Source organism: Streptomyces sp. Ru72 (assembly GCF_002920635.1).
Taxonomy (GTDB): Bacteria; Actinomycetota; Actinomycetes; order Streptomycetales; family Streptomycetaceae; genus Streptomyces.
Map to the genome: position 1 here is coordinate 1 of NZ_PQSR01000029.1, position 57671 is coordinate 57671.

The 57671-nt window shown below is 70.0% G+C and carries 50 protein-coding genes and 3 pseudogenes (1 of these 53 running past the window's edge); 23 read left to right on the plus strand and 30 right to left on the minus strand.

Annotation, left to right across the window (positions count from 1 at the left end; genetic code table 11):
- Nucleotides 1–568, minus strand: a pseudogene (locus C3488_RS16120) (AMP-binding protein); the annotation flags it as partial.
- Nucleotides 569–655: 87 nt separating this feature from the next.
- Nucleotides 656–1720, minus strand: a complete 1065-nt coding sequence (locus C3488_RS16125) for a MerR family transcriptional regulator (protein ID WP_103840122.1) — start codon at nucleotides 1718–1720, stop codon at nucleotides 656–658.
- 162 nt (nucleotides 1721–1882) lie between these two features.
- Here C3488_RS16125 and C3488_RS16130 point away from each other — a divergent pair, with 162 nt between their 5' ends.
- Entirely contained in the window at nucleotides 1883–2752 is an 870-nt protein-coding gene (locus C3488_RS16130) for a RimK family alpha-L-glutamate ligase (RefSeq protein WP_103840123.1), read from the plus strand.
- Here C3488_RS16130 and C3488_RS16135 read toward each other — a convergent pair.
- Nucleotides 2736–3314, minus strand: a complete 579-nt coding sequence (locus tag C3488_RS16135) for a hypothetical protein (RefSeq protein ID WP_258053448.1) — start codon at nucleotides 3312–3314, stop codon at nucleotides 2736–2738. The two genes, C3488_RS16130 and C3488_RS16135, sit on opposite strands and share 17 nt — an antisense overlap.
- A gap of 134 nt (nucleotides 3315–3448) precedes the next feature.
- Between C3488_RS16135 and C3488_RS16140 the strand changes: the two genes are divergently transcribed.
- Both C3488_RS16140 and C3488_RS16145 read left to right on the plus strand, forming a co-directional pair.
- Nucleotides 3449–4222 carry an IclR family transcriptional regulator gene (locus tag C3488_RS16140; RefSeq protein WP_103840125.1) on the plus strand — a complete coding sequence of 258 codons (774 nt, stop codon included), beginning with the start codon at nucleotides 3449–3451 and terminating at the stop codon, nucleotides 4220–4222.
- On the plus strand, nucleotides 4219–5064 hold the full coding sequence (locus C3488_RS16145; RefSeq protein ID WP_103840126.1) for an SMP-30/gluconolactonase/LRE family protein: 846 nt from the start codon (nucleotides 4219–4221) through the stop codon (nucleotides 5062–5064). Before C3488_RS16140 ends, C3488_RS16145 begins: the two co-directional genes overlap by 4 nt.
- A gap of 32 nt (nucleotides 5065–5096) precedes the next feature.
- On the opposite strand, the pseudogene C3488_RS16150 reads toward C3488_RS16145, so the two are convergent.
- Nucleotides 5097–7061: pseudogene (locus C3488_RS16150) on the minus strand (beta galactosidase jelly roll domain-containing protein).
- A gap of 39 nt (nucleotides 7062–7100) precedes the next feature.
- Here C3488_RS16150 and C3488_RS16155 point away from each other — a divergent pair.
- Together C3488_RS16155 and C3488_RS16160 are read left to right on the plus strand one after the other, a co-directional pair.
- Nucleotides 7101–7559, plus strand: coding sequence for an Rrf2 family transcriptional regulator (locus C3488_RS16155; RefSeq protein WP_103840127.1), 459 nt, complete (start codon nucleotides 7101–7103; stop codon nucleotides 7557–7559).
- A 230-nt stretch (nucleotides 7560–7789) separates the two neighbouring features.
- Nucleotides 7790–9238, plus strand: coding sequence for a M1 family metallopeptidase (locus C3488_RS16160; protein WP_103840128.1), 1449 nt, complete (start codon nucleotides 7790–7792; stop codon nucleotides 9236–9238).
- 95 nt (nucleotides 9239–9333) lie between these two features.
- Here C3488_RS16160 and C3488_RS16165 read toward each other — a convergent pair whose 3' ends face one another.
- From C3488_RS16165 to C3488_RS16215, 10 genes and pseudogenes are all read right to left on the minus strand, one after another.
- Nucleotides 9334–10053, minus strand: coding sequence for a LysM peptidoglycan-binding domain-containing protein (locus C3488_RS16165; protein WP_103840129.1), 720 nt, complete (start codon nucleotides 10051–10053; stop codon nucleotides 9334–9336).
- A gap of 391 nt (nucleotides 10054–10444) precedes the next feature.
- Nucleotides 10445–12109: a histidinol-phosphate transaminase gene (locus C3488_RS16170; RefSeq protein WP_103840130.1), complete on the minus strand. Its 1665-nt coding sequence runs from the start codon at nucleotides 12107–12109 to the stop codon at nucleotides 10445–10447.
- A 113-nt stretch (nucleotides 12110–12222) separates the two neighbouring features.
- Nucleotides 12223–13367, minus strand: a pseudogene (locus tag C3488_RS16175) (aldose epimerase family protein).
- Nucleotides 13368–13424: 57 nt separating this feature from the next.
- Complete coding sequence (gene mmsB / locus C3488_RS16180; protein ID WP_103840132.1) at nucleotides 13425–14669, minus strand: multiple monosaccharide ABC transporter permease; 1245 nt, start codon at nucleotides 14667–14669, stop codon at nucleotides 13425–13427.
- Nucleotides 14666–16216, minus strand: coding sequence for a multiple monosaccharide ABC transporter ATP-binding protein (mmsA, locus tag C3488_RS16185; RefSeq protein WP_103840133.1), 1551 nt, complete (start codon nucleotides 16214–16216; stop codon nucleotides 14666–14668). Before mmsA ends, mmsB begins: the two co-directional genes overlap by 4 nt.
- Before the next feature lie 45 nt (nucleotides 16217–16261).
- The gene (gene chvE, locus C3488_RS16190) at nucleotides 16262–17371 is read right to left on the minus strand and encodes a multiple monosaccharide ABC transporter substrate-binding protein (protein WP_103840134.1); all 1110 of its coding nucleotides are present in this window, start codon (nucleotides 17369–17371) and stop codon (nucleotides 16262–16264) included.
- Between the two features lie 125 nt (nucleotides 17372–17496).
- Nucleotides 17497–18462: a hypothetical protein gene (locus C3488_RS16195; protein WP_103840135.1), complete on the minus strand. Its 966-nt coding sequence runs from the start codon at nucleotides 18460–18462 to the stop codon at nucleotides 17497–17499.
- A 124-nt stretch (nucleotides 18463–18586) separates the two neighbouring features.
- Complete coding sequence (locus C3488_RS16200; RefSeq protein WP_103840136.1) at nucleotides 18587–19591, minus strand: zinc-binding dehydrogenase; 1005 nt, start codon at nucleotides 19589–19591, stop codon at nucleotides 18587–18589.
- Nucleotides 19588–20751, minus strand: a complete 1164-nt coding sequence (locus tag C3488_RS16205; protein WP_103840137.1) for a mandelate racemase/muconate lactonizing enzyme family protein — start codon at nucleotides 20749–20751, stop codon at nucleotides 19588–19590. The genes C3488_RS16200 and C3488_RS16205 overlap by 4 nt, the downstream gene beginning before the upstream one ends.
- 828 nt (nucleotides 20752–21579) lie before the next feature.
- Complete coding sequence (locus C3488_RS16215) at nucleotides 21580–21825, minus strand: hypothetical protein (RefSeq protein ID WP_103840139.1); 246 nt, start codon at nucleotides 21823–21825, stop codon at nucleotides 21580–21582.
- Between the two features lie 501 nt (nucleotides 21826–22326).
- Between C3488_RS16215 and C3488_RS16220 the strand changes: the two genes are divergently transcribed.
- From C3488_RS16220 to yjfF, 5 genes are all read left to right on the plus strand, one after another.
- Nucleotides 22327–23343 (plus strand): LacI family DNA-binding transcriptional regulator, encoded by a 1017-nt coding sequence (locus C3488_RS16220; protein WP_374955423.1) that lies wholly within the window; start codon nucleotides 22327–22329, stop codon nucleotides 23341–23343.
- Nucleotides 23344–23480: 137 nt separating this feature from the next.
- The gene (locus tag C3488_RS16225) at nucleotides 23481–24485 is read left to right on the plus strand and encodes an ABC transporter substrate-binding protein (protein WP_103840140.1); all 1005 of its coding nucleotides are present in this window, start codon (nucleotides 23481–23483) and stop codon (nucleotides 24483–24485) included.
- 95 nt (nucleotides 24486–24580) lie between these two features.
- Nucleotides 24581–26119 carry a sugar ABC transporter ATP-binding protein gene (locus C3488_RS16230; RefSeq protein ID WP_103840141.1) on the plus strand — a complete coding sequence of 513 codons (1539 nt, stop codon included), beginning with the start codon at nucleotides 24581–24583 and terminating at the stop codon, nucleotides 26117–26119.
- A complete protein-coding gene (locus C3488_RS16235; RefSeq protein ID WP_103840142.1) occupies nucleotides 26116–27213 on the plus strand; it encodes an ABC transporter permease in 1098 nt (365 codons plus the stop codon). The genes C3488_RS16230 and C3488_RS16235 overlap by 4 nt, the downstream gene beginning before the upstream one ends.
- Nucleotides 27213–28235 (plus strand): galactofuranose ABC transporter, permease protein YjfF, encoded by a 1023-nt coding sequence (gene yjfF, locus C3488_RS16240; RefSeq protein ID WP_103840143.1) that lies wholly within the window; start codon nucleotides 27213–27215, stop codon nucleotides 28233–28235. The genes C3488_RS16235 and yjfF overlap by 1 nt, the downstream gene beginning before the upstream one ends.
- Before the next feature lie 115 nt (nucleotides 28236–28350).
- Here the strand turns inward: yjfF and C3488_RS16245 are convergent, their stop codons facing one another.
- Nucleotides 28351–28806, minus strand: a complete 456-nt coding sequence (locus tag C3488_RS16245; RefSeq protein ID WP_103840144.1) for a MarR family winged helix-turn-helix transcriptional regulator — start codon at nucleotides 28804–28806, stop codon at nucleotides 28351–28353.
- 89 nt (nucleotides 28807–28895) lie between these two features.
- Here C3488_RS16245 and C3488_RS16250 point away from each other — a divergent pair, with 89 nt between their 5' ends.
- Nucleotides 28896–29894, plus strand: a complete 999-nt coding sequence (locus C3488_RS16250) for an NADP-dependent oxidoreductase (RefSeq protein ID WP_103840145.1) — start codon at nucleotides 28896–28898, stop codon at nucleotides 29892–29894.
- 342 nt (nucleotides 29895–30236) lie between these two features.
- Nucleotides 30237–31139, plus strand: a complete 903-nt coding sequence (locus tag C3488_RS16255) for an EI24 domain-containing protein (RefSeq protein ID WP_103840146.1) — start codon at nucleotides 30237–30239, stop codon at nucleotides 31137–31139.
- Between the two features lie 206 nt (nucleotides 31140–31345).
- Here C3488_RS16255 and C3488_RS16260 read toward each other — a convergent pair whose 3' ends face one another.
- A complete protein-coding gene (locus tag C3488_RS16260; protein ID WP_103840147.1) occupies nucleotides 31346–32317 on the minus strand; it encodes an aldose epimerase family protein in 972 nt (323 codons plus the stop codon).
- A 9-nt stretch (nucleotides 32318–32326) separates the two neighbouring features.
- The gene (locus tag C3488_RS16265; protein ID WP_103840148.1) at nucleotides 32327–33217 is read right to left on the minus strand and encodes an SGNH/GDSL hydrolase family protein; all 891 of its coding nucleotides are present in this window, start codon (nucleotides 33215–33217) and stop codon (nucleotides 32327–32329) included.
- Nucleotides 33218–33420: 203 nt separating this feature from the next.
- Between C3488_RS16265 and C3488_RS16270 the strand changes: the two genes are divergently transcribed.
- On the plus strand, nucleotides 33421–33915 hold the full coding sequence (locus tag C3488_RS16270; RefSeq protein ID WP_103840149.1) for a DUF3145 domain-containing protein: 495 nt from the start codon (nucleotides 33421–33423) through the stop codon (nucleotides 33913–33915).
- A 72-nt stretch (nucleotides 33916–33987) separates the two neighbouring features.
- Here C3488_RS16270 and fabF read toward each other — a convergent pair whose 3' ends face one another.
- The 5 genes from fabF to fasR form a co-directional block, all read right to left on the minus strand.
- A complete protein-coding gene (gene fabF / locus C3488_RS16275; protein WP_103840150.1) occupies nucleotides 33988–35259 on the minus strand; it encodes a beta-ketoacyl-ACP synthase II in 1272 nt (423 codons plus the stop codon).
- A 120-nt stretch (nucleotides 35260–35379) separates the two neighbouring features.
- Entirely contained in the window at nucleotides 35380–35628 is a 249-nt protein-coding gene (locus C3488_RS16280) for an acyl carrier protein (RefSeq protein WP_043440034.1), read from the minus strand.
- Nucleotides 35629–35731: 103 nt separating this feature from the next.
- Nucleotides 35732–36799 carry a ketoacyl-ACP synthase III gene (locus tag C3488_RS16285; RefSeq protein ID WP_103840151.1) on the minus strand — a complete coding sequence of 356 codons (1068 nt, stop codon included), beginning with the start codon at nucleotides 36797–36799 and terminating at the stop codon, nucleotides 35732–35734.
- 16 nt (nucleotides 36800–36815) lie between these two features.
- Entirely contained in the window at nucleotides 36816–37754 is a 939-nt protein-coding gene (locus C3488_RS16290; protein WP_103840152.1) for an ACP S-malonyltransferase, read from the minus strand.
- 89 nt (nucleotides 37755–37843) lie between these two features.
- Nucleotides 37844–39049: a fatty acid biosynthesis transcriptional regulator FasR gene (gene fasR / locus C3488_RS16295; protein ID WP_103840153.1), complete on the minus strand. Its 1206-nt coding sequence runs from the start codon at nucleotides 39047–39049 to the stop codon at nucleotides 37844–37846.
- 81 nt (nucleotides 39050–39130) lie between these two features.
- Between fasR and C3488_RS16300 the strand changes: the two genes are divergently transcribed.
- Nucleotides 39131–39790, plus strand: a complete 660-nt coding sequence (locus C3488_RS16300) for a pirin family protein (protein ID WP_258053450.1) — start codon at nucleotides 39131–39133, stop codon at nucleotides 39788–39790.
- 895 nt (nucleotides 39791–40685) lie between these two features.
- Here C3488_RS16300 and C3488_RS16310 read toward each other — a convergent pair.
- The 3 genes from C3488_RS16310 to C3488_RS16320 all read right to left on the minus strand — a co-directional run bounded on the left by C3488_RS16310 (nucleotide 40686) and on the right by C3488_RS16320 (nucleotide 42396).
- Nucleotides 40686–40916, minus strand: a complete 231-nt coding sequence (locus C3488_RS16310; protein ID WP_103840156.1) for a lactococcin 972 family bacteriocin — start codon at nucleotides 40914–40916, stop codon at nucleotides 40686–40688.
- Between the two features lie 160 nt (nucleotides 40917–41076).
- Nucleotides 41077–41898 (minus strand): serine hydrolase, encoded by an 822-nt coding sequence (locus C3488_RS16315; protein ID WP_103840157.1) that lies wholly within the window; start codon nucleotides 41896–41898, stop codon nucleotides 41077–41079.
- Nucleotides 41899–41916: 18 nt separating this feature from the next.
- Nucleotides 41917–42396 (minus strand): GNAT family N-acetyltransferase, encoded by a 480-nt coding sequence (locus C3488_RS16320; RefSeq protein ID WP_103840183.1) that lies wholly within the window; start codon nucleotides 42394–42396, stop codon nucleotides 41917–41919.
- A gap of 96 nt (nucleotides 42397–42492) precedes the next feature.
- Here C3488_RS16320 and C3488_RS16325 point away from each other — a divergent pair, with 96 nt between their 5' ends.
- Both C3488_RS16325 and C3488_RS16330 read left to right on the plus strand, forming a co-directional pair.
- Nucleotides 42493–42969 (plus strand): MerR family transcriptional regulator, encoded by a 477-nt coding sequence (locus tag C3488_RS16325; protein WP_181139046.1) that lies wholly within the window; start codon nucleotides 42493–42495, stop codon nucleotides 42967–42969.
- A complete protein-coding gene (locus C3488_RS16330; RefSeq protein WP_103840159.1) occupies nucleotides 42966–43982 on the plus strand; it encodes an aldo/keto reductase in 1017 nt (338 codons plus the stop codon). The genes C3488_RS16325 and C3488_RS16330 overlap by 4 nt, the downstream gene beginning before the upstream one ends.
- Nucleotides 43983–44194: 212 nt before the next feature.
- Here the strand turns inward: C3488_RS16330 and C3488_RS16335 are convergent, their stop codons facing one another.
- From C3488_RS16335 to C3488_RS16345, 3 genes are all read right to left on the minus strand, one after another.
- Nucleotides 44195–45046: a DUF4429 domain-containing protein gene (locus C3488_RS16335; RefSeq protein ID WP_103840184.1), complete on the minus strand. Its 852-nt coding sequence runs from the start codon at nucleotides 45044–45046 to the stop codon at nucleotides 44195–44197.
- Between the two features lie 65 nt (nucleotides 45047–45111).
- Entirely contained in the window at nucleotides 45112–46329 is a 1218-nt protein-coding gene (locus C3488_RS16340; RefSeq protein WP_103840160.1) for an alpha/beta hydrolase, read from the minus strand.
- A 258-nt stretch (nucleotides 46330–46587) separates the two neighbouring features.
- Nucleotides 46588–47229, minus strand: a complete 642-nt coding sequence (locus C3488_RS16345) for a TetR family transcriptional regulator (protein ID WP_103840161.1) — start codon at nucleotides 47227–47229, stop codon at nucleotides 46588–46590.
- Between the two features lie 112 nt (nucleotides 47230–47341).
- Here C3488_RS16345 and C3488_RS16350 point away from each other — a divergent pair, with 112 nt between their 5' ends.
- Nucleotides 47342–48958 (plus strand): MFS transporter, encoded by a 1617-nt coding sequence (locus tag C3488_RS16350; RefSeq protein WP_103840162.1) that lies wholly within the window; start codon nucleotides 47342–47344, stop codon nucleotides 48956–48958.
- Nucleotides 48959–49150: 192 nt separating this feature from the next.
- Complete coding sequence (locus C3488_RS16355) at nucleotides 49151–49450, plus strand: small hydrophobic protein (RefSeq protein ID WP_103840163.1); 300 nt, start codon at nucleotides 49151–49153, stop codon at nucleotides 49448–49450.
- A 68-nt stretch (nucleotides 49451–49518) separates the two neighbouring features.
- Here the strand turns inward: C3488_RS16355 and C3488_RS16360 are convergent, their stop codons facing one another.
- Nucleotides 49519–50268 (minus strand): potassium channel family protein, encoded by a 750-nt coding sequence (locus C3488_RS16360; protein ID WP_103840164.1) that lies wholly within the window; start codon nucleotides 50266–50268, stop codon nucleotides 49519–49521.
- 114 nt (nucleotides 50269–50382) lie between these two features.
- Nucleotides 50383–53130, minus strand: a complete 2748-nt coding sequence (aceE, locus tag C3488_RS16365) for a pyruvate dehydrogenase (acetyl-transferring), homodimeric type (RefSeq protein WP_103840165.1) — start codon at nucleotides 53128–53130, stop codon at nucleotides 50383–50385.
- Nucleotides 53131–53555: 425 nt separating this feature from the next.
- Here aceE and C3488_RS16370 point away from each other — a divergent pair, with 425 nt between their 5' ends.
- The 5 genes from C3488_RS16370 to C3488_RS16390 form a co-directional block, all read left to right on the plus strand.
- The gene (locus tag C3488_RS16370) at nucleotides 53556–53993 is read left to right on the plus strand and encodes a DUF3052 domain-containing protein (RefSeq protein WP_181139047.1); all 438 of its coding nucleotides are present in this window, start codon (nucleotides 53556–53558) and stop codon (nucleotides 53991–53993) included.
- A gap of 263 nt (nucleotides 53994–54256) precedes the next feature.
- Nucleotides 54257–54715, plus strand: coding sequence for a peroxiredoxin (locus C3488_RS16375; protein WP_103840167.1), 459 nt, complete (start codon nucleotides 54257–54259; stop codon nucleotides 54713–54715).
- 155 nt (nucleotides 54716–54870) lie between these two features.
- Nucleotides 54871–55446 (plus strand): TerD family protein, encoded by a 576-nt coding sequence (locus C3488_RS16380; protein WP_103840185.1) that lies wholly within the window; start codon nucleotides 54871–54873, stop codon nucleotides 55444–55446.
- 500 nt (nucleotides 55447–55946) lie between these two features.
- Nucleotides 55947–56522, plus strand: a complete 576-nt coding sequence (locus tag C3488_RS16385; RefSeq protein ID WP_103840168.1) for a TerD family protein — start codon at nucleotides 55947–55949, stop codon at nucleotides 56520–56522.
- A gap of 174 nt (nucleotides 56523–56696) precedes the next feature.
- Nucleotides 56697–57671 carry the 5' portion of a DUF475 domain-containing protein gene (locus tag C3488_RS16390; RefSeq protein WP_103840169.1) on the plus strand. The gene runs 174 nt beyond the window's last position, so the window shows 975 of its 1149 coding nt (coding positions 1–975); its start codon is at nucleotides 56697–56699; the stop codon falls past the right edge of the window.

A 57671-nucleotide genomic window follows, 5' to 3' on the forward strand; every position in this document is an offset into this window, starting at 1 on the left:
TGCACATGGAACAACGGCAGCCCGTGCACGAGCACGTCGTCGCCGGTCCACTGCCAGGCGTCCGCGAGCGCGTCCAGGGTGGTGGCGACGGCACGGCGGGGGATGACGGCGCCCTTGGGCGGGCCCGTGGTGCCGGAGGTGTAGACGACGAGGGCGGGGTCCTCGTCGCCGCTTTCGTCCTCCGGGAGAGCCCCGGAGCCGTGCACATCGACGTCGACGCGCTCCCGTCCGCCGACCGGGCCGGGCAGTTCCACGCCCGGCCCGGCGAGCACCAGCGACGGCTCGCTGTCCGCCAGGATGTGCCCGAGCTCCCGCTCCCCGGACTTCGGGTTGAGCGGGACGAAGGGCACACCGGCGCTCAGCGCGGCGACCGCTGCGACGGCGGTCTCAAGGGACGGGGGTGGCCCACACGGCGACCCTCCCCTCCCGGCCGACCCGACTGCCGATCCGCCCGGCGAGCGCCCCGCGCCGAGGCCAGCTCCGCATAGGTCAGGCCCCGCTCCCCGAATCGCAGGGCGGGCCGCCGCCCGGCCGAGGGATCGGACAGCGCCGGAAAGAGGGAGGACACGCGGACACTCCTTGCGTCGAGGCGGACATGCCGAGGCGGACATGCGGACGGGACCCACGGACCCATCGTGCCGCACGGCCCCGTCCGCTATGCGGCCTCCACCACCTCCGCCACCACACAGCTCACGTTGTCCGGACCGCCGGCCGCGTTCGCCGCGCCCACCAGCGCCCGCACCGCCTCGTCCGGGGCGGAGGCGCACGAGAGCGCGGTGCGGATCTCCTCCTCCGGCACGACCCCGGACAGGCCGTCCGAGCACAGCAGGTACCGGTCGCCCGGCAGCGCGTCGTGCAGCCGCAGATCGGGCACGGCACCGGCGTCGTCGCCGCCCGTCAACGCCTTGAGGAGCAAGGCGCGTTGAGGATGGGCCGCAGCCTCCTCCGGTGTCAGCCGGCCCTCGTCGATCATCGACTGGACGACCGTGTGGTCGTGCGTGACGCGGAACAGTTCACCGTCGCGCAGCAGATACGCCCGGGAGTCACCGATGTGGACCAGGGCGAGCTGCGAGCCGGTCCACACCGCCGCGGTGAGGGTGGTGCCCACCTCGGCGTCGGCCCCGGCCGCGTCCCGCACCGCTCGGGTGGCGCCCTGCACCGCGTCCTCCAGCAGGTTGAGCACACCGCCCGCGGGCAGCGGCTCCCGGTCCAGGTGCCGCAGCGCCTCGATCGCGGCCGTGCTCGCGGGCGCGCCCCCGGAGCCGAACCCGTCGGCCACCGCGAGCACCCGGGCGCCCGCGTACGCCGTGTCCTGGTTGGCCGTGCGGACCCGACCGGGGTCCGAGAGGGCCGAGTAGCGCAGTTCCAGCATGGTGGTGTCCTTCCTCGACGGATGTGAGAGGTGGTCCACGAGGAACGCCGCCAGCTCCCGGCGCGCCGCAGTCTCCGCCTCGACCCGTGCCCAGTAGGCGCGGATCTCCCGGGCGGCGCCCGCGGCGTCCAGCGCGCACACCTGCCGGATGCCTGCCAGCGGCATACCGAGCCGCCGCAGCCACGCCACCAGCCGCGCCTGCTCCAGCTGGCCGGCGGCGTAGTAGCGGTAGCCGGTCTCCGGGTCCACCCGGGCCGGGCGCAGCAGATCCAGCTCGTCGTAGAGCCTGAGCGCCTTCGGCGACAGCCGGCACGCCTTCGCGAACGCCCCGATCGTCAGCATCTCCACCGCCGCACCTCGTCCTTCCGGCGTTCCTCGTCCGTTCCGCCACCGATGCTGGGGCTTCACCGAGGGTGAAGGTCAACGGCCCGTTCCGGGTTCCACGCCCTGTTGTTAGCCTGCGCGGAGGAATCGTCGCGGAGCATGCGTCGTACGAACAGGAGATCAGCCGTGGCCCGAGTCGCACTCGTCACCTGCCGTCCCGGGCCGGAGGTCACCGTCGATCGCGATCTGCCCGTGCTCATACGGGAGTTGCGGGCGGCGGGGGCCGAGGCGGACGCCGTCCACTGGGACGACACGGACGTCGACTGGGCGGGATACGACCTGGCCGTGATCCGGTCCACCTGGGACTACAGCTGGCGGGCGGCCGAGTTCACCGCGTGGGCCGAGCGGTGCGGGAGGGCCACCCGGCTGGCCAATCCCGCGGACGTCGTGCGCTGGAACACCGACAAGCGGTACCTCGGAGACCTGGCCGCCGCGGGTGTCCCCACCGTCCCCACGCGGTACATCGCCCCCGGCGACCGGGCCGACCTGCCCGGCGACCACGAGTACGTCGTCAAGCCCACCTCGGGCGCCGGCGCCCGGTTCGCCGCCCGCTACGCGCCCGGCGAGCACGACACCGCCGTACGACAGCTCGCCCGCCTGCACGCCGAGGGGTTCACGGCGATGGTGCAGCCCTATGTGAAGGACATCGACGTGAGCGGGGAGCGCGCGGTGCAGTTCTTCGGCGGGCGGCTGCTGCACGCCAGCCGGAAGGGTGCCGTCCTCGCGCCCGGCACCCCGTACGACGAGAAGAAGGTGGCCCATCCCGGCCTGGAGCCCTGGACCCCGACCCCGGCCGAGCTCGCCACCGCCGAGCGCGCCCTGGCCGCCGTACCGGGCCACGCGGGCCTCCTCTACGCCCGCGTCGACCTCGTGGACGGGGCGGACGGGCAGCCGTGCGTGATGGAGCTGGAGCTCGTGGAGCCGAACCTGTTCCTCGACCTCCACACCGGGTCGGTGCCCGTGGTTGTGGACGAGATCCTCAGAGCTGCCCGCTGACGCCGATCCGCTGCAACAGCCCCCAGGTGAACTCCGCGGCGACCTGGTGGCATGCGCCCCGCGCGTCCGGGGCCGTGAAGGCCAGACCCCAGCGCGTGGGGGCCGTGCCCTCCAGTGGGCGGGCCGGGGCGAAGGCGCGGGCCGCCTCGTCGACCGTGCAGGACCAGGGGGTCAGGTCCTCCAGGGTCTTCAGCTCGGGGGACGGCGCCCCCGGGGCCCGTACCAGCCACTCGTTCCAGACCGCCCCGTTCGGCGCGACCAGCACCTCGAAGCGCAGGCCGGGCCAGAGCGGGACCGGCCACAGCAGGGCGTCGCAGTCCAGGTCGCCGATGCGGCGCGCAGCGGTGGACTCCGGTTCGCCCAGGACCGAGCGGTACCGCGAGAGGGCCGAGCGGGAGCGCGGTGAGCGGACCATCGCCTGCCAGCGCTTGTTGGCCTCCCGCATGTCCGCGATCGTGGCGCCCAGTGCGTGGCGGGCGTCCTCCACCAGGTCCGGATTGTGGTCGGCCATGCGGCGCAGCAGGACCAGCTGGAAGTCGCGGGGCGTGAAGGCGGACGGCATGCCGTCCATCCTCGCCGAACACCTGCCGAATCCCGCACCCCGCACGACCATTGCCGCCCCAGCGCACTATGACTAGCCTGTGTTCGTCATGCCGATCGTCAGTTGAAATTTCGAACATGGAGAGGGGGCCGGTCGTGGGACGCCTCGTACCCGCCGTCACCCGGGCTCTCGACATCCTGGAGCTCTTCCTCGACGGGGACGGCACGCTGTCCGCCCCCGACATCGTGCGCAAGCTCCAGCTGCCGCGCACCACCGTGCACGAGCTCGTCACCACGCTCGCCGCGCGCTCGTACATCGTGCCGGTGCAGGGACAGCCGGGACGGTACCGCCTCGGCGTCCGCCCGTACCAGCTCGGCAGCCGCTACGCCGAGCAGCTCGACCTCGCCGCCGAGGGACTGCAGGTCGCCAGGTCCGTGGCCGAGACCTGCGACGAGACCGTCCACGTGGCCATCCTCGAGGGCACCGACGTCATCTACATCGCCAAGGTCGACTCCACGCAGGCCGTGCGCATGGTGTCGGCCGCCGGGCGCCGGCTCCCCGCCCACTGCACCTCCGTCGGCAAGATGCTCCTCGCGTCCCTGCCCGAGCCGGAACTCGCCGCCCGTGTCCCGGACGACGCCGAGCTGGTCGCGATGACTCCCAACAGCATCACCGACCCGGCGGCCCTGCGCGAGACCCTGGCCGGGATCCGCGCCCGCGGCATCGCCGTGGAGAGCCGCGAGTCCAATCCCGACGTCAGCTGCGTCGCCGCCCCCGTGCGCGACCGCACCGGGCAGGTCGTCGCCGCGCTGTCCATCTCGGTGCCCATGATCCGGTGGAGCGACGAGCGCCTCGCCGAGCTGGAGCAGCTCGCCGCCAAGGGCGCCGCGGAACTCTCCGAGCGCCTCGGCCACCGGAGCCCCGCATGACGACGACGTACGAGCTCGCCGTACGCGAGGAGGCGACCCTCGGTGAGGGCCCGACGTGGGACGCCGGCGGCGGACGGCTCATCTGGGTCGACATCCTGGGATCGCGGGTGCACACGTACGACCCCGCCTCCGGGCGTCGCACGGTCATGACCACCGAGCAGCACGTGGGCGCCGCCAAGCCGCGCTCCGGCGGCGGCCTGGTGCTCAACCTCCGTGACGGCGTGGGCCTGCGGGACCCCGACGGCACCTTCCGCTGGCTGCACCACGAGCCGGTCCCCGGCCGCCGCGGCAACGACGCGGCCGTCGGCCCCGATGGCTCCCTGTGGGCGGGCACCATGCGCTACGACGAGGTGCCGGGCGGCGGCACCCTGTCCCGGGTCACCGGCGACGGAACCGTCCGCACCGTCCTCGACGACGTCGCGGTGAGCAACGGCACCGGCTGGAGCCCCGACGGCCGGCTGATGTACTACATCGACTCGCCGACCCGCCGCATCGACGTCTTCGACATCGGTGACGACGGGCTCCCGGTGGACAGGCGCGCTCTCGCCCACGTCGAGCGCGGCTTCCCGGACGGGCTGACCGTCGACGCCGACGGCTGTGTGTGGGTCGCCCTGTGGGACGGCGGCGCGATCCACCGCTACACCCCGTCCGGGGACCTGGACCGCGTCCTGGAACTGCCCGTCGAGCGCCCCACCGCGTGCGCGTTCGGCGGCGCGGACCTGGCCGACCTGTACGTCACCACCGCCCGTACCGGCTTGGAGGCCCCGCACCCGCTCTCCGGCTCGCTCCTCGTCGTCCCCGGCGCCGGAAAGGGCCTGGCGCAGCCCGCGTTCGCCGGCTGACCCCTCGTCCGCTCAGGGCCTCCGCTCGGTCGTCACCGGGTGGGGGCCCTGAACCGCGTCGGCCCCGGGGAGTCCACCGGCGCCACCGGGACACCGCCGGCCGACCGTCCCAGCAGCGTCAGTTCGACGGCGCCCGGCCCCGACGGGGTGGTCCCGTCGGCGAGGACCGCCAGCGCGAGCGTGTTCGGGCCCCGGGTGTCGAGTACGCCGTTGGGCAGGACGAAGGTGTGCTGCGGGCCCACGTCGTTGATGTACTGGCCCATGTTCCAGCCGTTGAGGAAGATCTGCGCCCGGTAGGCACGCGCCGGATCGTCCGTCAGGGTGAGCCTGATGGACGCGTCCGTGCCGGGCTCGACGGCCGGCCGGAACCGCGTCCGGTACCAGACCACACCCTGCCCCCGCCCGGCACGCGGAAGCGGGACCGTCTCCCAGTCCCCGTCCGGGAACCCGGGCAGATGCCAGCCGTGCCGCTCCCGTACAGTCCGTCGTTGTTCAGCGGGCCGCGCACCGGGTCCGGGGCCGCCGGGCCCTGGATCCGCCAGCGCATGGCGGGTGACGCGCCGTCGAAGGCGACGCGGACCAGGCCCCGGCCCGCCTTGTGGCTGTCGTTCGCGCCGCCGTCCTCGTCGTGCTGCATGCGCCGGACCAGCACGGACAGCACGTGCGGTCCGTCATCCGGCGCGAGGGGGAACGCCGCCGTGGCGGACCACGTCTCCTTGCGTACCGTCCTGGCGTCCGGGACCGGCATCCGGTGCGTGCCCAGCGGCTTCCCGTCCAGCCACGCCATCAGCAGCCCCTGGGTGCCGGTCACGTACGCCAGCGAGACGGCCTTGGCGCCCGCCGCGTCCTCGAAGCGGCCCCGGTACCAGACGTCCCCGTAGTGGAAGCCGTAGTCGTCGGCGAACAGGACGGGCTGCCCGACGGGCACGGGCGTCGTGGCGTACGACGTCGTCAGGTCGGCCGTCCGCCACGCCGAGTCGTCGAAGTCGACGGCGGCCTCGGGGTTCTCCGCCCTCCGGCGCCACCCGGTCAGCGCGGGCAGCCGGACCGGTGCCGCGCCCGGCAGCCGCCGGGTGGCGCGCAGACTGCCGGACGGGGTGCCGCGCGCGGGCACGGGAGCCCCGTTCCAGGCGACCTCGGTCACCCCGGGCGGTGCCCACACCTCCAGATCGGCGTCGTCGACCGTGTCACCGGTGAGCTGGGCGGTGGTGCCGTGACGCTCGGCGGTACGCAGCAGAGCAGGCCCGTACACCAGGAACGGCCCCGACGGTGTGGGGTGGGGCCATAGCCGTACGGACGTCTCGTCGTCCGCGAGGAGGAGCAGCAGCGGACGCGCCACGCCTCCGCCCTCCACCAGCACCCGGGCGAGCCCGCCGAGCCGCACGTCCAGGCGCAGGGCGCCCTGCGCGTACGCGTGCGCCGCGTCCCCCTCCAGCACGGTGACCCTCGGCTCGCGTGCGCACTCCAGGACGGTCGTCGTCGCCTCGCCCGAACGGCCCGTGAACACGGCGAGGTCCTGCCCCCCGACGGCCAGCCGCAGCATGGGCTGGGCGGAGGAGTACCGCAGCGTCCGCCGCCCGAGCGAGATCCCGGCGGCCAGCAGCCGGGCGTCGAGGCCGGGTACCGGCACGCGGACGGTGGACGCCCGTGAAGTCATGGTGGCCGGGGGCGAAGGAGTGGAAGTTCCACGCCACGTAGACGCTGACGGTGTCGTACCCGTCGGAGCGCATCTTCTGCAGCACGTCCCGCCACAGCGACGGGCTGGGCAGCCGGAACGGGTGCATCTCGCCCGACCACAGCACGACGCGCCGGCCGTCGACGAGCATCGAGTACCGGTCGAAGCCGACGGTGTGCGCCCGTCCGTCCGCCCGCGGTGGTTCCGGGGCCGGACCGGTCGGGGCGCTCATGGCGGCGCACATCTCACCGCTGCCGCCGAGCGCCAGACCGAGCGCGGCAGTGCCGGTGATCATATGGAATGTACGTCGGCTCATCACCACATCGGGATTGTCACCCGTGGCAGGCATCAGAATGGCCGCATGAGGATCTCGGCACGGGCGGATTACGCGGTACGGGCGGCGCTGGAGCTGGCCGTGCGCGAGGGCGCCGCCCCGGTGAAGGCGGAGACGGTCGCTGCCGCGCAGGGCATCCCGCACAAGTTCCTGGAGGGCATCCTGGGCGATCTGCGCCGCGCGGGCCTGGTCACCAGCCGACGCGGCGGAGCCGGCGGCTACGCCCTGGCCCGGGAGCCGTCCGCGATCACCGTGGCGGACGTCATCCGCGCGGTGGACGGGCCGATCGTGTCGGTACGGGGGGAGCGGCCCACGGGCCTCACCTACACAGGCTCGGCGCAGCCGCTCCTGCCCCTGTGGATCGCCCTGCGGGCGAACGTGCGCAAGATCCTCGAGGGCGTCACGCTCGCCGACATCGCGACGGACACCCTCCCGGAACCGGTCCGCCGCCTCGCCGCGGAACCGGCGTCGTGGGAGAACCCGTGACAACCGGCCGGTCCCGGGCGCGGCCGAGGTACTCGGAGCCCGGGGCAGCCGCACGCCGCCGTAGGAAGGACGACCTCGACCACTCGTGATTCCCGGTCATGTGTTCTGGCGTGACCGGGTCAAGCCGAGCCAGGATGATCGTGAGGTTGCCGCAAACACAATGGGGGGAATGTGATCAATGTGGCACAACGGCGACGTGAGCGCCGCCGCACCGACGGGCATCCCTCGTGATGCCGCAACGTCTCGCGCTGGGAGGGCCCCGACGGGCAGCTTGCCCGGGGCGACGCGCCCTGCTCCTCGCGCTGCTCCTGTTCGTGAGCGTCGCCTGTTCGAACCCTGAGCGGGCCGCCGAGGGGCGGCCCGGCGCGCTCGGTGTCGAGGACGCGCTTTTCCCGTCCGCGGGGAACGGTGGTTACGACGTTTCCCACTACGGCCTCGCACTCACCTACACCCCGGAGACCAACCACCTCGAGGGCTCGGCGGTGATCAGCGCACGCGCCACCCAGAACCTGAGCCGCTTCAATCTCGACCTCACCGGACTGACGGTGCGACGCGCGGTGGTGGACGGTGCAGAAGCTCAGGTCAGCCGATCCGAGAGTGAGATGACGTTGACACCCTCCGACGTGATCGAGCGGGGGAAGACCTTCACAGCCACCATCCAGTACGACGGCGAGCCAAGGACACTCAGGGATTCCGAAGGGGCGGTGGAGGGCTGGCTCGAAACGGACGACGGGGCTGTCGCCCTCGGCGAGCCGGACGGCTCCGCTGCCTGGTTCCCGGGCAATCACCACCCCTCGGACAAGGCCGCGTACGACATCGAGGTCACTGTGCCCAAGGACGGCGACGGGGAGCCCTACGACGTCGTCAGCAACGGCGAGTTGGTGGGTAAGGAGGTCGACGAGGACCACGTCACCGTGCACTGGCGCAGCAAGGAGCCGATGGCGAGCTACCTGGCCACCATCGCGATCGGCTCCTTCGACATCCGCGAGGGCAGGACGGCCGACGGCCTGCCCGTGTACGTCGCCGTCGATCCCGACGAGGCCCGAGGAGCCGAGAAGCTGCGGAACTCGCTGTCGGACATCGTGGCCTGGGGGAGCGACCGCTTCGGGCCGTATCCCTTTCGCTCCACGGGCGCCGTGATCGACCATCTCCCCGACCTCGGGTACGCCTTGGAGACCCAGACCAAACCGTACTTCGGCTCGGAGCCCGAGGAGGGCTTGCTGGTTCACGAGCTGGCGCACCAGTGGTTCGGGAACTCCGTCACGCCACGCGCGTGGAGGGACATGTGGCTCAACGAAGGATTCGCCACCTACGCAGAGTGGCTCTGGCAGGAGGACCACGGCGGCAGTACGGCCCAGCAGGTCTTCGACGCCTTCTATGAAGGAAGCGATCCTGAGAGCGACGGCATCTGGGATTTTCCGCCGGGAGATCCTCCCAGCGGCAGCCGGGTGTCCGATCCGCCGGTGTACGGGCGAGGCGCCATGGTTCTGCACGAACTACGCGAGGTCGTCGGCGACGGCACCTTCTTCACGATCCTTCGCGCGTGGACCGCTCAGCACCGCCACGGCAACGCGGACACCGCAGAGTTCATCGCTCTGTGCGAGCGCACGTCAGGGAAGGACCTGTCCGGTTTGTTCCGGACGTGGCTCTACGGGAACGGCAAGCCCGCTGCCGCCTGAGGTCGCCTGTCCTGTTCGGCGACCACTGAACGCGGACGGGGTGGTGGCCGCGCGACGCTGCGTGGCCACCACCCCGAGGGCGCGGATCAGGTGCCTCAGTAAGGACCGTTGACGTTGTCGATCGAGCCGTAGCGGTGGTAGGCGTAGTTGCACGCGGCGGTGATGTTGGCGACCGGGTCGTAGATGTCCCACGAGGTGCCCGGCACGTGGTACGCGCGGAAGGTCGGGTCGATCACCTGGAGGAGACCCTTGGACGGGGTGCCCTTCGCGGCGTTGGAGTCCCAGAGGTTGATGGCCTTGGGATTGCCGGAGGACTCGCGCATGACATTGCGGTAAATGCCGTTGTAGGACCCGGGAATTCCGTGCTGCTTCATGACCGCCAGCGAGTGCTTGATCCAGCCGTCCAGGTTGTTGGCATAGATCACGCCGCTGGAAGCCGGCGCGGTTTTCGTGGCCGGGGCGGACACGGTTTTCTTGATCGAGGAGGACCCGGTGGGAAGAATCAGGACCTGACCCGGCCGGATGATGTACGGGCTGGAAATCTTGTTGGCCGCTGCGATGGCCTGCCAGCCGCCCGGCACCTTGTGGGCCCGTGCGATGGCGGCCAGGTGGTCGCCGAGCCGGACGACGTAGGTGGTCGTTCCGGCGGACGCGGCCGGAGTCACCGCGGCGGCCGAAGCGGCCGGAGCGGCGTTGGCGGCCTGGGCCGTCCCGAGCACGGCCGTGCAGGCCAGGGCGAAAGAGCAAGCGGTGAGGGCGCCGCCGGTGGAGAACCGGCGCGCCCTGCGCGAGCGGTTGGAGGCGTGTTTGGGCATGGTGCGGTCCTTGGTCCGGGGATTGCATTGCCCGCAGTTGCCGGTTCCCCTCGACAAACAGCACCGCATTTCGTTTGCGGTGCGCTGCGGCGGGAACATTCTTAGCCGCTGGGAATAACTCGACAATTCCCGTCTTTACTAAGCAGGCTAGTTGCCGCCCGGGCCCCGGATTGGGTCATGTCCGCAAAGCCGGGGAGTTAAGGACCGGGTAAAACACTAAGACGCATCGTAAGTGAAGTGCGTCACTCGGGGTCGAATGGCATTTCAGGTGGGGGTGCCCAATGGGCGAAACAGTTGCTTGGTGATGCCTTGGTATTTATAGGAGTAAATCGGACATCGAGGAATAACTCGGTGGCTTTTGTGTCACCCGGTCGGCATCTGCGCCGCGGCCCTACCCCGCCTGCCCCATCCCCGCCGCGTTCGGCCAGGCCGGCGGGCTGGGCCAACCGGCGGCCGGGGCCGGTGCCAGGCCGGGGATGCCGGGGGCGGGCGCGGTCACGCCGCGCACCTGGGCGGCGGTCAGACCGCCACGCGCGGGCACGCCCGGCGGGGTGGGGCCGGTCGCCGCGGCAGGCGCGGGGATCGGGGCAGGCGCCGGGAACGAGGCGGGCGCGGAGGCCGGCGCGGGCGCCGGGAACGGGCCCGGAGCGGGCGCCGGCGTCGGCAGCGGGCCCGGAGCCGGTGCCGGTGCGGGCGTGAGCAGTGGCGCGGGCGCGGGAGGCAGGGGAGCGGCCTGGGCTGCCGCGGGCATCGGCGTCCCGCCGACGGCCGGCTGCGCGGCGGGGAGCGGCGCGGCGGCCGGCAGCCCTGGAGGGGACCCCGCGGCCCGGGCGGCGAGCCCCCGCACCCCGGCCCCGTTGGTCTCGCTCACCAGGCGGTCCACCGCCGCCGTACCCGAGCTGTAGCCGGTCCCCTGGCTCGGCTCGGGCACGGCGGCTCCCCTCCTGGACCCGTAGAGCACCTGCTCCAGGGCGGACACCAGGCGACGCACGTCCACCTGGGGGCGCACCACGAGTCGCAGGAAGCGGCTGGAGGAGCCGATCTTGTTGCCGCACTCGCGGACCAGGATCCGGTGCTCGGTGAGCAGCCGGTCGCGGACCACGGTGCCCTCGGCACCCACGGGGAGGCGCACGAAGAGGAAGTTGCCCTGGGACGGGTAGACCGTCAAGCCGGGCAGCGCCGAGAGGTGGCTGGCCATCTCCAGACGGTCGCGGCGCACCTGCTGCAGGCTCTGCCGGTACTCCGCGCCGTGCTCCTTCATCATGAACACCACGTGCTCGGCGAAGGAGTTGAGGTTCCACTTCGGCAGCATGGAGCGGATCCGGCCCGCGAGCGACGGGTTGGCGACCAGGTAGCCGAAGCGGACACCGTGCAGGCCGAAGTTCTTGCCGAGGCTGCGCAGCACGAGGACGTTGGGCCGCAGCATGGCCTCCTGCACGACGCTGGGGTCGGCCTCGGCGTCCGCGAACTCCAGGAAGGACTCGTCCACGACGACCAGGTCGAGGTCGGCCATCTGGTCCATGAACTGGACCAGGGCGTGCTTGTACTGGTAGCCGCCGTCGGGGTTGTTCGGGTTGCAGACGACGGCGACCCGGGTGCCCCGCTTGCGGATGAACTCGCCGTACTGGGCGAGGTCCAGGGAGAAGCCGCTGGACTCCTGGAGCGGGAACATGTCGACCCGCTTGCCGGTCTCCATGGGCTGGTCGGTCCAGCGGCCGAAGGTGGGGACGGGGACGGCGAGGGACTCGCGGACCAGCAGGTGGTCGATCCAGGTGATCAGCTCGGTCGAGCCGTTGCCCATGGCGACGCACTGCGGCGGCAGCTGGAGCAGACCGCACAGCTCGGCCGTGATCGTCTCCGCGCTGCTCGGATAGTAGGTGAGGATCTCACGCAGCCTGCCCGCCATGTCCTCGAACATGGCGGGCGTGGGGAAGTACGGGTTGCACGGGATGCAGAAGTCCACCGGGCCGACTCCGTCGTTCTCCCGGGCCAGCGCCGCCATCGAGGGGCTGTGCGCCGCGGAGCTGCGGAACAGCGAGGTGACGTTGTCTGCCAAGGCAACCTCCGTGCGGTGGGTGGCCCGTGCGGGGGAGCACGGGCCAGCCACTCATACGGATGCGGACGTGGCCTTGTTCAACTGGTGTGCGTCGAGTGTGAGTTCCCTCGCGTTCACGCGCCGAACGAGTGGATCGTCGTCGTCTGGTACGTCTGCCCGGGACGCAGGACGGTCGACGGGAAGTCCGCGTGGTTCGGCGAGTCCGGGAGGTGCTGGGTCTCCAGGCACAGCGCGTCGCCCTGACGGTAGGTGCGGCCGCCGGTGCCGACCAGGGTGCCGTCGAGGAAGTTGCCCGAGTAGAACTGCAGGCCCGGCTGGTCGGTGAGGATCTTCAGCGTGCGGCCCGAGTGCGGGTCGCGGAGCGTGGCCACGTGCTCGGGCTTCGCGGTGACACCCTTGTCCAGGACCCAGTTGTGGTCGTACCCCTTGGCCCGCACCTGCTGCGGGTGGCCGGCCCTGATGTCCCGGCCGATCTCCTTGGCGTGGCGGAAGTCGAAGGGGGTGCCGGCGACCTCCGCCGTCTCCCCGGTGGGGATGAGGCCCGAGTCGGTGGGCGTGTAGCGGGAGGCGGCGATCTGCAGCTCGTGGTCCTCGATGGTGCCGCTGCCCTCGCCCGCCAGGTTCCAGTAGACGTGGCTGGTGAGGTTGACGACGGTGGCCTTGTCGGTGGTGGCCTCGTAGTCGATGCGCCAGTCGCCGTGCTTGTCGAGGGTGTACGTCACCTTCACCTTGAGCGTGCCCGGGTAGCCCATCTCGCCGTCGACGCTGGTGTAGTGCAGGTACAGGCCGACGTCGGAGCCCTTGGTGAACGGCTCCACGTCCCACACCTGCTTGTCGAAGCCCTCGGCGCCGCCGTGCAGGCTGTTCTCGCCGTCGTCGACGGACAGCTGGTAGGTCTTGCCGTCCAGGGTGAACCGCCCCTTGGCCATGCGGTTGCCGTAGCGGCCGATGAGGGCGCCGAAGTACGGGCTCTTCGCGACGTAGTCGTCGATGGTGTCGAAGCCGAGGGAGACGTTCTCGCAGCGGCCGTGGCGGTCCGGGATCTCCAGGGACTGGACGATGCCGCCGTAGGAGAGGACCTTCAGCCGGGTGCCGCCGTTCTCCAGGGACCAGCGGTGGACCTCGGTGCCGTCGGCGAGCTTGCCGAACAGTTCCTTCACGGGTTTCCTGCTTTCTGCTGCCTGCGCCGTGCCCGAGGTGGCCGCGGTCGTGTCGTTGCCGCCGCTCCCGCGATGACCGTGCGTCCGCTCGGTTCCACGTGCGGCTCCTGTAACGGGAAAAGGGCCCCCGCCTTGCGGCGGGGGCCCTTACCGGCTCACGAACCGGACTTGCGCTTGTTCCACACGTCGAAGCCGACCGCCACCAGCAGGGCCAGGCCCTTGATGACCTGCTGCCAGTCGGTGCCGACGCTGAGGAGGTTCATGCCGTTGTTCAGCACGCCGAGGACGAGACCACCGATGATCGCGCCGAGGACGGTACCGACACCGCCGCTCATGGACGCGCCGCCGATGAACGAGGAGGCGATCGCCTCGAGCTCGAAGTTCACGCCCGCCTTCGGCGAGGCCGCGTTCAGGCGGGCGGCGACCACCAGGCCCGCCAGGGCCGCGAGCACGCCCATGTTCAGGAACACCTGGAAGGTGACCCGCTTGTCCTTGACTCCGGACAGCTTCGCGGCCGGCAGGTTGCCGCCGATCGCGTAGATGTGGCGGCCGAAGACGGCGTTGCGCATGACGTAGCCGTAGCCGACCACCAGGGCGCCCAGGACGATGAGGATGATCGGCGCGCCCTGGTAGCTGGCGAGCAGCATCGTGAGGGCCAGGATCGCGGCGACGATGGCGACGAGCTTCAGCGCGAACAGCCGCGCGGGCAGCACGTCGAGGGAGAACTCCAGCTGCCGGCGCCGGTCCCGGACCTCCTGCCACACCACGGCCGCGATCATGACGAGGCCGAGCAGCAGCGTGAGGTTGTGGTAGTTGGTGTTCGGGCCGACCTCGGGCAGGAAGCCGTTGCCGAGCTTCTGCAGTCCGTCCGGGAAGGGACCGAGGGTCTGCCCCTTCAGCAGGATCTCCGTCAGACCGCGGAAGAGCAGCATCCCGGCGAGGGTGACGATGAACGACGGTATGCCGAGATACGCGATCAGGTATCCCTGTACCGATCCGGCCACCGCGCCCACCAGCAGGCACAGCACGAGCGCGATGGGCCACGCCACGCTGTGTTCCACCGTCAGCACGGCCGCGAACGCGCCCACGAACGCGGTCAGTGAGCCGACCGAGAGGTCGATGTGCCCGGCGATGATGACGAGCATCATGCCGATCGCCAGGATCAGGATGTAGCTGTTCTGTAGGACCAGGTTCGAGACGTTGCGCGGCAGCAGCAGGTCGCCGCCCGTCCAGACCTCGAAGAGGATGACGATCAGGCCGAGCGCGATCAGCATGCCGTACTGCCGCATGTTGCGGCGCAGTCCGCTCAGCACCAGCTGGAGCAGGCCCCCGCCGGTGGCCGATCCGCTCTTGCCCGGCGGCGCGGGGGCCGGGGTCTTGGCGGTCACATCCGTGCTCATCGCGTTACCTCTTTGTCCTTCGTCATCTGGCGCATCAGCACTTCCTGCGTGGCCTCGGCCCGCGGAACCTCACCGGTCAGCCGCCCGGCTGCCATGGTGTAGATGCGGTCGCACATGCCGAGCAGCTCCGGCAGCTCGGAGGAGATGAAGACGACCGCCTTGCCCTGCGCGGCCAGCTGGTCGATCACCGTGTAGATCTCGTACTTGGCGCCCACGTCGATGCCGCGCGTGGGCTCGTCCAGGATCAGCACGTCCGGACCCGCGAAGATCCACTTGCTGAGGACGACCTTCTGCTGGTTGCCGCCCGACAGCTTGCCCACCGGCTCGAACACGGTCGGCGCCTTGATGTTCATGGACTTGCGGAAGCCCTCGGCGACCTGCCGCTCCTCCTGCTCGTCGACCACACCCCGCTTGGCGACCTTGTTCAGGGCGGTCAGCGAGATGTTCCGGTTGATGGTGTCGATGAGGTTCAGGCCGTAGTGCTTGCGGTCCTCGGTGACGTACGCGATGCCGTGCGCGACCGCCTCCGCGACCGTCTTCGTACGGATCTCCTTGCCGTCCTTGAGGACCGTGCCGCCCGCGTAACGGCCGTAGGTGCGCCCGAAGACGTTCATGGCCAGCTCGGTACGGCCCGCGCCCATCAGGCCCGCGATGCCGACGATCTCCCCGCGCCGCACCTGGAGCGACACGTCGTCGACGACCTTGCGCTGCTGGTCGATCGGGTGGAACACGGTCCAGTTGCGGATCTCCAGGGCCGGCGCCGCGCCCTCCTCCGCCTCGTGCGCGGAGCGCTCGGGGAACCGGTGGTCGAGGTCGCGGCCGACCATGCCGGCGATGATCCGCTCCTCGGTGGTCTCCGGCGCCTTGACGTCCAGCGTCTCGATGGTGCGGCCGTCGCGCAGGATCGTCACCGAGTCGGCGACCTTGCGGATCTCGTTCAGCTTGTGGGAGATGATGATCGAGGTGATGCCCTGGTTCTTCAGCTCCAGGATGAGGTCGAGGAGCTTGCCGCTGTCCTCGTCGTTCAGGGCCGCGGTCGGCTCGTCCAGGATGAGGAGCTTCACGTCCTTGGAGAGCGCCTTGGCGATCTCCACGAGCTGCTGCTTGCCCACGCCGATGTCGGCGATCCGGGTCTCCGGGTGCTCGTCGAGGCCGACGCGGCGCAGCAGTTCGGTGGCGTGCTTGAGCGTGTCGTTCCAGTTGATGAACCCGCGCGAGGCGTGTTCGTTGCCGAGGAAGATGTTCTCGGCGATGGAGAGAAACGGCACCAGCGCCAGCTCCTGGTGGATGATCACGATGCCGTGCTGCTCGCTCGCCCGGATGTCCTTGAAGCGGCAGATCTCCGACTCGAAGAGGATCTCCCCTTCGTACGTGCCGTGCGGGTGGACGCCGGAGAGGACCTTCATGAGGGTCGACTTGCCGGCGCCGTTCTCTCCGCAGATGGCGTGGACCTCGCCCTGACGGACGGTCAGAGTGACGTCCGACAGCGCCTTGACGCCGGGAAAGGTCTTGACGATCGAGCGCATTTCCAGGACGGGTCCCGCCATGGTCGTGCCTTCCAGTCGTGTGCGGTCGGTGAGGGTGTGCGCCGGTTACTTGAGCTGGGCGTCGGTGTAGTAGCCGCCCTTGACCAGCACGTCCTCGTAGTTCGACTTGTCGACGCTCACCGGCTGCAGCAGGTAGGCGGGGACGACCTTGGTGCCGTTGTCGTAGGTCTTGGTGTCGTTGACCTGCGGCTTCTTGCCGTTGAGGGCGTCGTCGACCATGGTCGCGGCGACCTTGGCGAGCTGACGCGTGTCCTTGTAGACGGTCTGCGTCTGCTGACCGGCGATGATCGACTTCACCGAGGCGAGCTCGGCGTCCTGGCCGGTGATGACCGGCAGCGGCTTGCTCGCCGAGCCGTAGCCGTCCGACTTCAGCGCGGACAGGATGCCGATGGAGATGCCGTCGTAGGGCGAGAGCACCGCGTCGACCTTGCCGCTCTTGTAGGCGGAGGTGAGGATGTCCTCCATGCGCTTCTGCGCGGTGGTGCCGTCCCAGCGCAGGGTGGTGACCTGGTTGAGCTGGGTCTGGCCGGACTTGACGACCAGTTCCTTCTTGTCGATGTACGGCTGCAGCACGCTCATCGCGCCGTTGAAGAAGTACTTGGTGTTGTTGTCGTCGTTCGAGCCGGCGAACAGCTCGATGTTGAAGGGGCCCTTCTTGCCCTTGTCCAGGCCGAGCTTCTGCACGATGTAAGTGCCCTGCAGCACGCCGACCTTCTCGTTGTCGAACGAGGCGTAGTAGTCGACGTTCTTGGTGCCGAGGATCAGGCGGTCGTAGGCGATGACCGGGATCTTCGCCTGGGCGGCCTGCTGGAGGACGTTGTTGAGGGACTTGTTGTCGATGGCCGCGATGATCAGGCCCTTGACGCCCTGGGTGATCAGGTTCTCGATCTGCGAGACCTGGGTGTCGGGGTCGTCCTCGCCGTAGACCAGCTTGGTCTTGTAGCCCGCGGCCTGAAGGTTCTTGACGACGTTGTTGCCGTCGTTGATCCAGCGCTCGGAGGACTTGGTCGGCATCGCGATGCCGATGGTCCCGCCCTTGGCGCTGCCCGCCTTCTCCTTGCTGCCGCCCTCGCTGTTCTGGCCGCAGGCGGTCAGGGTGAGGGCGAGGGACGCGGCTCCGGCTATCGCGGTCAGAGCGGCTCTGCGAGTGCGCATGATGATCAGTCCTTGCTGTGCGGGAGGTTCGGCCACACGGATGCCGTGCGGTCTGTCGACCGAGAAGAGGTGTGTGGGATTCTGCGCGGGTGTGTCGGCTGGTGTGAAGCCGAGTTTCCGGAACGTTATGACGGGACGTCGAACCGGCTGAGCGGTCCCGGCAGCCGCGAACCGAGCGGCGCCATGTCGCCGTCCGCTCCGTGGCGTGCCAGCAGGTCGAGAGCGAGCCGGCCGCGCCGCACCCGTTCCTTGGCGGTGGCCAGGGTCAGCTCCCGCAGGTGGTGTCCGTACGGGTAGATTCCGGGCGCCTTGGACAGACCGAACTTCAGGTAGAGCGGCGCGCCGCGTCTGATCAGTTCGGCGACCTCGTACATGCGGACGTAGCCGCCGAGGTCGTCCGGGGCCTCGATGTACATGTCCATCGGTGCCCCGGAAACCCGGCGGATCTCGGTGAGGTGGTCCAGCGTCAGGTCGCTGGGCACGTTGATCGAGTCGGCACCCAGGCGCTCGTAGACGGCGTACGCCGCCGGATTGACCGGACCGATCAGCGCCGACACCTTGAGCGTGGTGTCGGCCGGGATGATGCCCTTCTCGCGGGCCTGGTGCAGCGTCCACAGCACGCCCTCGTCGGCCACGAGCAGGCACTTGACGCCCAGCTCGGTGGCCCGGACGGCGTCCTCGACGCAGCCGGCGACCGCGTCGTGGCCGCGTGCCCTGAGCCCGGCGCCCCGCGAGTCGGTGCGGACCGAGGCGCCGATGTCCCATGTGCCGCGCGGGCCCGTGAACAGGCAGAGCTCGATGTCACGCTCGGCCGTGGCCCCGACCATCTCGGTGATCTCGGCGTCGGTCAGCATCCATACGCCGGAGCCCTGGCTGATCCGGTGGATCGGCACGTCGAGCCGGGACGACTCCTTGAGGACCACCGCGAGCGCCTCGGGGCCCTCGCACGAGGGGATCTCGGTGCGCCAGCGGCCGCCCTCGGGGAAGGTGTGCGGTGAGGCGTCGGCGGGAGAGAGGTCGGGCGCACGCAGGCCGAGCGCGGCGAGCGCCTGCTCGCCGGGCCTGCGGGCTGCCGTAGCGGAGTCGGTCACAAGGAGTCCTTCACGTTCGGGATTTCGGACGAGGTTCGCGGCGCGGGGTGCGGGTGGGTGGAGTGGTACGCCGGTACAGAACTTGTCGGACAGCTCCGTACCGGCGTACGGCTGGGAGCGGGCGTCAGGGCCGGAGCAGGACCTTGCCCACCTTCGGATCGCCGGACCCCACCAGCTCGATGGCCTGCGGGAACTCGGCGAGCGGCAGCTCGTGCGTGACGAGCGGCGAGGGGTCGAGCAGCCCCGCGCCGAAGACCCGCACCGTGTGCGCCCAGGCGTCCGGCGGCGCACCGAACACGGTGTGCACCTCCAGCTGCCGTACGACGAGGTCGGTGGGGTCGAGCCCCTCCGCGCCCGGCGCCGGGATGCCCGTCAGGACGAGACGCCCGCCGCGCCTGAGCAGTGAGGCCGCGGTGCGCGCGGCGGACGCGGACCCGGCGGTCTCGATGACGACGTCGAAGTCGTCGGGGAGCTCCTGGTCCTTGGTGCGGAAGTCGGTCGCGCCGAACCGGCGTGACAGCGCCTCCCGGTCGCTCCGGGTGCCCACCACCAGCAGCTCGGACGGCGAGATCGCCTTCAGGAACTGGACGGCGAACATGCCGAGCGTGCCCGTGCCGACGACCGCGACCCGTTCGCCCGGCTGGGCGTTCCCCTTCAGCGCGGCGGCCGCGATGCAGGCGGCCGGCTCCAGCAGCGCCGCCGCCGTGAGGTCGGCGTCGTCCGGCAGGAGGTGCAGCAGGCGGGCCGGGAGCGTGAGGGTGGTGGCCATCGCGCCCGGCTGGGTGAAGCCCGTCTCCTCGTACCCCGAGGTGCACAGGGTCGACTCGCCCGCGTGGCAACGGTCGCAGACCTGGCAGTTGCGGAAGCCCTCGCCCACGGTCTTGCGGCCGACGAGCGTCTCGGATACACCCCCGCCGACCGCCTGCACCGTCCCGGACCACTCATGGCCGGGGACGAGGGGGTAGCGGACGTAACCCTCGGGGCGGTTGCCCTGGTAGACCTCGCGGTCGCTTCCGCAGATGCCTACGGCGTGCACGCGCACCAGGGCCTCGCCCGGACCGGGTTCGCGCGGCGAGTGGGCCTCGAGCCGGTGCACGCCCGGGGCCTCGACGACGACAGCGGTGCTCACTGCCCGTCCTTCGGGTTCCGCTTCTCCCAACCCTCGGCCCACAGGTCGAAGTGGGCCCGCTGCTGCGGGAACTCGGCCGCCGCGTCGGTGTCCAGTTCGACACCGAGACCGGGGGCGTCGGAGATGTGGAAGCAGCCGTCCTCCGGGTTCACCTGCGGAGCGCCCTTGATCACCTTCTTGATCTCCGCGTCCGCGAAGTCGTTGAAGTGCTCGAGGATCTTGAAGTTCGGCGTGGTGAAGCCGACCTGCAGGGAGGCGGCGGTGAGTACCGAGCCGCCCACGTTGTGCGGGGCCACCAGCATGTAGTGGGTCTCCGCGGTCGCGGCGAGCTTCCGCGTCTCCCAGATGCCGCCGATGTGGCCGAGGTCGGGCTGGATGATGTCCACGGCCTGGCTGTCGAACAGCTCGCGGAACTCGATGCGGTCGTGGATGCGCTCGCCCGTGGCGACCGGCATGTCGACCTTCGCGGCGACCTTCTCGAGCGCCTTGAGGTTCTCCGGCGGAACCGGCTCCTCCAGCCAGGCGGGCTTGAACGGCGCCAGCTCCTTGGCGAGCCGCACGGCGGTCGCGGGGGAGAAGCGGCCGTGCATCTCCAGCATCAGCTCGGCTTCCGGCCCGATGGCATCGCGCACGGCTTCGATCAGGGAGACCGCGTACATCGTCTGCTCGTGGTCGAGCTCGAAGTGGCCGGTGCCGAAGGGGTCGATCTTGAGGGCCCGGTAACCGCGCTCCATGACCCCCTGAGCGGCCTTGTGATAGGCCTCCGGGGTCCGCTCGGTGGTGTACCACCCGTTGGCGTAGGCCTTGACCTTGTCGGTGACCTTGCCGCCGAGCAGCTGCCAGACGGGCACGCCGAGGGCCTTGCCCTTGATGTCCCAGCAGGCCATCTCGACCACGGCGATGCCCGACATCACGATCTCACCGGCGCGCCCGTAGTCGCCGTACTTCATACGGCGGACCAGGTCCTCGACAGCGAACGGGTCCGACCCGAGAATGTGATTGACCTCGGCCTCTTTGAGGTAGCCGATCAGCGCGTCGGTGTGGCCCAGCATGCGGGTCTCGCCGACGCCCGTGATGCCCTCGTCGGTGTGCACCTGTACGTACGTCAGATTGCGCCAGGGCGTACCGACCACGTGTGTGCTGATTCCGGTGATGCGCACGGAGCTCGCCTTTCAGCTGTTCGAGATTTCGTCACTCGTTCGAAATGCTGGCCAGACAGTAAGTTTGGCGCGGCAGGAGTGTCAATGGGGCGAACGAGTAACGGTTCCGATACTTTCTCAAGCCGCTTTTGTGCCGGCATCGGGGGGATGGGCGGGGGATGCCGTGGTTGCCGAGGGGATGCCGCGAGATGGCGCGGAATGTGGAGTGCCGGTATCAAGTCGCCGCACCCGAGCGGCCTGTTTCCCACACAACTTTCACAGGTGCTCCCGGGGACGTCCCCGACGGGGGACCTAGTCTTCCCGCGTCATGGACTTCTGCCACCCGTGCCGACGGCACCTCAATGGCGCCCTCGCATGCCCGGGGTGCGGCACAGCAGTCGAAGAACTGCGCGCGCATGCGGAGGAAACGGACGTCGCTCCGCAGCCGGACGTCGCCGTCGAGCCGTACCGCGACGAGGAATCCGCCAGTGCGGACCAGCACATGCACGGTACGGACGACGGAAGCGTGCCGCAGGGGCGAGCGGCCAGGCGCCGGGCGCAAGGGCGCCGACGGGTCGGACGGGAAGCCGACGAGGAGGCGACCGGACCGGCGGTCGGTGGCAGTGCGAGTCGTCGTGACCGCAAGGCCGCGGCCCACCGCCGGCGCCGCCGGCGCACTCTCCTGATCACCGCGGGCTTCGTCCTCGCGGCGGGCGGCCTGAGCCTCGCGGAACTCGGCGTCGACGCGCCCTTCACCGACCCCAGGCCCCCGGCGGCCGGGGGTGCGAACGCCGAGGGCGGTACGTCGTCGGAGGCGCAGAGGACGGCACGGCCGGCACGGTCCCTGGACTACCCGACGAGCAGGGGCACCGGCTCGACGTCCCCGGACCCCTCGGCGTCCGTATCGGCCTCGAAGTCCCCGTCGCCCTCCGCGTCCAGGAGCGCCGACGGCAAGGCCACCCGGTCGTCGACCGCGGGCGCTTCACCGGTCACGCCGACGCCGGGTCCGACGACGACGCGTCCGGCCGAGACGGGCAGGCCGACGGCGCAACCCACGACGTCGAACCCGGAGCCCTCGCCGACCCGGACGTGCACGCGCTTCCTGTGGTGGTGCACGTAGGGCGACGGCCGGGAGGCTGATGTTCGGGGGGCGGCCTGCCCGACACCCCCGTGCCCCGAACGTCCCCAGTGGGGCTCACGTGTCGGCTTGTCGAGGTCGCCGCGGCGTTGCCGAGCCGCCGCTCGGCATGGGTGGCCGGGGCTGCTCCGGGCCTTTGACCAGGGCGGACGTGTCGCCGCCAGGTGCGTTATTCAACCGTGAACGACGATATCGGTGCAGCCCTCTTGACTCCCGTGAATTGTTAGCGCTCACAATAGCCCCCGCATTCACCAGTGAGCGGTCGACGCAGGACGGGGGTCACGAGGGCCGTGTGTACAGCGCGTCAACTCGCCCTTCCCGCAGGCGTCGTCGGGCATCCCGGAACCACGGAGTGAAGCCCGCGGCGCGGCGACAACCGCCCACATCGCAGGACTTACCGGCAGGCGAGCGCCAGGGGAGGGGTGGTCGTGCCAGACAGTGAACTCCGACCGCCCACCATGGCGGACGTGGCGCGCGTGGCCGGTGTGTCCCACCAGACCGTGTCCCGTGTACTGGGGGACCACCCCAATGTGCGGGACGCGACACGGGCCAGGGTGCTGCGCGCGATCGAGGAGATGGGCTATCGCCGCAACTCCTCCGCACGGGCCCTGGTGACCCGGCGCACCCGGACGCTGGGTGTGGTCGCCTCCGACACCACCCTGTACGGGCCGGCCAGTACGCTGTTCGCGCTCGAAGAGGCGGCCCGTGCCGAGGGGTATCTCGTCTCGACGGTCAGCCTGCGCAAGCTGACCATGGAGACGCTCTCCGAAGCCATGGACCACCTCAGCGAGGGCGGAGTGGAAGGGGTGGTCGCCATCGCTCCGCAGCAGTCGGCGGTGGACGCTCTCGCCGAACTCCGTTACCCCTTCCCGGTGGTGGTCGTGGGCAGCGCGCCGGGAGTCGACATCCCCGGCGTCAGTGTGGACCAGCACCTGGGAGCGACGCTGGCCACCAGTCATCTGCTGGCCGCCGGCCACCGCACGGTCTGGCACCTCGCCGGACCCGAGGACTGGCAGGAGGCGGCCGACCGGGCCGCCGGCTGGCGGGCGACCCTGGAAGCGGCCGGCGTCGAGGCGCCCGTGCCGCTGCGCGGGGACTGGAGTCCGCTGTCGGGTTACCGCGCAGGCCAGGAACTGGCCGGCTGGGTGGGCCGAGGGCTGACCGCCGTCTTCGCGGCCAACGACCAGATGGCACTGGGGGTGTTGCGGGCCCTGCGTGAGGCGGGTGTCCGAACGCCCCAGGACGTCGCGGTGGTCGGTTTCGACGACATCCCGGAGTCGGAGTTCTACGCTCCTCCTCTCACCACCGTCCGGCAGGACTTCTCGGCAGTGGGCAAGCGCGGCATCGCGCTGCTCCTGGATCTGATCGAGGGCCGGCCACCCGCCACCACGGCCCGGATCACGATCGAACCCCAACTCGTCGTCCGCGCCAGCACTTTCCCGTACGCCGCTCGAACGGAGGGCGTACCCCACTGACCGACCGGTCGGCCGCACCGCCTCAGCAGTGTGGCCGAAATTTCGAACAATGATCGACAGGCTGGACGCACCGCGGCCGGCTCCCCTCAAGCACCAGCGGGTCCCATCCCCGGGTCGGCTCTTCAAAGGAGAAGAACATGCTCAACAGAAGGAACTTCCTCACGGCGGCGGTCGGCGTGGCGGCCGCGGGCGGCCTGGCGGCCTGCGCCAAGAAGGACAACAGTTCCTCCGGCTCCTCCGGGGGCGGCAGCAAGACGATCACCCTCGGCTTCTCCCAGGTCGGTTCGGAGAGCGGCTGGCGCAGCGCCAACACCACCTCGGTGAAGGACGCGGCCAAGGAGGCGGGTTACAACCTCAAGTTCTCCGACGCCCAGCAGAAGCAGGAGAACCAGATCTCCGCCATCCGCAGCTACATCGCGCAGAAGGTGGACGTCATCGCCTTCTCGCCGGTGGTCGTCACCGGCTGGGACGCGGTGCTCAAGGAGGCCAAGGCCGCGAAGATCCCGGTGGTTCTCACCGACCGCTCGGTGGAGACCTCCGACGACTCGCTGTACGTGACCCTGGTCGGCTCCGACTTCACCGACGAGGGCCGCCGCGCCGCGAGGATCCTGGAGAAGGTCCTGGAGAAGGCCGGCCACAAGGGTGCCGTGAAGATCGCCCAGCTGGAGGGCACCACCGGCGCCGCCCCGGCGATCGAGCGCGCCAAGGGCTTCAAGGAGGTCATGGACGCGCAGCACAAGGACGACTGGAAGATCGTCGTGAGCCAGACCGGTGACTTCACCCGCGCCGGCGGCAAGCAGGTCATGGCGGCCTTCCTGCAGTCCAACCCGGACGTCAACGTGCTCTTCGCGCACAACGACGACATGGCCCTCGGCGCCATCCAGTCCATCGAGGCGGCGGGCAAGAAGCCCGGCAAGGACATCCTGATCGTCTCGATCGACGGCGTTCACGACGGCTTCGTCGCGATGTCCCAGGGCAAGATCAACGCCATTGTCGAGTGCAACCCGCTGCTCGGCCCCCAGCTCATGGAGGTCGTGAAGCAGGTCCACGAAGGCCAGAAGGTCGAGCGCTGGATCAAGACCAAGGAGGGCGACTTCATGCAGGACCAGGCCGCAGCCGCGCTCCCGAACCGCAAGTACTGACCGACCGCGCCCACCGGCAGGGAGCCTCCGTCCGGCCGAGCCCTCGGTCACGGGGCTCCCTGCGGGCCTGAACGAATCCCACGAGGAGCACTGCCATGGCAGAGCCGCGGCCCGTCCTGGAGATGACGGGCATAGTGAAGGAGTTTCCGGGGGTACGGGCTCTGTCGGGCGTCGACTTCCGGCTCTTCCCCGGCGAGATCCACGCCCTGATGGGCGAGAACGGCGCCGGGAAGTCCACCCTCATCAAGGTGCTGACGGGGGTCTACTCCCTGGACGGCGGCACGATCACCCTGGACGGCAAGTCCGTGCGGTTCGGCAGCCCGCTGCAGGCGCAGCAGGCCGGCATCAGCACGGTCTACCAGGAGGTCAACCTCTGCCCGAACCTGTCGGTGGCGGAGAACATCTTCATCGGGCGTGAACCGACCCGTATGGGCCGCATCCAGTGGAAGCGGATGCGCAAGGAGGCGGCGGAGCTGGTGGACCGGCTCGGCCTCGACATCGACGTCACCGCGCCCCTGTCCTCGTACCCGCTGGCCGTGCAGCAGCTGGTCGCGATCGTGCGGTCGGTGGGCACCGGCGACAGCGACGGCCAGGGCTCGGGCACCAAGGTGCTGGTCCTGGACGAGCCGACGTCCAGCCTCGACCGTGACGAGGTCCAGGAGCTGTTCCGCCTGATGCGGCGGCTCAAGGACGAGGGCGTGGCGATCCTGTTCGTCTCGCACTTCCTCGACCAGATCTACGAGATCTGCGACCGGATGACCGTGCTGCGCAACGGCACGCTCGTCGGCGAGCACCTGGTCAGCGAGCTCGACCAGGTCGGGCTGATCCAGCTGATGATCGGCAAGGCTCTGGACCAGCTGGAGGAGCTCCACGACCAGCAGCTGCACTCCGACCTCGGCGAGACGCTGCTCCATGCGGACGGCCTCGGCAGGACCGGCGGCATCGCCCCCTTCGACCTGGAGATCAAGAAGGGCGAGGTGGTCGGACTCGCCGGCCTGCTCGGATCGGGCCGGACCGAACTCGCCCGGTTGCTCTTCGGCGCCGACCAGCCGGACAGCGGCAAGCTGTCCATCGGCGGCAGGCAGGTGTCGATGAGCGCTCCCAACGACGCGATCGGCGCCGGCGTCGCGTTCTGCTCCGAGAACCGCAAGGCCGAGGGCCTGGTGCCGGATCTGACGGTGCGGGAGAACATCATCCTGGCCCTGCAGGCCGCGCGCGGCTGGACCCGGCCCATCCCGGTCTCGCAGCGCGACGAACTCGTCGCCAAGTACATCAAGGCGCTGGACATCCGCCCCGCCAATCCCGAGGCCCGGGTCGGACAGCTCAGCGGCGGCAACCAGCAGAAGGTGCTGCTGGCCCGCTGGCTGATCACCCAGCCGAAGCTGCTGATCCTGGACGAGCCGACGCGCGGCATCGACATCGGCGCGAAGGCGGAGATCCAGAAGCTCGTGGTCTCACTCTCCGAGGACGGCATGTCCGTCCTGTACATCGCGGCCGAGCTGGAGGAGGTACTCCGGCTCAGTCACACCATCGGAGTGCTGCGCGACCGCCGGCTGGTGGCGCAGATCGCCAACGGGCCCGAGATCACCACCAGCCGGATCCTGGAGACCATCGCGAGCGGAGAGCACCAGTGACCACCCCTTCCCGATGGCGAGCGCTGACCCAGCACCACCTCTTCTGGCCGGTGGCGGTCCTCGTCCTCCTGCTGCTCGTCAACGTTCCCTTCACGCCCGACTTCTTCTCCGTGCGGATGTCGGGCGGCCACCTGTACGGCAGCCTCGTCTCCATCGTGCTGTTCGGATCGCCCCTCATCCTGGTGGCGGTCGGCATGACCCTGGTCATCGCGACCGGCGGCATCGACCTCTCCGTCGGCGCGGTAGTGGCCATCACGGGAGCGCTGGCCTGTTCGTACATCAGCCACCAGGCCGACCAGAACGCCCTGTCGGGAGTGCTGCTCGCCATGGGCCTGGGCCTGCTGGCCGCGGTCGTCTGCGGTCTGTGGAACGGCTTCCTGGTCGCCAGGATGGGCATCCAGCCGATCATCGCCACGCTGATCATCATGGTCGCCGGCCGCGGTGTCGCCCAGCTGATCAGCGGCGGCCAGATCATCACCGTCAACAGCGACCCCTACAAGCTGATCGGCGGCGGCTACTGGCTGACGCTGCCGTTCTCCATCTTCGTGGTGGCCGTGGTCGTGGCCGTCACCGTCGCGCTGACCCGCCGCACGGCACTCGGTCTGCTCGTCGAGTCGGTCGGCGGCAACGCCGAGGCCAGCCGCCTGGTGGGCATCAGGTCCCGGCGCATCAAGATCATGGTGTACGTGTTCTGCGCCCTGTGCGCGGGTATCGCGGGCCTGATGATCAGCTCCAACACCTCGGCCGCGGACGGCAACAACGCCGGCCTGTGGATCGAACTCGACGCGATCCTCGCCGTGGTGATCGGCGGCACCTCGCTCCTGGGCGGCCGGTTCTCCATCGGCGGCACGGTGGTCGGCGCCCTGGTCATCCAGACCCTGACCACCACGATCTACACCATCGGTGTGCCGACCCAGACCAACCTGGTCTTCAAGGCCGCCGTCGTCATCGTCGTCTGCCTGCTGCAGTCCCCGAAGTTCCGCGCCAGGCTGTTCGGTGCCAGGTTCGGCACGAAGGGGAGCACCACGCCGGCCGCGGCCCCGGCGGACACCGCCGCGGCGGCCGACGCCGCTCCCAAGATGGAGGTGTCGTGATGAGCGCGACCACCCAGAGCCCCACGGCGCCGGACAGCCGTACCCCGTCCAAGGCCCGACGTCTGCTCGGTGACCAGCGCCTGCCCGTCGTCGCGACGGCACTGCTCTTCCTCGCGATGTACGGCGTGGGTCTGAGCCGCTACCAGTACTACGGGTTCGCCGAACCGCAGGTCTTCCTGAACCTGTTCATCGACAACGGCTATCTGCTGGTCGCGGCCGTCGGCGCCACCTTCGTCATCCTCTCCGGCGGCATCGACCTGTCCGTCGGCTCGATGATGGGCTTCACGACGATGTTCACGGCCTGGCTGGTGGAGCGCCAGGGGGTGCCGCTGCCGCTCGTGATCCCCCTGGCGCTGGGCGTGGGCGCCTTCGGCGGTTTCCTGATGGGCTACGTGATCCACAACTTCGAGATCCAGCCCTTCATCGTGACCCTCGCCGGCCTCTTCCTCTTCCGCGGCCTGTGCCTGGTCATCAGCAAGGAGTCGATCTCCATCAGCGACGCCTCGGTGAGCAGCATGGCCGATGCACAGGTGTCGCTGGGGGTGGGCTTCCTGTCGATCGGTGCGATCGTCGCGCTGGTCGTCCTCGCCGTGGCGTTCTACGTCCTGCACTACACGCGCTTCGGGCGCCGGGTGTACGCCATCGGCGGCAACGAGCACTCGGCCATGCTGATGGGTCTCCCGCAGGGCGGCACGAAGATCGCCGTGTACACGGTGAGCGGCTTCTGCTCGGCGCTCGCCGGTCTCCTGTTCACCCTGTACATCCAGTCCGGTGACCCGCTGCACGCCACCGGCATGGAACTCGACGCGATCGCCGCGGTCGTGATCGGCGGCACGCTGCTGACGGGTGGCTCCGGCTACGTGCTGGGAACCCTGTTCGGTGTGCTGGTGCTGGGCCTGATCAAGAGCATCATCCAGTTCGAGGGCACGCTCAGCTCCTGGTGGACGAAGATCGCCACCGGTGTGCTGCTGTGTGTGTTCATCCTGGTCCAGCGGATCATGACGGCCCGAAAGAAGACCTGATCCGTAAGGGACGTTGCCAGTCCGAGCGGTCCGGGGCACTCCGTGCTCCGGACCGCTCGTCCGTTTCCGCCCCGGTGGCGCGCGAGGCCGACAGGGCCTGCGGCACCACCCGTTCTCAGTGTCCCTGGGGGGTGCCCGAGGTCAGCATCCGCTGCAACAGTCCCCGCATCACATGGCGCTCCTCCTCGGTGAGCGCCGCCAGGGGCTCTCTCGCGAAGCGCAGTGACTCGCGCAGGCTGCGCGCGACGCGGCGGCCGTCGTCCGTCGCCGCGGCCAGCTTCACCCGGCGGTCCGCCGGGTCCGGGCGGCGTTCGACCAGGCCGCGGGACTCCAGGCGGTCGACGATGCCGGTGACGTTCGACGGCTCGCACTTCAGTTTCTGGGCCAGCTTGCGCATCGGCAGCGGCTCCAGCGACAGAAGGCTGAGCAGGCGTGCCTGTGCGCCTGTCAGCGCGTGCTCGCCGGCCGCGGTCTCGTAGTCCTCGTAGAAGCGGGCCACCACCTCGCCGATGAGCTCGACGACTTCCAGAGTCAGGGCGTCGGGGCGAGGTGTCTTCCGCGGAGTGGCCATGCGCTTTAGGATACCCGGTTACTTGACACACTGAAATATTCAGGAGCATGGTTGTTTTAGGTACTGAAGTAAATCCGAAAGGCGTAGTCATGATCAACCGCGAATGGCACCTGCTCAGCCGACCGGTCGGCTGGCCGAAGCCCGAGGACTTCGCCCTGGTCGAGGCGGAGGTCCCGACGCCGGGCGAGGGTCAGGTGCTCGTGCGGAACAAGTACCTCTCCGTCGACCCGTACATGCGTGGCCGTATGAGCGCCGCCAAGTCCTACGTCGCCCCCTTCGAACTCGGCAAGGTCATGCAGGGCGGAGCGGTCGGCGAGGTCGTGGCCTCCGACGCCGAGGGTCTGGCCGTCGGCGACCACGTGCTGCACTTCTTCGGCTGGCGCGAATACGCGGCAGTGGACGTGAAGAACGCCGTCAAGGTCGACCCCGAGGCCGCGCCCCTCTCCACGTACCTGGGCGTCCTCGGCATGACCGGCCTCACCGCCTACGCCGGCCTGCTGCGCACCGCCGCCTTCAAGGAGGGCGACTCCGTCTTCGTCTCCGGTGCCGCGGGCGCCGTCGGCAGCCAGGTCGGCCAGATCGCCAAGCTCAAGGGCGCCTCCCGGGTCATCGGTTCCGCGGGCTCCGACGAGAAGGTCAAGCTGCTGCTGGAGGAGTACGGCTTCGACGCCGCCTTCAACTACAAGAACGGCCCCGTGGGCGAGCAGCTCCGCGCCGCCGCTCCCGACGGGATCGACGTCTACTTCGACAACGTCGGCGGTGACCACCTGGAGGCCGCCATCGGCTCCCTCAACCGTGGTGGCCGCATCGCCGTCTGCGGCATGATCTCCGTCTACAACAACACCGAGCCCGCCCCCGGCCCGAAGAACCTCGCCCGGCTCATCCAGACCCGCGGCCGGATCGAGGGCTTCCTGGTCGGCGACCACTACGACCTGCAGCCGCAGTTCGTCGAGGAGGTCGGCGCCTGGGTCCGCTCCGGCGAGCTGAAGTACCGCGAGACCGTCGTCGAGGGCATCGAGAACAACCTCGAGGCGTTCTTCGGCGTCCTGCGCGGCGACAACGTCGGCAAGATGATCGTCGAGCTCTGACCGGCGGAACACCGTCCGCCTCACCGTGACGCCCGCCTGACCACGGTCGTTGTGTACCGCGAAGGCCGCGCCCCTGGACGTGGGGTGCGGCCTTCTGGCGGGCGAGGAACTCCTCGTCACGGGCCTGGAGCAGATCCAGGCGCTACTCCTGGCGGCGGCCGCGCGCGGGCCGCGTCACCAGGGCGGCGGCGGTACGGGTGTCGGCGGCGATGAGCCCGGCGGCGGAGCGGGCGGTCGTGGTGACGGTGGCACCGGCATGACGGGCGGCGGTGGCACCGGCATGACGGGTGCCCGTGACGCCATCATGACAATCGAAAGGGTGAGCGCCGATAGGGTTTTCCCATGCATGATCTGGGCGCGGGACTCGGCTATCTCCTCAAGGGCCAACGCTGGGTGGCCCGCCACGGCAAACAGTACGGCGCCGGCATCCTGCCGGGGCTGATCACCCTCGTCCTGTACGCGGCGGCGCTCGTCGCACTCGCCCTGTGGGGCGACGACCTCGTCACCTGGGCCACCCCCTTCGCCGACGGCTGGCCGGACCCCTGGCTCGGGCTCTTCCGCGGTTTCCTCACCGTCGTGCTGTTCGCCCTCGCCCTCCTCCTCGCCGTCCTCACCTTCACCGCGGTCACCCTCCTCATAGGCCAGCCCTTCTACGAGAACCTCTCGGAGAAGGTCGACCGCGACGTCTCCCCGGACGGCACGGCGCCCGAGTCGGGCCTGCCCCTCCACCGGGAGATGTGGATATCGGCCCGTGACAGCCTCCGCGTCCTCGTACGGGCCACACTCTGGGGCGTCCTGCTCTTCGCCCTCGGCTTCCTGCCGTTCGTCGGCCAGACCGTCGTCCCGGTCATCGGCTTCTTCGTCACCGGCTTCTTCCTCACCGAGGAACTCACCGCCGTGGCGCTCCAGCGCCGGAGCGTCGAACTCCGCGACCGCCTCACCCTGTTGCGCTCCCGCAAGCTGCTCGTCTGGGGCTTCGGCACCCCCCTCGGCCTTGCTTTCCTCGTCCCGTTCGTCGCCGTCTTCCTGATGCCGGGCGCGGTTGCGGGAGCCACGCTGCTGGCCCGGGACCTGCTGGGCGAGGAGAACGCCCGGGAGACGGAGGAGGACTCCGAGGGCGAGCGGATCACCCACTGCCCTGACGGCTGCCCCGGCAGGTACGCCGGTGCCTCCCGCGAGGCCGCCCCGAACGACTCGCCGACCGGAGACAGGGCCGGTGCCCGCGGGCCGGAGCGACGCCTCTGAGGGACGCCGAAGATGCGGCACGAGCGCGCACGCGTGGGTGTTTGTGAAAGGTTCGTACGAAATCCTGGTCGGCCGCTCGATTCCCGGCCACGGGGTCACGACGACGATTAACGTCTGACGCGGGGCCGAGTCCCCCTACGAACAGCCCCGGTCCGGGACCTGACGGCCGGACCGGGGCTCGTCGTTCTTCCGGGCCGAAACACCCCCTAGCGCACCGAGAAGCCGTACACCGTCTCCGACCGGTACACCTCGCCCGGCCGCAGCCGCGTGCTCGGGAAGTCCGGGCGGTTCGGGGAGTCCGGGAAGTGCTGGGTCTCCAGTGCGATGCCGTCGCCGGGGGCGAACGGGGCGCCGAGGTGGTCCGCCGTGTAGAGCTGCAGGCCGGGCTCGGTCGTGGACACGGTGAGCAGGCGTCCGGACGCCGGGGCGTGCAGCTGTGCGACCTCCACCGGGGTCCGCGTCACACCCTTGTCGAGCACGAAGTTGTGGTCGTAGCCGGAGCCCACCTTCCGGGACTCCCGGAACTCGAAACGGCTGCCCTCGACGGTCTCGAGCGCTCCCGTCGGGATCAGGTCCGCGTCCACCGGGGTGTACCGGGAGGCCGCGATGCTCAGCTCGTGGCCGCCCGCGTTCCCGGAACCCTCGAGGTTCCAGTACGAGTGGTTCGTCAGGTTCACCACGGTCGGCGCGTCCGTGACCGCCTCGTACACGATCCGCAGCGCGCCGTCCGCGTCGAGGGTGTACGTCGCCGAGACCTCGAGCCGACCCGGGAAGCCCTCCTCGCCGTGCGGGCTGACCCGGGACAGCCGGACGCCGTGCTCGACCGGCTCGACGTCCCACACCCGCTTGTCGAACCCCCGCGACCCGCCGTGGAGCGAGTTGGGGCCGTTGTTCGGCTCCAGCGCGTAGGTCCGGCCGTCCAGCGGGAAGCGGGCGCCCGCGATGCGGTTGGCGTACCGCCCGACCAGAGCCCCGAGGTACGGCTCCGGATGGCGCAGATAGCCGTCCAGATCCCGGAAGCCCAGCACCACGTCCGCCCGGCTCCCCTCCCGGTCCGGGACCTCCGCCGACTGCACGATCCCGCCGTACGACAGGACGCGCACCCGCACCCCGCCCCGCTCCAGCGTCCAGCGGTGGACCGCCGTGCCGTCGGAAAGGGTGCCGAAAAGTTCGCTCATGTGGAAACCCTAGGTCACGGGATCCTCGGCGGTGACGGCACGGTAGGCGATCTCGGCGAGTCGTGCCTGTCCGTTCCTGCTCGGGTGGAACCAGTCCCAGGGGCTCAACTGCGCGGGCCCGAAGCGGTAGTCGAAGACCGCGTTGCCGTCGAAGCGGCACCGCCGGTCCTTGGCGCACACCTCCTTCAGGACCTGGTTGTACTCCTCCACCCGGGACTGCACCGTGGCGCGCCGCCGGGTGGAGGCGGCGTCCAGCGCGTCCGCGTCGCCCAGCATCGACGGGCAGATGCCCAGCTTCCACACCTGCTTGCCGAGCGCACTGGTGCGGCCCTCGGACCACAGCCGCATCAGGTTCGGCACGCTGGAGACGTACACCTGTGCCTTGGGCAGCGACCGCCGCAGGACGGCCATCGCGTCCTCGAACTGCTCCCGGAAGTCGTCGACCGGAGTCATCGCCGAGGTGGAGGAGCGGCAGGCGTCGTTGGCCCCGACCATCACCGTCACCAGTTCCGGCCTGCGCTGCACCGCCTGCGCGACCTGCCCGGCCAGGTCGGCCATCCGCGCCCCGGTCACCGCGTAGTTCCAGCTGCGCTCCGCGGCGCCGGTGGCCCCGAGCAGCCGTACGGCCAGGCTGTCGATGCCGGCGTCGGTGCCCGTCGCCCACGACGCCTGGGGACAGTCGGACAGCACCGTGCAGGCGTCGAAGCCGCGCGTGATGGAGTCGCCGACGGCGGCGATCGAGTCGGGGGAGCGGTTCCACACCGGCTTCGGGGACGGCCGCGACGACGGCGCGGTGCCCCGCTCCCCGTCGCCGCCCGAGGCGTCGCACCCGGCGAGCCCCAGGACGACCGCGGCCGCGACCGCGGCGACGGCCCTGAAGCGGTGACTTCGCTTCCGCATCGCTGGTCCCCTCGTTCGGCAGCGCTTCGAACACGCTGGGTCAGGCCCGCGTCCCCTTGGGTGAAACCTCGGCATTCACGGGCAACGGGACCGACGGTACGTCACACTCCTCGGCCTGCCGCACGGTAGCCTCGCCCCGTGGCCGCCCTTGCCACGCCCGTTCCGTAAAGTTACAAGATGTGGCGCTCTGCCCGGAGGTTCAGGTGACGACACGTGGAGTCCTGTACGTGCACTCCGCGCCCCGCGCACTGTGCCCGCACGTCGAGTGGGCCGTCGCGGGCGTGCTGGGCACCCGCGTCAACCTCGACTGGATCCGGCAGCCCGCCGCCCCCGGCACCTGGAGATCGGAGTTCTCCTGGCAGGGCGAGACCGGCACCGCCTCCAAGCTCGCCTCCGCGCTGCGCGGCTGGCAGCTGCTGCGCTTCGAGGTCACCGCGGAACCGTGCCCGACCGCCGAGGGCGAGCGGTACAGCTGCACCCCCGACCTGGGCATCTTCCACGCGGTCACCGGCATCCACGGCGACATCCTGATCCCCGAGGACCGGCTGCGCGCGGCCCTCATCCGCTCCCAGCGCGGCGAGAGCGACCTGGAGGCGGAACTGGCCCGGCTCCTGGGCAAGCCGTGGGACGACGAACTGGAACCGTTCCGGTACGCGGGCGAGGGAGCGCCGGTGCGCTGGCTGCACCAGGTGGTCTGAAGACCTCCGCACACGACATGAGGGGCCGCCACCAGCCGGTGGGGGCCCCTCATGCGTAGCGGCGGGTGCTGATCAGACCGTACGGAACGCCAGCACCATGTTGTGGCCGCCGAACCCGAACGAGTCGTTCAGCGCGGCGATACGGCCCTCGGCCCGCAGCTTCCGGGCCTCCCCGCGGACGACGTCCGCGTTGGCCTCGGCCTCCGGGTCGATGTTCTGCACGTTGATCGTCGGCGGCGCCACCCGGTTGTACAGCGCGAGCACGGTCGCCACCGACTCCACACCGCCCGCACCACCGAGAAGGTGACCGGTCATCGACTTGGTCGCGGAGACCGCGATGTGGTCCGCGTGGTCCCCGAACACCTTCCGCAGCGCCTTCAGTTCGGCGATGTCACCGGCGGGCGTCGAGGTGGCGTGCGCGTTGACGTGCACGATCTCCGCGGGGTCGAGGTCGCTGTTGTCCAGCAGGTTGTGCAGGGCGTGCGAGATGCCGCGGCCCTCGGGCTCGGGCTGCACGATGTCGTGGCTGTCGGCGGAGATGCCCTGGCCGACCGCCTCCGCGTAGACGCGGGCACCGCGCTTGGCGGCGTGCTCTGCGGACTCCAGGACCAGGACGCCGGCGCCCTCTCCGAGGACGAAGCCGTCACGCTCGACGTCGTAGGGACGCGAGGCACCCTGCGGGTCGTCGTTGTTCTTGGACATCGCCATCATGTTGCCGAACGCGGCGATGGGCAGCGGGTGGATCGCCGCCTCCGTACCGCCGGCGACGACCACGTCGGCGCGGCCGGTGCGGATCATCTCGATGGCGTAGCCGATGGCCTCCGCGCCCGAGGCGCAGGCGGAGACCGGGGTGTGCACACCGGCGCGGGCGCCCACGGCCAGACCCACGTTCGCGGACGGGCCGTTCGGCATCAGCATCGGCACGGTGTGCGGGGAGACCCGGCGGACGCCCTTCTCCTTCAGCACGTCGTACTGATCGAGCAGGGTGGTCACACCGCCGATGCCGGAGGCGATGACCGCGCCGAGCCGGTCGGGGTCGACGCTTGCGTCCTCGCCCGCCTTGGCGGTGAAACCGGCGTCCTTCCAGGCCTCCTGGGCCGCGATCAGCGCGAACTGCGCCGAACGGTCCAGACGGCGGGCCTGGGGCCGCGGGATGACCTCGGACGGCTCCACGGCGATCTGCGCGGCGATGCGGACCGCCTGCTCGGCGGCCCAGTCCTGCTCCAGGGGTCCGACACCGGACTTGCCGGCGATCAGGCCATCCCAGGTAGAGGCCGCGTCGCCACCCAGCGGTGTGGTTGCGCCGATACCGGTGACGACCACGGTGCGATTGGTCGAGCTCACGGGAATTCTTTCTCCAACGGATACGAGGATTCAGCGGCGCCACCGCCGGGTGGCGGGGCAACGGCCCGGCGACCGGACCACTGGCCCGGCGCCCGGCTGTCTGCCCAGGTGATCGGTCGATCAGGCCTGGTGCTTGAGGATGTACTCGGCGGCGTCACCGACCGTCTTGAGGTTCTTGACGTCGTCGTCGGGGATCTTGACGTCGAAGCGCTCCTCGGCGGCGACGACGACCTCGACCATGGACAGCGAGTCGACGTCCAGGTCGTCGGTGAAGGACTTGTCCAGCTGGACGTCCTCGGTGGGGATCCCGGCGATCTCGTTCACGATCTCGGCGAGACCGGCGACGATCTCTTCCTGAGTGGCGGCCATGTCAGGCGCTCCTTCGTAGATATCCATCAGGGTGTGGCGCCCGCCGCGTCAGCGGCAGGTGGTGCAGTTCCCGCACCGGACCGCATGATCCGGCACGGAGTGCCTAGGGGAGGGTAACGACCGTGGCGGCGTAGACGAGACCCGCCCCGAAGCCGATGACGAGCGCGGTGTCGCCGCTCTTCGCCTCGCCGGTCGCCAGGAGCCGCTCCATCGCGAGCGGGATCGAGGCGGCCGAGGTGTTGCCGGTGGTGCGGATGTCACGGGCGACCGTGACGTGCTCCGGCAGCCCCAGAGTCTTCACCATCGAGTCGATGATCCGCACATTGGCCTGGTGCGGGATGAAGACGTCCAGGTCGTCCGGGGTGATCCCGGCCGCGTCCAGCGCCTGCTGGGCGACCTTCGCCATCTCGAACACGGCCCAGCGGAACACCGCCTGGCCCTCCTGAGTGATCGCGGGGAACTTGACGTTGCCCTCGCTGTCCACCGGGAGCTGGGAGACGTCGCCGGTGGGGGTGCCCCCGCTCGAGCGAAGCCGAGAGTGGGGGAGGAAGGCGTTCCACGGCACCGTCTGCTTGATCGTCTCGGACTTGTCGCCCTCGGAACCCCACACGGTCGGACCGATGTGCGGCTCCTCGGAGGGACCCACGACGACCGCGCCGGCACCGTCGCCGAACAGGAAGGCGGTGGCCCGGTCCTCGAGGTCCGTCAGGTCCGACAGCCGCTCCACGCCGATGACGAGGACGTACTCCGCGGAGCCCTCGACGACCATGCCCTTGGCGAGCGTGAGGCCGTAGCCGAAGCCCGCGCAGCCCGCCGAGATGTCGAAGGCCGCGGCCTTGTCCGTGCCGAGCTTGTCGGCGATCTCGGTGGCGACGGCCGGGGTCTGGCTGAAGTGCGAGACGGTGGAGACGACGACCGCGCCGATCTGGTCGGCGGCGATCCCGGCGTCGGCGATCGCCTTGCCGGCCGCCTCGATCGACATCGCGGCGACGGTCTCCTCGTCGTTCGCCCAGTGCCGGGTCTCGATGCCGGAGCGGGAGCGGATCCACTCGTCGGAGGAGTCGATCTTCTCCAGGATCACCTCGTTCGGCACCACCCGGACCGGACGGTACCCGCCGACGCCGAGGATGCGCGCGTAGGGGGCGCCTTTGCGTGCCTTGATCTTCGACATGCTCTCGCTCTCCTGATCAGGCGCTGTGCTCGGCGACGAGTTCGCGAGCCGCGTCGAGGTCGTCGGGGGTCTTCAGGGCGAGGGTCTTGACGCCCGGCAGCGCGCGCTTGGCGATGCCGGTGAGGGTGCCGCCGGGGCACACCTCGATCAGCGCGGTCGCGCCCAGCTTCTCGAAGGTCTCCATGCACAGGTCCCAGCGGACCGGGTTGGCGACCTGGCCGACCAGGCGCTTGAGCACCTCGGCTCCGGTCTCGACGGTCTGGCCGTCCTTGTTGGAGACGTATGTGACCTGCGGGTCGGCGGGCGTCAGCGCCTCGGCGGCGTGCGCGAGGGCGTCGACCGCGGGGGCCATGTGGTGGGTGTGGAAGGCGCCGGCCACCTTCAGCGGTACGACCCGGCGCACACCCTCGGGCTTGTCCGCCTCCAGGGCGGCGAGCTGCTCCAGGGTGCCGGCGGCCACGATCTGCCCGGCGCCGTTCACGTTCGCCGGGGTCAGGCCGAGCTTGTCCAGGTGCGGGATCGTCGTCTCGGGGTCGCCGCCGAGCAGGGCCGACATGCCGGTGGGAGTGATCGCGGCGGCGTCCGCCATGGCCAGGCCCCGCTTGCGGACCAGGGTCAGCGCGGCGGTGTCGCCGAGGACGCCCGCGAAGGCCGCCGCGGTGATCTCACCGACGCTGTGTCCGGCGACGGCACCGGGGACGCCCGCCGCGTCAGCGGCAAGTGTGTCGATACCGAGTGCCGCGGCGGACAGCAGCCCGGCGGCCACCAGCAGCGGCTGGGCGACGGCGGTGTCCCGGATGGCGTCGGCGTCGGCCTGCGTGCCGTAGTGGACGAGGTCCAGTCCGATGGCCTCCGACCAGGCGCCGACGCGGTCGGCGGCGCCGGGGAGGTCGAGCCAGGAGGTCAGGAAGCCGGGCGTCTGGGCGCCCTGGCCGGGAGCGACGAGTACGAGCACTCTCACACTCTCTCTTGGGGACGGCCGGGGCCGCCCGTGGGGACAAGGACGAAGAACCGCAGGGGGTTTTGTGGGCCCCCGACAAAAGACTAGGTCTGGGGATCACCCTCGGCCAGACGCCCCAGGATCAGCGCGATCCGCAACGTGAACGCGGAGCGTACATCAGAGGGCGACCAACCGGTGACGTCAGTCACACGTCGGAGCCGGTAGCGGACGGTGTTCGGGTGAACGAAGAGCATGCGTGCGGCGCCCTCGAGACTGGACGCCTGCTCCAGATACACGCTGAGCGTTTCCAGGAGCGCCGAGCCCGCCTCCTCCAGCGGTCTGTAGATCTCCTCCACCAGTTGCTCGCGCGCGCTCGGATCGCCTGCGATCGCGCGCTCCGGCAGCAGATCGTCCGCCAGGACCGGGCGCGGTGCGTCCTGCCAGGCAGAACACGCCTTCAGTCCCGCGGCGGCGGCCTGCGCGGACCGGGTGGCGGCGAGCAGATCGGGCACGATCGGCCCGGCGACGACCGGCCCGGCGGCGAACGGCCCGATCAGCGACTTGGCGACGGCGAGCGGATTGTCACTGCCGCCGGCGATGACCACGAGCCGGTCCCCGAGCACCCCGGTGAGGACCTGCAACTTGGCGTGCCGGGCAGCCCGTCGAATGGCCTCCACCGTCAACTCGCTGTCACCGTCGGGCGCCGTACCCAGCACCACGCACACATGTTCAGGCGAGTTCCAGCCAAGTGCGGCGGCCCGGCTGACGGCCCCCTCGTCGGCCTCCCCGCTGAGCACGGCGTTCACGACGAGCGACTCGAGCCGCGCGTCCCAGGCGCCGCGGGCCTCGGCGGCCTGGGCGTAGACCTGCGCGGTGGCGAAGGCGATCTCCCGCGCGTACACCAGGAGCGCCTCGCGCAGCACGGACTCGTCGCCGGGGGCGGCGACCTCGTCGATGGCGGACTCCATGACCTCGATGGTGGTGCGCACCATCTCCACGGTCTGCCGCAGGGTGATCGCCCTGGTCAGCTCGCGCGGGGCGGTCCCGAACACGTCGGTGGAGATGGCCTGCGGGGCGTCCGGGTGCCGGAACCACTCGGTGAACGCGGCGATACCCGCCTGAGCCACCAGCCCGATCCAGGAACGGTTCTCCGGAGGCATCGCCCGGTACCACGGCAGCGTCTCGTCCATGCGCGCGATGGCCTGCGCGGCGAGGCTTCCGGACGATTTCTCCAGCCGCTTCAGGGTCGCGGCGTGCGGATGGATGGAATGCGCTGCGGGCTCGGTGAGGCGGGCTTCGGGTTCGGGCACGGGGACAAGACTGCCTTATCGGGACGGGACCGTGTGGCGGGGGTCCCTGAGCGCGGGAGGTGCGGGGCTACGGTGGGGGCTGTGATGGACGTACGGCGCGCCGGCGAGCGCTACCGCGGAGGGGACCCTGCCGCCGGGATCGAGTCCCTGCACGCCTTCAGCTTCGGCCCGCACTACGACCCGGACAACCTCCGCTTCGGCGCGGTGATCGCCTGCAACGAGGAGCGGCTCGCACCGGGTGCCGGCTTCGACGAGCACCCGCACAGCCACACGGAGATCGTCACATGGGTGGTGGAGGGCGTACTGACCCACCGCGACTCCACGGGCCACACATCGGTGATCCGCCCCGGCGACGTCCAGCGCCTGAGCGCGGGGGCGGGCGTCCGCCACGTCGAACGCAACGACGGTGAGACCCCTCTGGTCTTCGTCCAGATGTGGCTGTCCCCCCTGACACCCGGCGGCGACCCGGTCTACGAGGTCGTCCACGGCATCGCCGACTCCACCCCGTACGCGGTCCCGGAGGCGGGCGCGATGCTCCATGTAAGGCGTCTGGGGGCGGGGGAGCGGACGGCGGTTCCGGACGCGCCGTACCTGTACCTGCACGTGGTGCGTGGCGAAGTGCGGCTGGACGGTGAGGAGTTGCGGCCGGGGGACGTGGCGCGGATCACGGACGCCAAGGACCTGGAGGCGGTGGCGGTGACGGGGGCGGAACTGCTGGTGTGGGAGATGACGGATCGGTGACCGGCAGGTGCCGCGCCAGGGTCCGGATCTCTCAACCCCGGCGGCTGAATCCGGCTACCTGCGCGCCTGTCCGGCGGATGGTCGAGACCGCGAGGAGATCACCGCGTGCCCTGCTACGGCGAGGATGACAGCCACCGCAACGAGGCGGATGACGCTCCACGTCGTCGTGGCGACCGATCCTTGCAACGGAGCATCGAAGCGGAGTCGCTGTGACGTATCGACGACGGCCACCAGCGGAATCAGCAGTCGGAAGGGAAGTCCGCGAAGGCCGTGCCTGCGTGCCAGGTTCCCAGCCAACCCCAAAAGCGCGCCGAGAGCGCAGGCGACTATGCACCAGAAAACCGTCTTCGACAAGAAGCCGGACCAGTCAACCTGCGTCGTTCGCCCGGTAGGGTCATTCAGGTCGGCTGCCAGGAATTGTCCCTGCCTCAATTTTGTCGCGTAATAAGCGATTACCGCCGCGACCAAGGCGGCGGGGGCCAGAACGACGGACTCCGTTCTCGAATTTCGCGCCAGGCCGACACAGAAAGCCAATGCGGCCCAGGACCATCCAGCGGAGAGGACGAGACTTGCCACACGGCCTGCCGAACCGCCGGTCGTGAGAAGCAGGGGGCCGAGTATCCCCAGCAATGTGCCGGCTGTCAGTGCGGCGACAGGTGCCACGACACGGGATCGATAGGAGAACACTGTGTTCGAAAAATCCTTTTCGGTGGCAGCAAGAGAGCCGTGGAAAGCTCATCTTATGATGGCGGTCGCCGTGAGTCCACGAGATCGCCTGAGCGCCCATCACCCGCGCTGCACTACAGATGCTCAGGGCTCGGAGGCGGGGCCTTGACATGCTGCGGTCCCGGCCGAATGTGGAGCGCCGGGACCGCAACGGAAAGCCTAGGGACTCTTAGTACGTGGCCCAGTAGGCGTAGCACGTGTAGGCCCAGCCGGCATCAACGTGGGAATTTGCCCAGCTGCCGGCATTTGCATACGTCTTGTCGTTGCCGTCGGCCATGACCGATGTCGCCGAGTGGTACTTCGACGGATGGACGTAGTTGGAGTAGCAGCGCTTGAGGCCCCATGAGCCGGTCGTGGTGCCGTAGCTCCAAGTACCACCGCCGACATTGACGGTGCTCATCGGCTTCACCGACGTCGAGCGGGGATCGGTGAGGTCGGGTCGACGCCGCCCCGGACCTCACCGGTCACCGCCCGCGCCGGGCATCCGCGACGACCGCGGGCCCTGAGCCTGTCCATCGGTCACTCGGTCGAGGCGCCGGACGAGCCGGGCAGGGGCGTCCTCAGCCCCGCACCTCCGCCAGCACCGCATCCGTGAACGGCGTCCACGCCTCGATCGCCCAAGGTCCGAACGCCCGGTCCGTGAGGGCCACGCAGGCCACCCCCGCGTCCGGGTCGACCCACAGGAACGTCCCCGACTGCCCGAAGTGCCCGAAGGTCCTCGGCGACGAGGAACTCCCCGTCCAGTGCGGCGACTTCGAGTCCCGGATCTCGAACCCGAGCCCCCAGTCATTGGGGTTCTGGTGCCCGTACCCGGGCAGCACCCCCTTCGTCCCGGGGTACTGCACCGTCATCGCCTCCGCCACCGTCCGCACATCCAGCAGCCGCGGCGCCTGCACCTCCGCAGCGAACCGCGCCAGATCCGCCACCGTGGAGACGCCGTCCTTCGCCGGGGAGCCGTCGAGCGACGTGGACGACATGCCCAGCGGCTCCAGGACCGCCTGCCGGGCGTACTCGGCGAACGGGATGTCCGTCGCCTTCGCCACATGGTCGCCCAGCACCTCGAACCCGGCGTTCGAGTACAGCCGCCGCTCCCCGGGCGCCGACGTCACCCGGTGCTCGTCGAACGCCAGCCCGGACGTGTGCGCGAGCAGATGGCGCACCGTCGCGCCGGGCGGCCCGGCGGGCTCGTCCAACTCGATCGCCCCCTCCTCGTACGCGACGAGTACCGCGTAGGCGGCGAGCGGCTTGGTGACCGATGCCAGCGGGAAGCGGTGGTCGACCGGACCGTGCGTCCCGAGGACGGTGCCGTCCGCGCGGACGACCGCCGCGGCGGCGGTGGGGACGGGCCAGTCAGCGATCAGGGCCGGGCTCTGCAGCGACATGCCCCGAGCCTAAGCGGCTCACAGCTGCAGCCGCATCGAGGGGTCCGGCTTGCGTACGAAGCCCAGGGACGCGTACAGCGGCTCCGCCTGGGCGGACGCGTTCAGGTCGACCTGGGGGACGCCCCGCTCCCGGAACCAGTCGAGCAGCTCCTCCATGCAGGCACGGGCGTAGCCCCGGCGGCGCACGTCCGGATCGGTGGCCACGCTGAAGACGTGTCCGACCCGCCCCTGCGGATTGCCGAATCGCCCGATCCGGTACTCGATCGTCCCGGCCACCAGCGCGGCCAGCGCCCCCGGCCGCTCCGGATGGTCCACGACGAACGCCGCGAAGCCGCCGTCCGGATCGGCGAGCCGGCCGCGCAGGGCCGGCAGGGACTCCTCGTGCCACTCGGTCGAGGAGACGGAGGAGCCGGACGGGAAGACCGAATCGATCATCACCTGGCGCAGGCGCAGCACTTCGTGGGCGTCCTCGGGCACGGCCCGGCGTACGAGACTCATGTCCCGCACGCTAGCCACAGCCTGTAGGACGGGTCTCGGCATTTTCATTTCATTTCGCTTGCTTGGAGTGCACTCCAAGGTTCTAGCGTGGAGGCCATGACGGTGATCGAGACCTTGGCCGAGGCGGCCGAAAACGGGACCGACATCTGCGGCGTACCGCCCGGGCGGCACCCCCGCCCCGATGGGCAGGACAGTTACACGATCAGCGAGGTCGTCGCCTTCACCGGTCTGACGGCGCACACCCTGCGCTGGTACGAGCGGATCGGGCTGATGCCCCACGTGGACCGCTCGCACACCGGGCAGCGCCGCTACTGCAACGCCGACCTGGACTGGCTCGACCTCGTCGGCAAGCTTCGGCTCACCGGCATGCCCGTCGCCGACATGGTGCGCTACGCCGAGCTGGTCCGCGCCGGAGACCACACGTACGCCGAGCGCTATGAGCTCCTGGAGGCGACCCGCCGGGACGTGCTCGCCCGGATCGCGGAGCTCCAGGACACGCTCGCGGTGCTCAACCGGAAGATCGATTTCTACGCGGACGCCGGGCGCGCCCTGGCGTCGGAGAGGCCCCGATGACGGACAGCAGGATCGCGCAGGTGCGGCTCGGTGAGGACGGTCCCGAGGTGGGTGTGCAGGGCCTCGGCTGCATGGGCATGAGCTTCGCGTACGGCCCCGCGGACGCCGAGGAGTCGCGTGCCACCCTGGAGCGGGCGCTGGAGCTCGGCGTCACCCTGTACGACACGGCGGACATGTACGGCGCGGGGGAGAACGAGAGGTTCTTGTCGCCGTTCTTCAAGGCGCACCGGGACGAGGTCGTCATCGCCACCAAGTTCGCGATCTCGACCTCGCCCGACGACCCGTTCAAGCGGATCGTCCGCAACGACCGGCCCTACATCCGGCAGTGCGTCGAGGCGAGTCTGAAGCGCCTGGACGTCGACGTGATCGACCTCTACTACATGCACCGCCGGGACGTGAACGTCCCGATCGAGGAGACCGTCGGCACGATGGCGGAGCTGGTGCGCGAGGGCAAGGTCAAGCACCTGGGGCTGAGCGAGGTCACCGCCGACGAACTCCGGGCGGCCCGGGCCGTCCACCCGATCGCCGCCGTGCAGTCGGAGTGGTCGCTGTTCAGCCGTGACATCGAGGCCCATGTGGTGCCGGCCGCCAAGGAGCTGGGCGTGGCCCTGGTGCCGTACTCGCCGCTCGGCCGCGGCTTCCTCACGGGCTCCTTCTCCAACGCGGAGACGGACCTCACGGACCAGGACTTCCGCCGTACGATGCCCCGCTTCACCGGCGAGAACGCGGCCGCCAACGTGGCGCTCCTCGAGCCGATCCGGTCCGTCGCGAAGGACCACGGCGCCTCACCGGCGCAGATCGCGCTGGCCTGGGTGCAGCAGCAGGCCGCGGTCCGCGGCCTCGCGGTGGTCCCCATCCCGGGTACGACCAAGCGCCACCGCATCGAGGAGAACGTGGAGGCCGCACGCATCGTCCTGACGGAGGAGGAACTGTCCCTGCTGGAGCCGATCGCGTCCAAGGTGGCGGGCGACCGCTACCCGGACATGAGCTTCACGTCGGTGGGCCGGGAGTAGGGCACGCCGCCCGGGCCGGGGTGGTGCGCCCCGGCAGGGGCGCGGGCCTGCGACATTGTGCGGCTCCGTCGCGATGGCGGCGCCCCCTGTTCGAGCGAAGCCGAGAACTTGGGCGAGCGGCCAGCCACGACGCGCCCGCAGCGGACACCCACCACACGCGGCAGGGAGATCGCCCCGAACGCGGCAGGGAGATCGCCCCGTACCCGGCAGGGCTAAAGCTCCGCCAGCAACTCCGCCTTCTTCACGGAGAACTCCTCGTCCGTGACGAGCCCCGCCTCATGCAGCTCCCCGAGGTGGCGGATCCGCTCGGCGATGTCCGCCGGGTCCCTACGAGCGGCGGGCACCGCGACCGGGGCGGTGCCCGCCGCGCGCGCAGCGGCCAGTACGGCCGCCGCGAACGGCAACGACTGGTGCACCGGGCCGTAGCCGAGCCCGAACACCACAGCCGCCGGGTCCTGGTCCGGCTGAGCCGGCGGTAGACCACCCGCATCCCGGCGCAGCAACCGCAGATACCCGTCGAACACCTCGGGCGAGCGCCACTCCACCCCGCTGAGGCCGGTGACCGGGAAACTCTGGTCGCCGGCCTTCCACTTGGCCGAGGACGCGCCCGTCCAGAACCAGCGGAAGGACACCGCCTTGCCGTCGAAGGACGCCTTCCCGTCGTATGCCTTGAACTGCAGGGGCGCCTCGGGCGGCGCGACCAGGAACCGCTCGGCCGGAGTGTCGTCCCCGCCGATACGGGCGCGCAGCTCGTCCGCGTAGGACTCCGCCAGGGCCTCGCGGTCGGCGGGCAGGACGAGCCGGTAGGGGTCGGAGGTCTCCTTCAGCTGTCCGTCCGCCGCCTCCATCAGCGGGTCGGCGCCGGGTCTCGGCACCGCGTGCAGGACCAACGTCCCGCGTCTGCCCGGGCTCAGTGTGACCCCCGCTATCGCCTCCAGGGGGACACGGCGCTGCCCGAGTGCCTGGAACAGCTTCGGTGTGCGGATCCCCCGTTCGAAGCGGATGAGCACGGAGTCGGACTCGAACTCCCAGACGGCATGAAATCCGGCCAGTACGTCACCCATGCGGCTCATCGTATGCGGCACGCGCTCCTCCGTCGCTCCCCGAGCAGACCGCAATTCCTGGTCTTCTACGCGCGTCCGACCGGCGCCGTGCCGGGCAGATCCGCCCGGCACGCGTCATCGTCGCGTGCGCAGTGCACCGCGTCGTACGCTCCGACGCCGATCTCGGCGAAGTTGCGCAGGCTCTCGGTGCCCGGCGCGAAGTAGCCGGCGTGCCCCTCCGCCCCCTGCGCGGACAGCACCCGCGCGCCGAAGCCGCGGGAGACCGGGTCGGCGCCGTGGCCGAGGCCCCCGACCTCCAGGTAGGGCACGTCCTGGATCCAGTCGTCGGCGTCCCGCATGGCCCACACCCGGGCCGTGGTGTGCAGCCCGGTGGCCGACTCGGTGCGCATGCCGGGGCTGCCCGCCACCGTTATGTCGGACACCCGTGCCGGCAGCGTGCGCGCGGCGATCCCGCACAGCACCGAGCCGTAGCTGTGGCAGTACAGCTGGACGGGCGAGCGACCGGGGAGGGCGCGCAGCAGGGCGTTCAGCCGGACGGCGCCCGCCTCGGCGCGCATCGCGGTCGCCGCCTCCATGCCGAGGCCGCTGGGCGAGGTGTAGTCGGCCCAGGCGATCACGGCCGTACGGGTCCCGGGACTCGCCGCACGCTCCGCCGCGTACAGCGACTGGGCCATGCCGACCGGGGCCGAGTACTTGCGGACGGTGCGCTGGAAGGTGAGCAGGTCGGTGTCGACACCGGGCACGACGACCGAGATCCGCCGGGCGGAGTCCAGGTCACCGAAGACCTCCGCGATGCGGCCCGAACCGTCCGGGTCGAAGGCGAGGATCTGGCGGCCCTTCTGCATCAGCGCCTCGAAGCGGTGCATGAGGCGGCCCGCCTCCTGCTGGCCCACCGACGACAGCCGGTCGTCATGCATCCGGGCGCGCTCGACCCTCCGCTGCCGGTCGAGGGCGATGCGGTTGGCCTCGTAACGCAGCCCCACCGGCGCCCCGTTCATGTTGCCGACCGCGAGCGGGTAACGGTGGGCGAGCCGGGAGCGCTGGTGGGCGCCGATCGAGGAGAAGAAGCGGGCGAGGTGGGCCGGGGAGTCACCGGGGTCCGGCAGCCTGCGACCGGCGATCGTGCCGTGCTCCCACGCAGAACGCGACGCCTCCAGGGGCGTCGCGCCACGGTGGTTGCGCACGGCGGTCCAGCCGGTCGTCGCGAGCATCACGAAGACCACGGCCAGCGCGAGCAGTGCGCGCCAGACGTTGAGTTGCGGGGAGGTGTCGAAGGAAGTCACTGGGAGGACACACTAGGAGAACGAGAGGGTCTCGCGTTAACCGAGTGACGCGTCTCACGTTTCTCATATGCCAATTAGGGCAAAACGGGTAGGCCTTACGTTCGGTCGTCACGCTGGGTCGATGAGGTACACATCACTTGGTACGCGCCGTCACGGAGAGATCACCGGCCCGGCCGCTGCCGCCCCCGGGTGCGCCGGGAATTCACTTGACGCCCACGGGGCCGACACGCAATCAGTTCCTGGCGAATGCGAACGTCGTCACTCCGCGCGCCACTTGTCCGCCAACGCGGGCCGGAGGGCGTCGAGATATGAGGCCGTCAGCGCGCGGATCGCCTCCACGCTGGTGTCGCCGCCCGCGCACCACAGGCGTTCCGTGACCCGGATCACCCCGCCGAACACGGCCACCGCGACACGCGGCCGCGGGTCCGTGTCCACATCGAGCCCCTCGCGCTCGGCGATGATCCGGGCGATCTCCTCCTCCAGCTCCGCCGAGCGGCGCAGATGGGTGGCGAACAGGGAGGGCGTCGACTCGATCAACCGGTAGGTGCGCATGTGGAGTTCCACCGGGACGATCCGCTCGATGGCCTCGCCGATGCCGTCCCAGCCCTCCAGCACCGCCTGCCGCAGCGCCTCCAACGGGGCCTCGTCGAGCGGCCGTCCGCGCAGGAGGTCGACGAAGTGCTCCTCCGCGACGGACTGGGCGAAGAAGACGACGTCCTCCTTGCCGGCGAAGTACCGGAAGAAGGTGCGCTGCGAGACGTCCACGGCCTCGGCGATGTCGTCGACGGTCGTCTCCTCGTACCCCCGGGTGGTGAACAGCTCCAGGGCGGCCCGCAACAGCGCGTCCCGGGTGCGCTGCTTCTTGCGCTCACGCAGACCCGGCCGTGACGCCGTTTCCATCAGTCCTCATTCCGTTCATCCGTCCCGCTCACACTATCCGGGAACGCCGTGACAGCTACCGACTTGTGAACTGGTTTGTCAATTGTCAGTGGCTGTCACTAGCCTCGAACACATGACTAGTCAGACCATCGACACGACAGGGCCGGGGGACAAGGCGCCGGCGGCCCCGTCGGACCCCGCGCAGGACAGGGGGCTGCGCGGGCACCCGTGGTTCACCCTGATCACCGTTGCCGTGGGGGTCATGATGGTGGCCCTGGACGGCACCATCGTGGCCATCGCCAACCCGGCCATCCAGAAGGACCTGGGCGCCAGCTTCGCCGATGTCCAGTGGATCACCAACGGCTACTTCCTCGCCCTCGCGGTCTCCCTGATCACCGCGGGCAAGCTCGGCGACCGCTTCGGCCACCGTCAGACCTTCCTCGTCGGCGTGACCGGCTTCGCCGCCGCGTCGGGCGCCATCGGCCTGTCGCACAGCATCGCCGCGGTCGTCACCTTCCGCGTCTTCCAGGGCCTGTTCGGCGCGCTGCTGATGCCGGCCGCGCTCGGCCTGCTGCGGGCCACCTTCCCGGCCGAGAAGCTGAACATGGCGATCGGCATCTGGGGCATGGTCGTCGGCGCCTCCACCGCGGGCGGCCCGATCCTCGGCGGCGTCCTCGTCGAGCACGTCGACTGGCAGTCGGTGTTCTTCATCAACGTTCCGGTCGGCGCCCTCGCGCTGGTCCTGGGACTGCTGATCCTCACCGACCACCGCGCCGAGAACGCGCCGCGCTCCTTCGACGTCCTCGGCATCGCGCTGCTGTCCGGCGCCATGTTCTGCCTGGTCTGGGCACTGATCAAGGCCCCGACGTGGGGCTGGGGCGACGGGAAGACCTGGCTGTTCATCGGAGCGTCCGTGCTGGGCTTCGCCCTCTTCTCCCTCTGGGAGACGAAGGTGAAGGAGCCGCTGATCCCGCTGTCGCTGTTCCGCTCGGTGCCGCTGTCCGCGGGCGTCGTCCTGATGGTCCTGATGGCGATCGCCTTCATGGGCGGCCTGTTCTTCGTCACCTTCTACCTGCAGAACGTGCACGCGATGAGCCCGATCAAGGCCGGCCTGCACCTCCTGCCGCTCACCGGCATGATGATCGTGGGCTCCCCGCTCGCGGGGGCGCTGATCACCAAGCTGGGCCCGCGGGTCCCGCTCGCCGGCGGCATGCTCGCCACCGCCGTCGCCATGTACGGCATGTCCACGCTCGATGCGGGCACGGGGAGCGCCACCATGTCGCTCTGGTTCGCCCTCCTGGGCCTCGGCCTGGCCCCCGTGATGGTCGGCGCCACCGAGGTCATCGTGGGCAACGCGCCGATGGAGCTGTCCGGTGTGGCCGGCGGTCTCCAGCAGGCCGCCATGCAGATCGGCGGCAGCCTCGGTACGGCGGTGCTGGGCGCCGTGATGGCATCCAAGGTGGACCACGACCTGCCCGGCAACTGGAAGGCCGCGGGACTCCCGCCGCTCAGCCAGGCCCAGCTGGACCAGGCATCCGAGGCGGTGCAGGTCGGCGTCGCCCCGGTGTCGAAGGGCACGCCGGAGGCGTTCGCCGAGAAGATCACCTCCGTCGCGCACGACACGTTCATCTCCGGGATGAGCCTCGCCTCCCTCGTCGCGGCCGGCGTCGCGGCCGTGGCCGTACTGGTCGCGCTGCTCACCAGGCGCGGCGAGAACGCGGAGGCGGGCGCGGGCGCCGCGCACATCTGACGCCGCCGGAGGGCAGGTTCGCTCATCAGGGTGAAGGCGTTCAAGATCCCTCCCGCCGGGCGCGCGCCGCGGGTCACAGTGGGTCACGTCCTGCGGTGCGCTGCTGGAGGGGGGCAGCGCACCGGCAGGACTGAAACGCGAAACGGGGGTACCCGCACATCAGCCCGAACCGACGGCTGAGTCAGGGAGTTGATGATGGCGGGCTTCGGACACGGCACGCGCAGGTACCCCCGCTCACGGAGCCGGACGTGGTCCCGGAGCGGGCCGGATCGCGCGACGCTCGGGATCGTCGGAGTCATCTGCGCGATCGCGGGCTTCTTCGCCCTCGGCATCATCCTGGGCCCGGTCGCGGTCATCTGCGGCTGGCTGGCCATGGGCCGCACCTGGACGGGAAACCGTTCGCTGCCGGCCCTGGTGGCCGTGGTCCTGGGAGCGATCGACACGCTCCTGGCGATCGTGTGGCTGGCGGGTGGGACACCGGGGCTCTCCTGAGCCCGGTGCTGTAGCCGGGCGGGGCCGGGTGCCGCTCACCGGCGGGGCAGGGCGCCTCCCCCAGTGCCTCAACGGCCTGGGAGGCGCTCCTCCCGCTCCCGCACCAGCGAAGCGACTTCCGCCCGCAGCGCCCGCACCTCCTCCGTCAACGCCTCGATCGCCGCGGTCTGCCGCCGCTCCTCCACGTCGTCCTTCTCGAACCGCGCGATGAACCACGCGGCGATGTTGGCGGTCACCACGCCCAGCAGGGCTATCCCCGACAGCATCAGCCCGACCGCGATCATCCGCCCCAGCCCGGTGGTCGGCGCGTGATCCCCGTACCCGACGGTCGTCATCGTCGTGAACGACCACCACACCGCGTCGCCCAGCGTCCTGATGTTCCCGCGCGGCGACTCCCGCTCCACCGACAGCACGGCCAGCGACCCGAACATCAGCAGCCCGATCACGGCTCCACCGACATACGTCGTCAGCCGGATCTGTGAGGCCATGCGCGCCCGCCGCCCCACGAGTATCAGCGTGGCCACCATCCGCAGCAGCCTGAGCGGTTGCAGCATCGGCACGACCACCGCGCACAGGTCCAGCCAGTGCGTCCGTACGAACTCACGCCGCTGCCCGGACAGGGCCACCCGCACCAGGTAGTCGGCGGCGAACGCCGCCCACACCGCCCACTCCACCATCGCGCAAGCGGTCGCCAGTGCCCGGCTCGCCCCGCTCTCCACGATCGGCACGGCGTACGCGACGCCGAACAGGATCGCCAGCGCCAGCAGGGGGCGCTGCGTGTGGTACTCCCAACGGTCCTGCGCCGACTGCTCGTTCATGCCCGCATGGTAAAGAACGTAAAGACATAGGACGGTGGAAGGGCGGCGGGAACCGAACCCCGCCGCCCTTCCACCGTTACCCCCGCTACCGCGCAGGCCGAGCGCAGCGTGACGTCACGCGTCGCCGCCCGCCGCGCCCGGGTCCGCCGCCGTCACATCCAGCAGCTGGTACCGGTCGATCGCCTGCTTGAGCACCGAGCGGTCGATCTTCCCGTCCTTCGCCAGCTCCGCGAGCACCGCCACGACGACGGACTGTGCGTCGATGTGGAAGAAGCGGCGCGCAGCACCGCGCGTGTCGGCGAAGCCGAAGCCGTCCGCGCCCAGCGACTGGTACGTCCCCGGCACCCAGCGCGCGATCTGGTCCGGCACCGACCGCATCCAGTCGGACACCGCCACGAACGGCCCCTGAGCACCGCTGAGCTTCCGCGTCACGTACGGGACGCGCTGCTCCTCCTCCGGGTGCAGCAGGTTGTGCTCCTCGCACGCCACCGCCTCGCGGCGCAGCTCGTTCCAGGAGGTCGCCGACCAGACGTCGGCCTTCACGTTCCACTCCTCGGCGAGGAGCTTCTGCGCCTCGATCGCCCAGGGCAGGGCGACACCGGAGGCCATGATCTGCGCCGGGACGGAGCCCGCCGTGCCCTCGCTGAAGCGGTAGATGCCCTTGAGGATGCCCTCGACGTCCACGTTCGCCGGCTCGGCCGGGTGCTGGATCGGCTCGTTGTAGACGGTGAGGTAGTAGAAGACGTCCTCGCCCTGAGGGTGATCGGGGGAGGAGCCGTACATCCGGCGCAGACCGTCCTGCACGATGTAGGCGATCTCGTAGGCGAACGCCGGGTCGTAGGCCACGCACGCCGGGTTGGTGGAGGCGAGCAGCTGCGAGTGGCCGTCCGCGTGCTGCAGGCCCTCACCGGTCAGCGTCGTACGGCCGGCGGTCGCGCCGAGGACGAAACCGCGCGCCAGCTGGTCGGCCATCTGCCAGAACTGGTCGCCGGTGCGCTGGAAACCGAACATCGAGTAGAAGACGTACACCGGGATGAGCGGCTCGCCGTGCGTGGCGTACGCCGAGCCCGCCGCGATCAGCGACGCCGTGCACCCCGCCTCGGAGATGCCGTCGTGCAGCATCTGCCCGGTCGGCGACTCCTTGTACGCGAGCAGCAGGTCCCGGTCCACGGCCTCGTACTGCTGGCCGAGCGGGTTGTAGATCTTCGCGCTCGGGAAGAACGAGTCCATGCCGAAGGTGCGGTACTCGTCCGGCGCGATCAGCACGAACCGCCGACCGATCTCCTTGTCCCGCATGAGGTCCTTGAGCAGTCGTACGAACGCCATGGTCGTGGCGATGGACTGCTGACCGGAGCCCTTCTTCACGGTCGCGTACGTCTTGTCGTCCGGCAGCGCCAGCGGCTTGGACCGCACGACGCGCGTCGGGACGTACCCGCCGCACGCCTTGCGCATGTCGTGCATGTACTGGATCTCCTCCGAGTCCCGGCCCGGGTGGTAGTACGGCGGCGGGCCGGACTCCAGCTCCTTGTCGGAGATCGGCAGGTGCAGGCGGTCCCGGAAGTGCTTGAGGTCGGTGACCGTCAGCTTCTTCATCTGGTGGGTGGCGTTGCGGCCCTCGAAGTTCGGACCCAGCGTCCAGCCCTTGATCGTCTTGGCCAGGATCACCGTCGGCTGGCCCTTGTGGGCCTTGGCCGCCGAGAAGGCGGCGTAGATCTTGCGGTGGTCGTGACCGCCGCGGCCCAGGTGCAGGATCTGGTCGTCGGTCATGTTCTCGACCATCGCGCGCAGCCGCAGGTCGTCGCCGAAGAAGTGCTCACGGATGTACGCGCCGGACTCGGTGGCGTACGTCTGGAACTGTCCGTCGGGCGTGGTGTTCATCCTGTTGACCAGCACGCCGTCCCGGTCCTGGGCCAGCAGCGGGTCCCAGGTGCGGTCCCAGATGAGCTTGATCACGTTCCAGCCGGCGCCCCGGAAGACCGACTCCAGCTCCTGGATGATCTTGCCGTTGCCGCGCACCGGGCCGTCCAGGCGCTGCAGGTTGCAGTTGACGACGAAGGTCAGGTTGTCCAGACCTTCGCGGGCGGCGATCGACAGCTGTCCGAGCGACTCCGGCTCGTCCATCTCGCCGTCGCCCAGGAACGCCCACACGTGCGACTTGGAGGTGTCGGCGATGCCGCGCGCCTCCATGTAGCGGTTCATCCGCGCCTGGTAGATCGCGCCGATCGGGCCGAGCCCCATGGAGACCGTCGGGAACTCCCAGAAGTCCGGCATCGAGCGCGGGTGCGGGTAGCTGGAGAGGCCGTACGGGGACTTGGACTTCTCCTGGCGGAAGCCGTCCAGGTGCTGCTCGGTGAGCCGGTCCAGGAGGTACGCGCGGGCGTAGATGCCCGGGGAGGCGTGCCCCTGGAAGAAGACCTGGTCGCCGCCGTCGCCCTCGTCCTTGCCGCGGAAGAAGTGGTTGAAGCCCACGTCGTACAGCGAGGCGGAGGAGGCGAAGGTGGCGATGTGGCCGCCGACGCCGATACCCGGACGCTGGGCGCGGGAGACCATGACGGCGGCGTTCCACCGGGTGGCGTTGAGGATCTTGCGTTCGATCTCCTCGTTGCCGGGGAAGAACGGCTCGTCCTTGGTCGCGATGGTGTTGACGTAGTCCGTGCTGCGCATCTCGGGCACGGCCACGCGCCGCTCACGGGCCCGCTCGATCAGACGGAGCATCAGGTAGCGGGCCCGCTCACGGCCGCGCTGGTCCACGGCGGCGTCGAGTGAGTCGAGCCACTCCTGGGTTTCCTCGGGATCGAAGTCAGGAACCTGACTCGGAAGGCCGCCAATGATGATCGGATTGCGATCGGATCCGGAAGCCACGCTGTTCCTTACCTGTCAGAGGGCCACTTTTTCCTGTGCCTGCACCGGTCCCCATCGTGTACCTCGGGGAAGCGAAACGTCATCTCTACCGCGCGGTAACACGGCGGCGGACCGGATGTTCAGGGGCGGGCCCGATCAAAACGCAACGATACGCCCAGGCCGTGACGCGCCCCGCAAAGTCATTCGGGACTCGTACCCGCGGATGATTCCGGAATGCGCAAACCGGGCAGAACGGTGTGGTGTAGGTCACCTCGCGTCGCGATACCGTGCCTGGAGTTGCGGCGACACGGCCAGGATCGTCACCGTTTCGGCGGTCTGAACCGCCGGGTACTTGCGCGATCCGCCCCGCCCGTGTGGACTACGGCCAATGCTTCGCGTACGCGCGTGGCTGAGATACTCACCAAGACATGATCAGGAGGCAACCCGTGAGCGCGACCGCGGACCACGCGGAGGAGCGGACGAACCCTGCCGTGAGGCTGGGGTTCCAGCCCGAGCAGGTGGTCCAGGAGATCGGCTACGACGACGATGTCGACCAGGAGCTTCGCGAGGCCATCGAGGAAGTCATCGGCAGCGAGCTCGTGGACGAGGACTACGACGACGTTGCCGATGCCGTGGTGCTGTGGTTCCGCGACGAGGACGGCGACCTGACGGATGCGCTGGTGGACGCCACCACGTATGTCGAAGAAGGCGGCTCGATCCTGCTCCTCACGCCGAAGACCGGCCGAACGGGCTATGTGGAGCCCAGCGACATCTCGGAGGCCGCGACGACGGCGGGTCTGTCGGCGTCCAAGAGCGTCAGTGTGGGCAAGGACTGGAGCGGCTCGCGTCTGGTGACGCCGAAGGCCGCGAAGTCCAAGCGGTGACGCTCCGCTGGGGTGCCGTGCGCTGAACGGTGCCCCCGGTTGGGGTGGCCGTACCTGGGGGCTGCGCCCCCGGACCCCCGTCGGCCTGACGGCCTCGTCCTCAGACTCCCCCAAGCTCTTCGAGCAGGGGGCACCCCCAGGACGGGCTGATTTCGCCGGGCCGGGCTGAAACGTCAGCCCGGCCCGGCCTCTCGCACCGCGTGCCCCGGTCGCTGCGTAGGGTGGTCCTGCCTCAACCGTCCCGTCGAAAGGGAAGCAGGACCATGGCCATCCAGGTCGGCGACAAGGCCCCCGACTTCGAGCTCAAGGACAACCACGGCAGGGCCGTGAAGCTCTCCGACTTCCGCGGTCGGAAGAACGTGGTGCTGCTCTTCTACCCGTTCGCCTTCACCGGCGTGTGCACCGGCGAGTTGTGCGCGCTGCGCGACAACCTGCCGAAGTTCGTCAACGACGACACCCAGCTGCTCGCCGTCTCCAACGACTCCATCCACACCCTGCGCGTCTTCGCCGAGCAGGAGGGCCTGGAGTACCCGCTGCTGTCCGACTTCTGGCCGCACGGCAACATTTCGCGCGCCTACGGCGTCTTCGACGAGGACAAGGGTTGCGCGGTGCGCGGGACCTTCATCATCGACAAGGAGGGCGTGGTGCGGTGGACCGTCGTCAACGGCCTGCCGGACGCGCGTGACCTGAACGAGTACGTGAAGGCGCTCGACACCCTGTGATCCCGCGCCGAAGGGTCCGCCCGAGGGGCGCGCCCCTTCGGCTTACTTCCGTTCCAAGGCCTGTGGGGCGCGGGAACCCGTCACTAGGATCGACTCGTTGATCCGGTACATCGCACGACGGGGCTCCCCGCCCCTGGACACCAATGGAGGGACTCGTGGGAGTCAGCCTCAGCAAGGGCGGCAACGTATCGCTGACCAAGGAGGCCCCCGGCCTGACCGCGGTCCTCGTCGGACTCGGCTGGGACGTCCGCACCACCACCGGCACCGACTTCGACCTGGACGCCAGCGCTCTGCTGCTGAACTCGTCGGGCAAGGTGGTCAGCGACCAGCACTTCGTGTTCTTCAACAACCTCAAGAGCCCCGACGGCTCCGTCGAGCACACCGGTGACAACCTCACCGGTGAGGGCGAGGGCGACGACGAGGTGATCAAGGTCAACCTCGCGGGGGTGCCGGCGGACGTCGACAAGATCGTCTTCCCGGTGTCGATCTACGACGCCGAGAACCGTCAGCAGTCCTTCGGCCAGGTGCGCAACGCGTTCATCCGCGTGGTGAACCAGGCCAACCAGCAGGAGATCGCGCGGTACGACCTGAGCGAGGACGCGTCCACGGAGACCGCCATGGTGTTCGGCGAGCTGTACCGCCATGGCGCCGAGTGGAAGTTCCGCGCCATCGGCCAGGGCTACGCCTCGGGTCTGCGGGGCATCGCCCAGGACTTCGGCGTCAACGTCTGACCCGAGCGCGCCGGCCACGGACTCCTCCGCACCGTCCGGCGTGGGCGGTGCGGAAAGCCGTATGTTCCGCGAGGGCCGTGTGCCCCCGGGCTCGTCGGCTGCCTCCGGCTGCGACGACTCCGTACGCGCGGCACCAAGCCTCCGGCCGCCGAGGGGGTTTCCCCTTCGGCCACCGGGGGAGAAACCAGGACCACCAGGGGGAGACCCGACCAGCCGGGGGAGGAGATCCCCATCGAACGGGTCGACCCGATCAGCGGGGCCGAGCTCCCTCACCGGGGCCAAGCTCCATCAGCGGGGCCAAGCCCTTGAGCATCGAGGCCGAGCCTCTGGCGCCGGGGCCGAGCCCTTGGCGCCGGGCCCGCGCCCTGACCGGGGCCGGCCTCGTCACCGGGGATCAACCCCGGCCACCGGGGGAGGAGCCCCCGCGACCGGGGGGGCCAACCCCCGGCCACCGGGGGTCTCGCCCCCGGGGCAACCACGTACCGGGGAGGATCAGGATCATGGGCGTCACGCTCGCCAAGGGAGGCAACGTCTCCCTGTCCAAGGCCGCGCCGAACCTCACGCAGGTGATGATCGGGCTCGGCTGGGACGCGCGCTCCACCACCGGGGCCCCCTTCGACCTCGATGCCAGCGCACTGCTGTGCAGCGGCGGCCGGGTCCTCGGTGACGAGTGGTTCGTCTTCTACAACCAGCTGAAGAGCCCCGACGGCTCCGTCGAACACACCGGCGACAACCTCACCGGTGAGGGCGAGGGCGACGACGAGACCATCCTGGTGGACCTCTCCAAGGTCCCGCCCCAGTGCGACAAGATCGTCTTCCCGGTCTCCATCCATCTCGCTGACGAGCGCGGCCAGACGTTCGGCCAGGTCAGCAACGCCTTCATCCGCGTCGTCAACCAGGCCGACGGTCAGGAGCTCGCCCGCTACGACCTCAGCGAGGACGCCTCCACGGAAACAGCCATGATCTTCGGCGAGGTCTACCGCCACGGCGGCGAATGGAAGTTCCGTGCCGTGGGTCAGGGGTACGCGTCCGGCCTGCGCGGCATCGCTCTGGACTTCGGAGTGAACGTTTCGTAAAGGGGCTCTCCGCTTTGTGCGCTCCCAGGCCCTCCCCTCCGGACCTGCGGTGTCCCGGTCCGGCTGGACCACATGTCCCGGCCGGGCCGAGGCACCTCTAGACTCTGTGGTCAATGTTGGGTAAAGCCGGGTACGGCGACGGGTAGCCCCGTACACATACGGATTGGGTAGCCAGTGCTTCTGAAAACCTTCGGCTGGTCGTTCGTGGTCACCGCGGTCGGCTTGGCCCTGGCGGTCCTCTATGGGGGGTGGACCGCCTTCGGCATCGTGGCGATCCTCTCCATCCTCGAGATCTCGCTGTCCTTCGACAACGCGGTGGTCAACGCCGGAATCCTGAAGAAGATGAACGCCTTCTGGCAGAAGATCTTCCTCACGGTCGGCGTGCTGATCGCGGTCTTCGGCATGCGACTGGTCTTCCCCGTCGTCATCGTCGCCGTCACCGCGAAGAAGAATCCGATAGACGCCGTCAACCTCGCGCTGACGGACAAGGACCAGTACCAGCAGCTCGTCACCGACGCCCATCCGGCGATCGCGGCGTTCGGCGGCATGTTCCTGCTGATGATCTTCCTCGACTTCATCTTCGAGGACCGGGACATCCAGTGGCTGCGCTGGATCGAGCGCCCGCTCGCCAAGCTCGGCAAGGTCGACATGCTGTCGGTCTGCATCGCGCTGATCGCCCTGCTGATCGCCTCCATGACCTTCGCGGCCCACGCCCACCAGCACGGCGGCGCGCACGTCGACAAGGCCCAGACGGTGCTCATCTCCGGTATCGCCGGTCTGATCACGTACATGATCGTCGGTGGTCTCTCCGGCTACTTCGAGGACAAGCTCGAGGAAGAGGAGGAGCGCGAGCACGAGGAGGAAGAGGAGGCCGCCCGCAGCGGCAAGCCGCGCTCGGCGGTGCTGCTGGCCGGCCAGGCCGCGTTCTTCATGTTCCTCTACCTGGAGGTCCTGGACGCGTCCTTCTCCTTCGACGGCGTGATCGGCGCGTTCGCCATCACCAACGACATCGTCCTGATGGCCCTCGGCCTCGGCATCGGCGCGATGTACGTGCGGTCGCTGACGGTGTACCTGGTCCGCCAGGGCACCCTTGACGACTACGTCTACCTGGAGCACGGCGCCCACTACGCGATCGGCGCGCTCGCCGTG

Coding starts and splice junctions, on each gene's coding strand:
- C3488_RS16135 (WP_258053448.1), bottom strand. CDS start 3,314: ATGCCGTCCGCCTTCACGCCCCGCGACTTCCAGCTGGTCCTGCTGCGC.
- C3488_RS16145 (WP_103840126.1), top strand. CDS start 4,219: ATGACGACGACGTACGAGCTCGCCGTACGCGAGGAGGCGACCCTCGGT.
- C3488_RS16155 (WP_103840127.1), top strand. CDS start 7,101: ATGAGGATCTCGGCACGGGCGGATTACGCGGTACGGGCGGCGCTGGAG.
- C3488_RS16160 (WP_103840128.1), top strand. CDS start 7,790: ATGCCGCAACGTCTCGCGCTGGGAGGGCCCCGACGGGCAGCTTGCCCG.
- C3488_RS16165 (WP_103840129.1), bottom strand. CDS start 10,053: ATGCCCAAACACGCCTCCAACCGCTCGCGCAGGGCGCGCCGGTTCTCC.
- mmsB (WP_103840132.1), bottom strand. CDS start 14,669: ATGAGCACGGATGTGACCGCCAAGACCCCGGCCCCCGCGCCGCCGGGC.
- mmsA (WP_103840133.1), bottom strand. CDS start 16,216: ATGGCGGGACCCGTCCTGGAAATGCGCTCGATCGTCAAGACCTTTCCC.
- chvE (WP_103840134.1), bottom strand. CDS start 17,371: ATGCGCACTCGCAGAGCCGCTCTGACCGCGATAGCCGGAGCCGCGTCC.
- C3488_RS16220 (WP_374955423.1), top strand. CDS start 22,327: ATGGCGGACGTGGCGCGCGTGGCCGGTGTGTCCCACCAGACCGTGTCC.
- C3488_RS16225 (WP_103840140.1), top strand. CDS start 23,481: ATGCTCAACAGAAGGAACTTCCTCACGGCGGCGGTCGGCGTGGCGGCC.
- C3488_RS16230 (WP_103840141.1), top strand. CDS start 24,581: ATGGCAGAGCCGCGGCCCGTCCTGGAGATGACGGGCATAGTGAAGGAG.
- yjfF (WP_103840143.1), top strand. CDS start 27,213: ATGAGCGCGACCACCCAGAGCCCCACGGCGCCGGACAGCCGTACCCCG.
- C3488_RS16245 (WP_103840144.1), bottom strand. CDS start 28,806: ATGGCCACTCCGCGGAAGACACCTCGCCCCGACGCCCTGACTCTGGAA.
- C3488_RS16250 (WP_103840145.1), top strand. CDS start 28,896: ATGATCAACCGCGAATGGCACCTGCTCAGCCGACCGGTCGGCTGGCCG.
- C3488_RS16255 (WP_103840146.1), top strand. CDS start 30,237: ATGCATGATCTGGGCGCGGGACTCGGCTATCTCCTCAAGGGCCAACGC.
- C3488_RS16260 (WP_103840147.1), bottom strand. CDS start 32,317: ATGAGCGAACTTTTCGGCACCCTTTCCGACGGCACGGCGGTCCACCGC.
- C3488_RS16265 (WP_103840148.1), bottom strand. CDS start 33,217: ATGCGGAAGCGAAGTCACCGCTTCAGGGCCGTCGCCGCGGTCGCGGCC.
- C3488_RS16280 (WP_043440034.1), bottom strand. CDS start 35,628: ATGGCCGCCACTCAGGAAGAGATCGTCGCCGGTCTCGCCGAGATCGTG.
- C3488_RS16285 (WP_103840151.1), bottom strand. CDS start 36,799: ATGTCGAAGATCAAGGCACGCAAAGGCGCCCCCTACGCGCGCATCCTC.
- C3488_RS16310 (WP_103840156.1), bottom strand. CDS start 40,916: ATGAGCACCGTCAATGTCGGCGGTGGTACTTGGAGCTACGGCACCACG.
- C3488_RS16315 (WP_103840157.1), bottom strand. CDS start 41,898: ATGTCGCTGCAGAGCCCGGCCCTGATCGCTGACTGGCCCGTCCCCACC.
- C3488_RS16320 (WP_103840183.1), bottom strand. CDS start 42,396: ATGAGTCTCGTACGCCGGGCCGTGCCCGAGGACGCCCACGAAGTGCTG.
- C3488_RS16325 (WP_181139046.1), top strand. CDS start 42,493: ATGACGGTGATCGAGACCTTGGCCGAGGCGGCCGAAAACGGGACCGAC.
- C3488_RS16330 (WP_103840159.1), top strand. CDS start 42,966: ATGACGGACAGCAGGATCGCGCAGGTGCGGCTCGGTGAGGACGGTCCC.
- C3488_RS16335 (WP_103840184.1), bottom strand. CDS start 45,046: ATGGGTGACGTACTGGCCGGATTTCATGCCGTCTGGGAGTTCGAGTCC.
- C3488_RS16345 (WP_103840161.1), bottom strand. CDS start 47,229: ATGGAAACGGCGTCACGGCCGGGTCTGCGTGAGCGCAAGAAGCAGCGC.
- C3488_RS16350 (WP_103840162.1), top strand. CDS start 47,342: ATGACTAGTCAGACCATCGACACGACAGGGCCGGGGGACAAGGCGCCG.
- C3488_RS16355 (WP_103840163.1), top strand. CDS start 49,151: ATGATGGCGGGCTTCGGACACGGCACGCGCAGGTACCCCCGCTCACGG.
- C3488_RS16360 (WP_103840164.1), bottom strand. CDS start 50,268: ATGAACGAGCAGTCGGCGCAGGACCGTTGGGAGTACCACACGCAGCGC.
- C3488_RS16375 (WP_103840167.1), top strand. CDS start 54,257: ATGGCCATCCAGGTCGGCGACAAGGCCCCCGACTTCGAGCTCAAGGAC.
- C3488_RS16385 (WP_103840168.1), top strand. CDS start 55,947: ATGGGCGTCACGCTCGCCAAGGGAGGCAACGTCTCCCTGTCCAAGGCC.